At 32.4% G+C, this 57,671-nt stretch carries 44 protein-coding genes and 1 other RNA gene (2 of these 45 only partly in view); 35 read left to right on the top strand and 10 right to left on the bottom strand.

Going from position 1 to position 57,671, the window contains the following annotated elements; translation table 11 throughout:
• Positions 1–2,212 carry the 3' portion of a pyruvate, phosphate dikinase gene (gene ppdK, locus CLOCEL_RS07350; RefSeq protein ID WP_010075926.1) on the top strand. 419 nt of this gene lie to the left of the window's left edge, so the window shows 2,212 of its 2,631 coding nt (coding positions 420–2,631); the start codon falls outside the window, past its left edge; it ends in the stop codon at positions 2,210–2,212.
• Positions 2,213–2,845: 633 nt separating this feature from the next.
• The gene (locus tag CLOCEL_RS07355) at positions 2,846–6,991 is read left to right on the top strand and encodes a glycosyl hydrolase 53 family protein (protein WP_010075925.1); all 4,146 of its coding nucleotides are present in this window, start codon (positions 2,846–2,848) and stop codon (positions 6,989–6,991) included.
• A 27-nt stretch (positions 6,992–7,018) separates the two neighbouring features.
• Here the strand turns inward: CLOCEL_RS07355 and CLOCEL_RS07360 are convergent, their stop codons facing one another.
• Positions 7,019–8,089, bottom strand: a complete 1,071-nt coding sequence (locus CLOCEL_RS07360) for a CotS family spore coat protein (RefSeq protein ID WP_010075924.1) — start codon at positions 8,087–8,089, stop codon at positions 7,019–7,021.
• A gap of 361 nt (positions 8,090–8,450) precedes the next feature.
• On the opposite strand from CLOCEL_RS07360, the gene dnaG reads away from it, so the two are divergent.
• The 7 genes from dnaG (at position 8,451) to rnpB (ending at position 14,784) form a co-directional block, all read left to right on the top strand.
• Positions 8,451–10,226 (top strand): DNA primase, encoded by a 1,776-nt coding sequence (gene dnaG, locus CLOCEL_RS07365; protein WP_010075923.1) that lies wholly within the window; start codon positions 8,451–8,453, stop codon positions 10,224–10,226.
• 13 nt (positions 10,227–10,239) lie between these two features.
• Positions 10,240–11,331 carry an RNA polymerase sigma factor RpoD gene (gene rpoD / locus CLOCEL_RS07370; protein WP_010075922.1) on the top strand — a complete coding sequence of 364 codons (1,092 nt, stop codon included), beginning with the start codon at positions 10,240–10,242 and terminating at the stop codon, positions 11,329–11,331.
• 59 nt (positions 11,332–11,390) lie between these two features.
• Positions 11,391–12,281, top strand: coding sequence for a PH domain-containing protein (locus CLOCEL_RS07375; protein ID WP_010075921.1), 891 nt, complete (start codon positions 11,391–11,393; stop codon positions 12,279–12,281).
• 9 nt (positions 12,282–12,290) lie between these two features.
• Positions 12,291–12,986: a tRNA (adenine(22)-N(1))-methyltransferase gene (locus tag CLOCEL_RS07380; protein WP_010075920.1), complete on the top strand. Its 696-nt coding sequence runs from the start codon at positions 12,291–12,293 to the stop codon at positions 12,984–12,986.
• Positions 12,973–13,782 carry a Nif3-like dinuclear metal center hexameric protein gene (locus CLOCEL_RS07385; protein ID WP_010075919.1) on the top strand — a complete coding sequence of 270 codons (810 nt, stop codon included), beginning with the start codon at positions 12,973–12,975 and terminating at the stop codon, positions 13,780–13,782. Before CLOCEL_RS07380 ends, CLOCEL_RS07385 begins: the two co-directional genes overlap by 14 nt.
• An 83-nt stretch (positions 13,783–13,865) precedes the next feature.
• Complete coding sequence (locus CLOCEL_RS07390) at positions 13,866–14,408, top strand: C4-type zinc ribbon domain-containing protein (protein WP_010075918.1); 543 nt, start codon at positions 13,866–13,868, stop codon at positions 14,406–14,408.
• A 26-nt stretch (positions 14,409–14,434) separates the two neighbouring features.
• Positions 14,435–14,784, top strand: an RNA gene (rnpB, locus tag CLOCEL_RS22125) — RNase P RNA component class A.
• Between the two features lie 600 nt (positions 14,785–15,384).
• Here the strand turns inward: rnpB and CLOCEL_RS07395 are convergent.
• Complete coding sequence (locus tag CLOCEL_RS07395; RefSeq protein WP_010075917.1) at positions 15,385–17,382, bottom strand: fructose-bisphosphatase class III; 1,998 nt, start codon at positions 17,380–17,382, stop codon at positions 15,385–15,387.
• A gap of 648 nt (positions 17,383–18,030) precedes the next feature.
• Between CLOCEL_RS07395 and CLOCEL_RS07400 the strand changes: the two genes are divergently transcribed.
• Positions 18,031–20,034, top strand: a complete 2,004-nt coding sequence (locus CLOCEL_RS07400) for a KUP/HAK/KT family potassium transporter (RefSeq protein ID WP_010075916.1) — start codon at positions 18,031–18,033, stop codon at positions 20,032–20,034.
• Between the two features lie 251 nt (positions 20,035–20,285).
• Here CLOCEL_RS07400 and CLOCEL_RS22240 read toward each other — a convergent pair whose 3' ends face one another.
• The gene (locus CLOCEL_RS22240; protein WP_010075915.1) at positions 20,286–20,462 is read right to left on the bottom strand and encodes a YjfB family protein; all 177 of its coding nucleotides are present in this window, start codon (positions 20,460–20,462) and stop codon (positions 20,286–20,288) included.
• Positions 20,463–20,672: 210 nt separating this feature from the next.
• Between CLOCEL_RS22240 and CLOCEL_RS07405 the strand changes: the two genes are divergently transcribed.
• The 4 genes from CLOCEL_RS07405 to CLOCEL_RS07420 all read left to right on the top strand — a co-directional run bounded on the left by CLOCEL_RS07405 (position 20,673) and on the right by CLOCEL_RS07420 (position 24,274).
• A complete protein-coding gene (locus CLOCEL_RS07405; RefSeq protein ID WP_010075914.1) occupies positions 20,673–21,209 on the top strand; it encodes a flavodoxin in 537 nt (178 codons plus the stop codon).
• A gap of 45 nt (positions 21,210–21,254) precedes the next feature.
• On the top strand, positions 21,255–22,100 hold the full coding sequence (locus CLOCEL_RS07410; protein ID WP_010075913.1) for an aldo/keto reductase: 846 nt from the start codon (positions 21,255–21,257) through the stop codon (positions 22,098–22,100).
• A gap of 85 nt (positions 22,101–22,185) precedes the next feature.
• Positions 22,186–22,572: a MerR family transcriptional regulator gene (locus tag CLOCEL_RS07415; RefSeq protein WP_010075912.1), complete on the top strand. Its 387-nt coding sequence runs from the start codon at positions 22,186–22,188 to the stop codon at positions 22,570–22,572.
• 526 nt (positions 22,573–23,098) lie between these two features.
• Complete coding sequence (locus tag CLOCEL_RS07420; RefSeq protein ID WP_010075911.1) at positions 23,099–24,274, top strand: MBL fold metallo-hydrolase; 1,176 nt, start codon at positions 23,099–23,101, stop codon at positions 24,272–24,274.
• A gap of 342 nt (positions 24,275–24,616) precedes the next feature.
• On the opposite strand, the gene CLOCEL_RS07425 is transcribed toward CLOCEL_RS07420, so the two are convergent.
• The gene (locus tag CLOCEL_RS07425; RefSeq protein ID WP_010075910.1) at positions 24,617–25,150 is read right to left on the bottom strand and encodes a hotdog family protein; all 534 of its coding nucleotides are present in this window, start codon (positions 25,148–25,150) and stop codon (positions 24,617–24,619) included.
• Positions 25,151–25,337: 187 nt separating this feature from the next.
• Between CLOCEL_RS07425 and CLOCEL_RS07430 the strand changes: the two genes are divergently transcribed.
• Positions 25,338–25,790 carry a CorA family divalent cation transporter gene (locus tag CLOCEL_RS07430; protein ID WP_242655236.1) on the top strand — a complete coding sequence of 151 codons (453 nt, stop codon included), beginning with the start codon at positions 25,338–25,340 and terminating at the stop codon, positions 25,788–25,790.
• Positions 25,791–25,964: 174 nt separating this feature from the next.
• Here CLOCEL_RS07430 and CLOCEL_RS07435 read toward each other — a convergent pair whose 3' ends face one another.
• On the bottom strand, positions 25,965–27,473 hold the full coding sequence (locus tag CLOCEL_RS07435) for a bifunctional ADP-dependent NAD(P)H-hydrate dehydratase/NAD(P)H-hydrate epimerase (protein ID WP_010075908.1): 1,509 nt from the start codon (positions 27,471–27,473) through the stop codon (positions 25,965–25,967).
• A gap of 713 nt (positions 27,474–28,186) precedes the next feature.
• Between CLOCEL_RS07435 and CLOCEL_RS07440 the strand changes: the two genes are divergently transcribed.
• The 9 genes from CLOCEL_RS07440 (at position 28,187) to CLOCEL_RS07480 (ending at position 43,023) form a co-directional block, all read left to right on the top strand.
• Positions 28,187–29,104, top strand: a complete 918-nt coding sequence (locus CLOCEL_RS07440) for a DUF2935 domain-containing protein (RefSeq protein WP_010075906.1) — start codon at positions 28,187–28,189, stop codon at positions 29,102–29,104.
• A gap of 433 nt (positions 29,105–29,537) precedes the next feature.
• Positions 29,538–31,712, top strand: a complete 2,175-nt coding sequence (locus CLOCEL_RS07445; RefSeq protein ID WP_013291671.1) for a glycoside hydrolase family 9 protein — start codon at positions 29,538–29,540, stop codon at positions 31,710–31,712.
• A 228-nt stretch (positions 31,713–31,940) separates the two neighbouring features.
• Positions 31,941–34,115: a glycoside hydrolase family 9 protein gene (locus CLOCEL_RS07450; protein ID WP_013291672.1), complete on the top strand. Its 2,175-nt coding sequence runs from the start codon at positions 31,941–31,943 to the stop codon at positions 34,113–34,115.
• 510 nt (positions 34,116–34,625) lie between these two features.
• Entirely contained in the window at positions 34,626–36,800 is a 2,175-nt protein-coding gene (locus CLOCEL_RS07455; protein WP_010077571.1) for a glycoside hydrolase family 9 protein, read from the top strand.
• A gap of 343 nt (positions 36,801–37,143) precedes the next feature.
• Positions 37,144–37,830 carry a response regulator transcription factor gene (locus CLOCEL_RS07460; RefSeq protein WP_010077570.1) on the top strand — a complete coding sequence of 229 codons (687 nt, stop codon included), beginning with the start codon at positions 37,144–37,146 and terminating at the stop codon, positions 37,828–37,830.
• Positions 37,830–39,095 (top strand): sensor histidine kinase, encoded by a 1,266-nt coding sequence (locus CLOCEL_RS07465; RefSeq protein ID WP_010077569.1) that lies wholly within the window; start codon positions 37,830–37,832, stop codon positions 39,093–39,095. Before CLOCEL_RS07460 ends, CLOCEL_RS07465 begins: the two co-directional genes overlap by 1 nt.
• 207 nt (positions 39,096–39,302) lie before the next feature.
• Positions 39,303–39,989 carry a polyphosphate polymerase domain-containing protein gene (locus CLOCEL_RS07470; protein ID WP_013291673.1) on the top strand — a complete coding sequence of 229 codons (687 nt, stop codon included), beginning with the start codon at positions 39,303–39,305 and terminating at the stop codon, positions 39,987–39,989.
• Between the two features lie 18 nt (positions 39,990–40,007).
• Entirely contained in the window at positions 40,008–40,697 is a 690-nt protein-coding gene (locus CLOCEL_RS07475; RefSeq protein ID WP_010077567.1) for a DUF4956 domain-containing protein, read from the top strand.
• A 31-nt stretch (positions 40,698–40,728) separates the two neighbouring features.
• The gene (locus tag CLOCEL_RS07480; RefSeq protein ID WP_010077566.1) at positions 40,729–43,023 is read left to right on the top strand and encodes a CotH kinase family protein; all 2,295 of its coding nucleotides are present in this window, start codon (positions 40,729–40,731) and stop codon (positions 43,021–43,023) included.
• 140 nt (positions 43,024–43,163) lie between these two features.
• On the opposite strand, the gene CLOCEL_RS07485 is transcribed toward CLOCEL_RS07480, so the two are convergent.
• Entirely contained in the window at positions 43,164–43,688 is a 525-nt protein-coding gene (locus tag CLOCEL_RS07485) for a chromate transporter (RefSeq protein ID WP_010077565.1), read from the bottom strand.
• A gap of 2 nt (positions 43,689–43,690) precedes the next feature.
• Positions 43,691–44,233, bottom strand: a complete 543-nt coding sequence (locus CLOCEL_RS07490) for a chromate transporter (protein ID WP_010077564.1) — start codon at positions 44,231–44,233, stop codon at positions 43,691–43,693.
• Positions 44,234–44,365: 132 nt separating this feature from the next.
• On the opposite strand from CLOCEL_RS07490, the gene CLOCEL_RS07495 reads away from it, so the two are divergent.
• The 6 genes from CLOCEL_RS07495 to CLOCEL_RS07520 all read left to right on the top strand — a co-directional run bounded on the left by CLOCEL_RS07495 (position 44,366) and on the right by CLOCEL_RS07520 (position 50,176).
• A complete protein-coding gene (locus CLOCEL_RS07495; RefSeq protein ID WP_010077563.1) occupies positions 44,366–45,214 on the top strand; it encodes a LysR family transcriptional regulator in 849 nt (282 codons plus the stop codon).
• A gap of 173 nt (positions 45,215–45,387) precedes the next feature.
• Complete coding sequence (locus tag CLOCEL_RS07500; protein ID WP_010077562.1) at positions 45,388–46,386, top strand: NADH:flavin oxidoreductase; 999 nt, start codon at positions 45,388–45,390, stop codon at positions 46,384–46,386.
• A gap of 205 nt (positions 46,387–46,591) precedes the next feature.
• Positions 46,592–47,308: an azaleucine resistance protein AzlC gene (gene azlC, locus CLOCEL_RS07505; protein WP_010077561.1), complete on the top strand. Its 717-nt coding sequence runs from the start codon at positions 46,592–46,594 to the stop codon at positions 47,306–47,308.
• Positions 47,299–47,634, top strand: a complete 336-nt coding sequence (locus CLOCEL_RS07510) for a branched-chain amino acid transporter permease (protein ID WP_013291674.1) — start codon at positions 47,299–47,301, stop codon at positions 47,632–47,634. The genes azlC and CLOCEL_RS07510 overlap by 10 nt, the downstream gene beginning before the upstream one ends.
• A gap of 126 nt (positions 47,635–47,760) precedes the next feature.
• Positions 47,761–48,777, top strand: coding sequence for a ComEC/Rec2 family competence protein (locus CLOCEL_RS07515; RefSeq protein WP_010077559.1), 1,017 nt, complete (start codon positions 47,761–47,763; stop codon positions 48,775–48,777).
• A gap of 514 nt (positions 48,778–49,291) precedes the next feature.
• A complete protein-coding gene (locus tag CLOCEL_RS07520; RefSeq protein ID WP_010077558.1) occupies positions 49,292–50,176 on the top strand; it encodes a VIT1/CCC1 transporter family protein in 885 nt (294 codons plus the stop codon).
• Between the two features lie 158 nt (positions 50,177–50,334).
• On the opposite strand, the gene CLOCEL_RS07525 is transcribed toward CLOCEL_RS07520, so the two are convergent.
• On the bottom strand, positions 50,335–50,928 hold the full coding sequence (locus CLOCEL_RS07525; RefSeq protein WP_010077557.1) for a manganese efflux pump MntP: 594 nt from the start codon (positions 50,926–50,928) through the stop codon (positions 50,335–50,337).
• Between the two features lie 529 nt (positions 50,929–51,457).
• Here CLOCEL_RS07525 and CLOCEL_RS07530 point away from each other — a divergent pair.
• A complete protein-coding gene (locus CLOCEL_RS07530; RefSeq protein ID WP_010077556.1) occupies positions 51,458–52,282 on the top strand; it encodes a sugar phosphate isomerase/epimerase family protein in 825 nt (274 codons plus the stop codon).
• Positions 52,283–52,453: 171 nt separating this feature from the next.
• Here CLOCEL_RS07530 and CLOCEL_RS07535 read toward each other — a convergent pair whose 3' ends face one another.
• Positions 52,454–53,266 (bottom strand): MerR family transcriptional regulator, encoded by an 813-nt coding sequence (locus tag CLOCEL_RS07535; RefSeq protein WP_010077555.1) that lies wholly within the window; start codon positions 53,264–53,266, stop codon positions 52,454–52,456.
• A gap of 109 nt (positions 53,267–53,375) precedes the next feature.
• Here CLOCEL_RS07535 and CLOCEL_RS07540 point away from each other — a divergent pair, with 109 nt between their 5' ends.
• Genes CLOCEL_RS07540 through CLOCEL_RS22250 form a run of 3 tightly spaced genes read left to right on the top strand, consistent with a single transcriptional unit; the run spans position 53,376 to position 55,286 of the window.
• Entirely contained in the window at positions 53,376–54,008 is a 633-nt protein-coding gene (locus tag CLOCEL_RS07540; protein ID WP_010077554.1) for a GNAT family N-acetyltransferase, read from the top strand.
• Position 54,009: 1 nt separating this feature from the next.
• Positions 54,010–55,140: an acyltransferase family protein gene (locus CLOCEL_RS07545; protein WP_010077553.1), complete on the top strand. Its 1,131-nt coding sequence runs from the start codon at positions 54,010–54,012 to the stop codon at positions 55,138–55,140.
• Positions 55,141–55,148: 8 nt separating this feature from the next.
• A complete protein-coding gene (locus CLOCEL_RS22250) occupies positions 55,149–55,286 on the top strand; it encodes a hypothetical protein (RefSeq protein ID WP_010077552.1) in 138 nt (45 codons plus the stop codon).
• A 163-nt stretch (positions 55,287–55,449) separates the two neighbouring features.
• Here CLOCEL_RS22250 and CLOCEL_RS07550 read toward each other — a convergent pair whose 3' ends face one another.
• On the bottom strand, positions 55,450–56,310 hold the full coding sequence (locus CLOCEL_RS07550; protein ID WP_010077551.1) for an AraC family transcriptional regulator: 861 nt from the start codon (positions 56,308–56,310) through the stop codon (positions 55,450–55,452).
• Positions 56,311–56,522: 212 nt separating this feature from the next.
• Between CLOCEL_RS07550 and CLOCEL_RS07555 the strand changes: the two genes are divergently transcribed.
• Positions 56,523–57,671, top strand: the 5' portion of a protein-coding gene (locus tag CLOCEL_RS07555; RefSeq protein WP_010077550.1) for an L-fucose isomerase. It continues 645 nt past the right edge of the window; the window shows 1,149 of its 1,794 coding nt (coding positions 1–1,149); the start codon lies at positions 56,523–56,525; the stop codon falls past the right edge of the window.

Consider the following 57,671-nt stretch of genomic DNA (forward strand, 5'->3'; position numbering starts at 1 on the left):
AATGTTTTCTGACGTAGCAATGGGAATAGAAAAAAGATATTTTGAGAATGTTTTAGACAGTGTAAAAGAAGCAAAGGGAGTATCTTTGGATACTGACCTCACTGCAGATGATTTAAAAGAAGTAGTTGTAAAGTATAAAGAAATTTACAAAAAAGAAAAGGGTGAGGATTTCCCAAATAATCCAGTAGATCAAATGGTTGCGTCAGTTCAAGCAGTATTCCAATCTTGGGAAAATCCAAGAGCTATAGTTTATAGAAGATTGAATGATATTCCAGGAGATTGGGGAACAGCTGTAAATGTTCAAGCAATGGTATTTGGTAACATGGGTGCAGATTCAGGCACAGGAGTTGCATTCACAAGAGACCCAGCTACTGGTGAAAATGTTATTTTTGGAGAGTATTTAATAAATGCTCAAGGAGAAGACGTTGTTGCTGGTATAAGAACACCTCAACCTATTTCAAAATTACAAGAAGAAATGCCAAAGTGTTATAAAGAATTCTATGATATTGCGCATAAATTAGAAAATCATTATAAAGATATGCAAGATATGGAGTTCACTATTGAACAAGGAAAACTTTACTTCTTACAAACTAGAAATGGTAAGAGAACAGCTCAAGCGGCATTAAAGATAGCTGTCGACTTAGTTGAGGAAGGATTATTAACTAAGGAACAAGCAATATTAAAGGTTGATCCAAAACAATTGGATTCATTATTACATCCAACTTTTGACCCAGCTGAGCTTAAGAAAACTGAAGTTATAGCAAAAGGTCTTCCAGCTTCACCAGGGGCTGCTTGTGGTAAGGTTTACTTTACTGCAGAGGACGCAAAATTTGCACATGATAAAGGTGAAAAAGTTGTGCTGGTTAGATTAGAAACTTCTCCTGAAGATATCGAAGGTATGATTGCTGCTGAAGGTATTCTAACAGTTAGAGGTGGTATGACTTCTCACGCAGCAGTTGTTGCAAGAGGTATGGGAACTTGCTGTGTTGCTGGTTGTGGTGAAGTATCTGTAAATGAAGAAGAGAAGATTTTCTCCGTTGGAGGAAAGACATATAGAGAAGGCGATTACATATCATTAGATGGAAGTACAGGAAATGTATATGGCGGAGCTGTAAAAACACAGACTCCAGAAATATCAGGACACTTTGGAACATTCATGAAGTGGGCTGACGACATAAGAAAGTTAAAAGTTAGAACAAATGCAGATACTCCAAGGGATGCAAAGCAAGCAATTGAATTTGGTGCTGAAGGTATTGGATTATGCAGAACTGAGCATATGTTCTTCCATGAAGAGAGAATTGCAGCTGTTAGAGAAATGATAGTTGCTAAAACAGAAGAGCAAAGAAGAAAAGCTCTAGATAAAATTCTTCCAATGCAAAAAGGTGATTTTATCGAAATATATGAAGCTATGCAAGGAAATCCTGTTACAATCAGATTCTTGGATCCACCACTACATGAGTTCTTACCAACTAGTGAAGAGGATATAGCTGATTTGGCAGAAGAAATGGGCTTAGAACTTGAAGAATTAAAGAATACTATCGCATCATTGCATGAATTCAACCCAATGATGGGTCATAGAGGTTGTAGACTATCAGTTTCTTACCCTGAAATAGCAGAAATGCAAACTAGAGCAGTAATTGAAGCTGCAATAGAGGTTAAGAGAAGACATGGAAGTGATGTAGTTCCTGAAATAATGATTCCACTTGTTGGAGAAATTAAGGAATTGAAATATGTTAAAGATATAGTTGTTAAAACAGCTGATTCTGTAATAAAGAATAGTGGTGTTGAACTTCAATATAAAGTTGGTACAATGATAGAAATTCCAAGAGCAGCATTAACAGCTGATGAAATCGCAAAAGAAGCTGAATTCTTCTCATTTGGTACAAATGACTTAACTCAAATGACATTTGGTTTCTCAAGAGATGATGCTGCTAAGTTCTTAAAAGATTATTATGAGAAGAAGATCTACGAGTCAGATCCATTCCAAAAGCTAGACCAAAATGGTGTAGGCAAGTTGGTTAAAATGGCAGCTGAACTTGGAAAATCAACAAGGCCAAATATAAAACTTGGAATTTGTGGAGAGCATGGTGGTGATCCTGCATCAGTTGAATTTTGCCACGAAGTAGGATTAAATTACGTATCTTGCTCACCATTTAGAGTACCAGTTGCTAGATTAGCGGCAGCTCAAGCTCAAGTAAAAAACCGAAAATAATAGGTAAAGAAAAATAAATATTATAGACTTGACTCGAGAAGTCTTATAAAACAAGTATTTAAAAGTATATGAAATTTAAAAATGATAAGGTGTTGTTACTTAATTTCAATAATGATTTTAAGTGACAATACCTTGTTTTTTTATGTGATTTTTATTTTAAAACAAACTTTGAAAATAAAAGTTGGAAAATAAGGGATGTTTTTGCGGTAGAATGTCATTTAAAAAAATGTTATAATGTTGACACAGTAATAATGTCGATTAGTTTTCGGTGGGGGACTTGAAACTAAAATAATATATGTAAGGGGGAAAGGTGCAAACAATATTTATATAATGAACTTTTGAATAGCTAAACTGTTAAGAAAATATATTTAAGAGAAAAGTGCATGAAAAGAGTTTTTAATGAAAAATCGTCTTTGAAATAGCTAACTATATATGTTTCGATAATTTATTATCAAATAATTTATGCACGATTAGGAAAATAAATTTGTATACAGCATACAATATTGGGAAAAATTGAAGATATCAATACTGTCTATAATGCAGATTAAAGAAAAGAACATAGTATTAGATGTAGTAAAGAATTTTTATAAAGTCAGATTAAAATTTGTAATTTTAATGGGAGGCTATTTATTGATGGGAAATAAAAGAAACAAAAGTATTTTATCAATTTTTCTAAGTATGTTGCTTATTTTGAGCATGTCTATTAATGTACCTAGAGCAATGGCGGTACAAGCTTTAACTATACCTGGATATGCTAGTGGAGCTGACGTAAGTTGGATACCACAGATGGAAGCTTCGGGTTTCGTTTTTAGAGATGAAAATGGAAATGTAAGAGATTGTCTTGATATTTTAAAAGAAAAAGGTATTGATTCTATCAGACTAAGAACTTGGGTTAATCCTTCAAATGATCCGCAAGCAGGTCACTGCAGCACTCTTGAAACCGTTGCCATGGCTAAGCGTGTGGTTGATAAAGGTTTTAGACTTATGATAGATTTTCATTACAGTGATTCATGGGCCGATCCTGGTAAGCAAGTAACACCAGCAGCTTGGCAAAATGACAATATCGATCAATTAACAACCCATGTATATGACTATACTTTGGAGGTTATGAATGCATTAAAAGCTGAGGGAATAACTCCAGAATGGGTACAAGTTGGAAACGAAATCAACCCTGGAATGATGCTACCATTAGGAGCAGAAGGAGATTTTGTAAATTTAACAAGACTAATAAATGCAGGATACGATGCAGTTAAAGCTGTTGCTCCAAATGCAAAGGTTATTATCCACAGAGCTAACGGAGATAAAACTAATGAGTTCCAACGCTTCTTTGATGGATTAACAGCAAAGGGTGCAAAATATGATATAATTGGATGTTCTGTTTATCCAGGTAGCAACTATATGACTTACATGGATAATTTAAGAATAAACTTAAATAATTTAGTTAACAGATACAATAAAGAAGTAATGGTAGTTGAAATTGGTGGAGAAGCATCTAATCCAACAGCTTCTTATAATATGATTATAGCAGCTAGAGATATAGTGCAAAGTATTCCAAATAATAAAGGTCTAGGCGTGTTTTATTGGGAACCACAAGGCGCTCAAAGCTGGAGCGGATATGCATTATCAGCTTGGAATGGTTACAATACACCATCTCAACCTACTGATGGACAACCTACTATCGCTATGAATGCTTTCATACCTGGAGCAACTCAAATAAATCCTGTTCCAGTAACAGGACTAACTTTAGATAAGACAAGTGTTTCAATGGAAGTTGGAGCTACTACAAAATTAACTGCTATAGTAGAACCTTCTAACGCAACCTTCAATATGGCGAAGTTCTCTTCATCAAATGAAGCAACTGCAAAAATCGATCCTAATGGAAATGTTGTAGGTGTTTCAGTTGGTACTGCAACTATTACAGCAACTACTTACGATAATAGTAAAAGTGTACAATGCCAAGTAACTGTAAATCCAAGTACTGCATTAGTAACAAACTCAAGCTTTGAACTAGGAACAAGTGGTTGGACAGTTACAGGTAGTGGAATAAGTTTAGGAGAAAATAATGGTTATGACGGTAGTACAGGAATGCATTACTATAGTGGTCAACCATTCAACGGTACAGTATCACAAACGATTAGCAATATACCTAATGGATCTTATAAATTAACAGCTATGAGTCAAGGCGGCGGTGGTGAAACTAATTCAGAAGTTTTTGCTACGCTTTCAAATGGACAAAAATTAGCTAGCAATTTTACTAATATTGGTTGGCAAAACTGGGTTAAGACAACAGTGAATGATATTCAAGTAACAGATGGAACTTTAACAGTTGGTTTTTACATTAATGCTCCTGGTGGTGTATGGGGAGATATCGATGCTTTAGTATTAGCTAAGACTGATGGCTCAACATTAACTGATTTAAAAGTAAATGGAGTAACTGTCAAAGGGTTTGATTCAGAAACATTAACTTATAATGTGGTTTTACCAGCAGGAACAACTTTAGTACCTGAGGTTACAGCAACAAAGGCAATAACAAACGCAACTGCAGTAGTAACACCAGCAACAGTTGTACCAGGACAGACAAAAGTAGTTGTAACAGCAGAAGATGGTATTACAACAAAGACGTATACTATTAATTTTACAGTAGCAAATCCAAATCCAATACAAAATCCAGGATTTGAAGATGGTTATACTGGATGGACAATAACTGATGAAACTGCTGTAAGCTCAAGTAATGATAAAAGATCAGACTCAAAAGCTTTAGGATATTGGAAATCAGGAGCTTTCACAGTAACAGCATCACAAGTTATTACAGGATTACAAAACGGAACTTACAGTTTATCAGCTTGGTCACAAGGTGGTGGTGGAGAGAATACTGTACAAATTTTCGCTACAAATGCACAAAATGTAAAAGCTACAGCAGATTTTACTAATACAGGCTGGTGCGTATGGTCTAAGGCAACAATTCCAAATATCGAAGTAACAGATGGAACATTAACAATTGGTGCATATGTAGATGGAAAAGCTGGAAACTGGGGTGGATTTGATGATTTTGAATTAATCCAAACTAGCGTTTCAGAATCAAAGAGCACAGATGCAACTTTAAGTGATTTAAAAGTAAATGGAGCAACAGTGGCTGGATTTGATTCAAATAACACATCATACAGAGTTGAGTTACCAGCAGGAACAACCGCAATACCAGAAGTAATTGCAGCAGTAACAGCTATGGGTAAAGCAACTGCAGTGTTAACACCAGCGGCAAGCTTACCAGGGCAGACAACAGTTGCAGTAATAGCTGAAGATGGAACTACTACAAAGACTTATACAATTGACTTCACAGTAGCAGCAGCTACACTAGTACAAAATCCAGGTTTTGAAAATGGTTATACTGGATGGACTATAACTGATGCAACAGCTGTAAATGAAAGTAAGGATGCAAAAGCAGGTTCAAAAGCTTTAGGATATTGGAAGGATGGTGACTTCACAGTAGCAGCATCACAGGTTATCACAGGATTACAAAATGGAACTTATAGTTTATCTGCTTGGGCACAAGGTAGTGGTGGTGAAAATAAAGTTCAAATTTTCGCTACAAACTCACAAAATGTAAAAGCTACAGCAGACTTTACTAATACAGGTTGGGGAGCATGGACAAACGCAATAATTGAAAACATTGAAGTAACTAATGGAACGTTGACAATTGGTGCATATGTAGATGGAAACTCAGGAAATTGGGGATCTTTTGATGAGTTCCAATTAGTTCAAACTAGTGTTGCAACACCAAAGAGTTCAGATGCAACTTTAAGTGATTTAAAAGTAAATGGAACAACAGTAACTGGATTTGAGTCGAATACTACAGCATACAGAATGGAATTACCATCAGGAACAACTACAGTACCAACAGTATTGGGAACAGTAACTGCTACAGGTAAAGCAACTGCAGTAGTAACACCAGCAACAAACTTACCAGGACAAACAACAGTTGAGGTAACAGCTGAAGATGGAACTACTACTAAGAGTTATACAATCAATTTCACAGTAGCAGTGGTTGTACCAGACCCAACACCTGATAATACAATAATACCAAATACTGATTTAGCAGCAGTTTTAAATGCGGTAAAAAATGCTGGAGAAAAATCTACAGTAATGGTTGATGTTAGTTCAAATAAGGAAATATCTAAAGAGATATTTGCTGCAATACAAGGACAAGATAAAACTGTAACTTTTGTTCAAGATGGAGTACAATGGAGCTTCAATGGTAAGGATATTACAGAAGAAATTAAGGCAATCGATATGACGGTAGTTGTTGATAGCTTGACAGATACTAAATCAGCTAATAAGGATGGTATTTCTAAATTAGTAGGTGATAATGATACTTTAGTAATATCTTTTGCAGAAAATGGAGTACTTCCTGGAAAAGCAACAGTAAGAGTTAAACTTGATTCTGCATGGTTACAAGGAAAAGATACAAATAATCTGTCTATTTACTACTATAATGAAACAACTGGCAAGGCTGAGCTTATAGCTGAAGGTCTAAAAGTTGATGCAGACGGTTATGTACAGTTTGAAATAACACATAACAGTGATTATTTTGTAGTAGATAAGCAAATTGCTGATACAGTTACTGTGGTTACTGATAGTAATAGTACAAGTAATGTAAGCACAGTAGTGTTACCACAGACAGGATCACAAATAGATTATACAGTCCTTATGAGCATAGGAGCACTTGTATTATTATGTGGAGTTGCTATGATTGGACTAAGAAGAAAATCAAAACAAAAATAATTTCAAATGGAAAATCCAGCTGAAGATTTAGCTGGATTTTCTGCGTTTAAACTTCTTATTAATATATAATTGCAAATCTTCTATAAAATAAGTTTGAGCATTTAAATCCTCACAACATTTTATTAAATCAGCTTCAAAAATACCTGAAAGAGTTTTATCAGTAAGATTATAATAATCTCTAGCTAATCTCCAAAGTTTTTGAGGGAAGGCTAGGTAACTTAACAAGTAGTTGTATTCATCTTCATTTAAAGGAAGCTCTTTTTCGTAGGTTTCTACAAATAATAGGAATTTGTCCATGTTCCAATTGGTTGAGGTTCTTCTCATATATCTTCTCATGGCATAGGTTAAATCTTGAACTCTATAGCCTACTTTCGTTTTATCAAAATCTATCACCCATAAATTATCGTTATCATCAATTAGAAGGTTTTTTGCTACATAATCACCATGGCATAAAGAAACAATAAGGTTTTTGTAGTTAACCTTATACCCAGTTTCTGTAGAAGTTTTACTAAGACTTAGTATTTCATCTAGATGATCAATATAAGTTTTTGAAAATTTATCTTTAGATTTAAAAGCTTTGTTAGCAAAGGTAAGAAGTGATTTAAAATGTTTTACCATAGAACGTTGGAGGTCATTGCAGTTAGATTTCACGTTGCTACCATCAATTGCGAAAAAGTTTATAGAACATCTATGCATTTTCCCAAGATTCTCTGCTGATTTGACAACAATAGAATCATCATCATAGCTTGCTTTAATACCACTTATCCAAGGCGTCAAAATAAAAAACATATTTTTATAGAGTACATATCTTTTATTATCTTTACTTGGAAGCATCTTAGGAACTTTTATATTATTTCTGAAAAACCATTCTGTAGCAGAGTATATAAAAAGTAAATCTTTCAAATTGTAATAAACTTTTTTTAAACAATAATTTTTATTACCGTAAGTTACTTTATATACTGAACGCTGTTTATCTGTGTTTTTAACCTTGATTTGAACCACGACGGCACCATGTATGTTGAATAAGGGGAGTACATTTTTTTTTATGTTATCTACCGACAATAGTGATGTGGTTTGGGGTTCAGTAACAGCAGCCATGGTATACCTCCTGAAATTAGTCTTTATATAAGGATATTATCTTTAGTATTAATATATACACTAAAAAGTAATAGATTATAATATTAATATTTTGCGGTATATTATTCTGAAGATATGCAATAATATAACTGTTTATGTTTTAATGAAAACTTAATATAGATTGAGAAAATCATAAAAACTGTGAGAAAATTTATAATATTGAAGGATTTCTAGTGTTGACAAAGAATATATACTATAGGAAGTCAATTAAATGACCATTTAAGAAAATATAAAAAAATATAAAAAATTAAAGGGATTCTAAGATTTATGTCGAATTATATTTATCTTGTGGAGAATTCATTTAATGAGGTGGTAAAGATTTGTGATATCAGAAGAGATTATTCAAAGAATCATAGATGAAAATGATATAGTGGATGTAATAACTGAAAGTGGAGTAAGACTTAAACGCTCAGGAAGAAATTATTTTGGATTATGTCCATTTCATCACGAGAATAGTCCGTCCTTTAGTGTTTCTCCAGAAAAGCAAATTTTTAAATGTTTTGGTTGTGGTGAAGCTGGTAATGTAATAGGTTATGTTATGAAAAATAAAAATATGAGCTATTACGATACTTTGAAATACTTAGCTGAAAGAGTAAATATTCAGGTAGAAGAAAATAAGGCAGAGATTGAAAATAAGAAAAGAATTCAAAGATTCTACGATATAAATGTAGATGCAGCAAGATATTTCTTTTCAAATTTAATGAAAAATAAAGAAGCCTTAAGTTATTTTACTGGAAGAGGCATTGAATTAGGCACAATAAAAAGTTTTGGACTTGGATATGCTTTAGACTCTTGGGGAGAATTGCTTAAGTATTTAAAGAGTAAGAAATACACGGATAAGGAAATTCTTTCTCTAGGTTTAGCCATAGAAGGAAAAAACAATAGAATATATGATAGGTTTAGGAATAGAGTTATATTCCCAGTGTTTGATTATAAGGGGAATGTTATTGGTTTTGGAGGAAGAGTTCTTGACGATTCAAAACCCAAATATTTAAATTCACCAGAAAGCAGAATTTTTGAAAAAAGGAAAAATCTTTATGGATTGAATTTTGCAATTAAGAAGGGTCTAAAAGATTATGTAATAATAGTTGAAGGATATATGGATGCTATTTCGTTGCATCAGTTTGGAGTTACAAATGTTGTGGCTACCCTAGGAACAGCATTGACAACAGAACAAGCAAAGCTTCTAAAAAGATATGTTAATAAAGTAATAATAGCCTATGACGCTGATTTTGCAGGTCAAAGTGCCACTATGAGAGGACTAAAGATATTAAAGGAAGCAGGTTTCTTAGTTTATGTGTTGAGAATTCCAGAAGGAAAAGACCCTGATGAATATATTAGAAATAATGGAAAGCTTGCATTTGTAAAATTAGTTGAAGCTGCCGAAAGTCTCACAGAGTATAGAATTTCGTCCCTAGAAGGAAATTTTAACATCGATAAGCAAGAAGAGAAAATTGCGTTTATTAATGAAGCTGCTAATGTTCTCAAGGAATCAGATCCCATTGAAAGGGATATTTATGTTAAAAAGCTTGCTGAAAAGACATATATTTCAGAACAAGCTATTTACGACAAAATCGCTGAAAAAGGAATAAATGCTAATTTAGAGCAACAAGAGTATAATTTTGGCGACAATGGACAAAACTTATATTTAGAAAAGGGTTATATAAAAGCGGAAAGAGCTTTACTGAAAATCTTACTTCAAAAAGAGGAATATACTAAGTTCATAGTTGATAATATTAGTGTTGAAGAAATGATTTTAGATAGTCATAAATTTTTATATAATTTGATTTTAGGATGTATGGATGTTTCTTTTGAGGAAAAAGTAAAGAGCGTACAATTAAAATGTACAGATAATGATAGCTTTAAGGAACTTACTCATATTCTCCTAGAAGAAATTAATTATGAAGAAGTAGAGGTTGAAAAGCTTATAGAAGATTATATTCTAAGTATAAAAAAGAATAATCTTGAGATAAAGAAAAGAGAACTTGTAAAGAAAATAAAGCAGTGTGAGGCAGCTGGAGATATACAAGAAACAATTGTATATGTAAAAGAGTTAGAAGAGATACAAAGGAACTTAAAGAGTTTTACCAATGCATGATAGGAGGTACCCTATGAAATTAAGCGAGAATAATGCTAATGTGAAAGATAAAGGAACAGTAATGACTATGGTTAAAAGCCTTATAGAGACAGGCAAGAAAACCGGATCATTAACGTACACAGAGATAATTGATGAACTAGAAAATATTGAGTTAAGCCCAGAGCAAATTGAAAAAATATATGAAGTTCTTGAAAGCGTAGGTATTGAAGTTATCGGTGACATGAAAGATATAGAAGTAACCGAAGATGAATTTGATTTATCAGTACCAGAAGGAATCGCTATTGATGACCCAGTAAGAATGTATTTAAAGGAGATAGGAAAGGTTCCACTATTATCTCCAGAGACAGAAATTGAATTAGCTGAGAGAATAGAAGCAGGAGACCCTGCTGCAAAGAAAAAATTAGCAGAAGCAAACCTTAGACTTGTTGTATCTATCGCTAAGAGATACGTTGGAAGAGGTATGTTGTTTTTAGATTTAATACAAGAAGGAAACTTAGGGCTTATAAAAGCTGTTGAGAAGTTTGACTATAGAAAGGGATTCAAGTTTAGTACTTATGCTACTTGGTGGATTAGACAGGCAATTACAAGAGCCATAGCAGATCAAGCTAGAACTATAAGAATTCCAGTTCATATGGTGGAAACGATAAATAAATTACTCAGAATAACAAGACAACTAGTTCAAGAATTAGGTCGTGATCCACTGCCAGAAGAACTAGCTGAAAAGATGGAAATGCCTGTAGATAAAGTTATTGAAATAAGAAAGATTGCTCAGGAGCCAGTGTCTCTAGAAACACCAATAGGTGAAGAAGAAGACAGTCATTTAGGAGATTTTATACCAGATGATGACGCACCAGCTCCAGCAGAAGCAGCAGCATTTACAATGCTTAAAGAGCAACTAATAAATGTTTTAGATACTTTAACTCCAAGAGAAGAGAAAGTTTTAAGACTTAGATTTGGTTTAGATGATGGAAGAGCTAGAACGCTTGAAGAAGTTGGAAGAGAATTTAACGTAACAAGAGAAAGAATACGTCAAATAGAAGCTAAAGCATTAAGAAAGCTTAGACATCCAAGCAGAAGTAAAAAGCTTAAGGATTACTTAGACTAACAAAAAGAGCACTTAATGTGCTCTTTATTTTTCTATCTAAGGGAAAAGGAGGGGTATACATGTTTTGTTATAACAAAGAAAAGGGAATTGGCACTATTTATATTTTAGTATTAACTGTAGTTATGGTTGGGATATTGATTACCGTAGGGAAAATTAGTGATGATTTCATTATGACAAATTATTTGTATATAGCAGCAGTAATAGTATTCATATATCAAGGCTACTATTTTGGGGTATCAACAAAGATGGAATATATACTAAGGGAAGAATATTTAGAGATTAAGCTTTTTGGGGGATTAAAAAAGGTAAAGATAAATTATAATAAAATAATAGAGATTAGAGCAGATAACAGTTTTATAAAAGGTATTCATTTATTGGGGGTTGGAAAAAGAAATTTCGCTTTTGGACGATTTTATATAAATAAAATTGGCACATGCAGAATGTTTGTGACCAATAATGAAAAAGCATTATACATAAAAACGCCAGATGTGATTTTTGGAATATCTCCAGAAAAGTTAGAGGATTTAAAGGCTAAACTTCTTGTGAAGATAAATTCTGTGGAAACAATAGATTATACTCAAAGGAAGGCAATTCCTCTTCATAAGGACAAGTACTTTATAGTTCCCTTTTTAACAAATTCTCTTTTATTATTTATAAATTTTTCACTTCCTTTATACCTATACTATAGTGGTAAGTTAAAGGTAGAAAAAATGCCAGTAACGATTAATGAGCAGTTTTATCCTATTAAATGGGTAAGTACTCCGCAGTTTTTGCAATCTCAATTATTAAAGGGCGTATTTGCAATGCTCATATTCTTTTGTATATATTATGTATCACATATTTATGCTAAGTATGATAAAAAGACATCATATTGGTATATGTATATCCCTTTAGTAATCACTGGTTCCTTATTGTTTTTTCAGATTATAATACTAAAGAATTTTAACTAGGAGGTACCTATGGAGTTAAGTAAAAGGCTAAAGACTTTAGCTGAAATGGTTGACCCAGTTGATAGTGTTGCAGATATTGGAACAGATCATGGATATGTTCCAATATATTTAATTAAAGCTGGCAGATGTAAAAGAGCAATAGCTAGTGATATAAATAAAGGACCTTTAGACAAGTCTAAAGAAAATATATTAAGAACAGGACTACAGGATAAAGTTCAGTGTAGACTCGGCGGTGGTTTTCAGAAATTAAAGCCTAAGGAAGTTGATGTTGCTGTTATCGCTGGAATGGGTGGAAATCTTATTCGAGATATTATAGAAGCTGATATGGAAGTTTTTAAAAATCTAAAATTTTGCATTGTTCAGCCTGTTCAAAATCCAGAAGTTTTAAGAAAATACATATATGAGAAGGGATTTAGGGTTATTGAGGAGAAAATAGTATATGATGAAGGAAAATATTATCAAATATTAAAAATTTCCTACGACAATAATACTAGAGAACTTGAAGATATAGAGTATGAAATTGGTGAATTTATAATTAAGGATAAGAATAAAGATACTGTAGATTATATAAATTATAGACTTCAACAGTATATAAATATATCTAGCAAGATAAAAGATGATACAGAAGCTTCAAAAGAGCGAAAACGGGAAATAGAAGCGAAAATTATAAGGTTAAAGGAGGTGTTAGGTGATGAAAGTATATGAATTGGAGAAAGAATTTGAGGCAGTTGCCCCTACATATTTAAAAGAAGATTATGATAATGTAGGACTTATGATTGGTGATACAGAAGCAGAGATTGAAAATATTCTTGTAGCTTTAGACTGTACTAAAGAAGTTATAAGCGAGGCTAAGGAAATGAATTGTCAAATGATTTATAGCCATCATCCGTTATTATTTAGAAAGCCTAGTTCAATAACCACCAAAACACTTTTAGGGACTAAGATAATAGAACTAATAAAGAATGATATAGCTTTATATAGTGCTCATACAAATCTAGATTCCGTAGAGCAAGGAATAAACGATAGCTTAGTTAAGCTTCTTGGTTTTGAAAGCGGAATTGTTATGGATTTAAATAGAAAAGCAATGGCTAAAGGTTATGAATGTGGTATTGGGAGACTTATAGAGTTAGAGACTCCTATAACCTTAAAAGAACTTTTGGAAAGAATAAATACTAATTTTAGTGATGCTCCAATTAGATATTCTGGAACTCTAGAAAAAGAAATAAAAGTTATCGCAGTGATAAACGGAAGTGGCATGGACTTTTTCCAGAGGGCAAAGGAGCTTGGAGCAGATGCAATTATAACTGGAGACACCACTTATCATTTTGTAAGTGATTATACAGAAGAAGATATTGCTATTATAGATATGGAGCACTTTTACTCTGAATGGCAAGGGTTAAAGCTTGTTGCTAAAACCATTGAAGAAAAATTGAAGGATAAAAAAGTGAACATAATCATATCAGAGAAAAGTAAGAGCCCATATAAAATTTTTAAAACTTAAAAGATACTCGCCTTTAAATAAATTTTATTAAGTAAAATGCTGCATCGCAGTTACTTGTTGTAGGAAAGAGGAGGGGGATTCTTTTGGTAGTACTAGAACAGCTAAGTGAATTACAGAAAAACCTTGAAATCATAGAAGAGAATAATAAGATTATAAGGTCAGGTTCAAATATCTATATACTTAACAAAGCGAAGAGAGATTATGAAAATTTTAAAGCACTATACGAGAAAAAAATAATTCATAAGGAAACACTCAAAGAAGAGGACATAGATAAGCTGCAAGTAGAGTTGTACTATAAAAAGGAGACCTTCCATTCTGTAAAACGGGTAATGAAGGAGAAAATCCAAAGGGCTAATGAGGAAATAGAGAAAGCTCAAGCAGAGGTAGCTCGATTAAAAAAAGAAATTCCAGAAAAATATTTAATAATATTTTTTGGAATTCTAGAAACACAGACGAGCCCAATTTCAACTATAAAAAATTCTCGCTGTAGTGCATGTAAGCACAAAATAGAAGATAATGAAATATATAACATCAATAATAATGATGAAATAGTTTTTTGTCCAAGCTGTGGAAGAATATTGAGCCATAGCCACAAAAAAGACGATAAAAAGTGTATTGCAAAATAAAAGCTTCTATGATAGTATAGACATTGCGAGTAAGCCAGACAATCGCTGCTGATTTTTAGTCAGGAGAGGAAAGTCCGAGCTTCATAGGGCAGGGTGCTGGGTAACTCCCAGTGGAGGCGACTCTAAGGAAAGTGCAACAGAGAGATACCGCCTTATTGAATTTATTTAATAAGGTAAGGGTGGAAAGGTGAGGTAAGAGCTCACCAGCGCATTGGTGACTTTGCGGCTATGTAAACCCCACTTGAAGCAAGACCAAATGGAGGCATATGGGGCTGCCCGTCCCGTCTCAGGTAGCGTCGCTTGAGTCTATTGGTAACAATAGGCCTAGATAGATGATTGTCAAATACAGAACTCGGCTTATAGGTTTGCTCGTCCATTAAAAACACTAGGTTTGTAACTTAGTGTTTTCTATTTTGCCATTCTCTTGCCATTCTGTTCATTTAGTAAGTTAGAAATTTTCTGAGTTGCTTTCTCTTGCATCTTCCTATTTCAGTGACTACATATGTTTAAAGTTGTATTTATATCTTTAAGACCAAGTCTAGTTTGTATTGTTTTGAAATCAGTATCTTGGGATATTAGGAAATTTGCATTAGTATGCGCCTAAGATCATGGAATCATAAAAATATATTAAGAATATGTTTGGTGCCAATTCTTCTATATGTATCTTTTTACTTTATGGCAAATGTCATAAGAAACCCTTAGAAACTCTAGGCACTATATTAATTGGACTAATACTGATTACATAGTTGAAAAAATAAAGAGGCTTATAGATGAATAAAACTATCTACAAAATAAAAATTCACTTATAGGAAAATTTCTATCAGTGAATTTTTATTTCGAAACAATTTATAAAAAATACAGCATATAAGTTATCTTATTTGTAACAAGAGTGTTTTTTCAGTATTCTTACAATTTATATTTTGTGAGAATGTATATAGATATCAGATGAATTATATTGGAACTCATGATAAATAACCTAAATACTATTCTTTTCTTTTATTAATCCAGTTCTGTATGCTATTAGTAACATTTTAAGATTCTTTATCTGTTCTTGCAGTATAGCACCTACATCAGTGTCAGCAACCTTTTTTCTGACCATTGAATGTTCTAGTATTACTGTTGATGACAGGATATCCGTTTCTTCTTTAATAGCTTTTTCTGTTGATTGAAAAGGTTCGTGTGATACAAGCTGAAGTCCAAAGGAATTATATATTAATGTATAACCAGCAATACCGGTTTTACCTTGATATGCTTTAGAGAAGCCTCCATCTATTACTAAAAGTTTCCCTTTTGCTTTTATTGGGCTTTCACCTTTCTTTTTTTCAACAGGGACATGTCCATTTACAATATGTGATTCATTAGGATCTAAGCCAAATTCGGAAAAAATGTTATCATAAACTTCTTCTTTATCTCTAAAGTTGTAGTAAGGGTCTTTCTTTTCAATATGCGTTTTTTTATCATCTATGAAGTATCTTTCGAAGGTAGTCATCTTTTCTTTTCCGAATAGAGGAGAATAAGGACCTGTCCAGAGATACCACATTATATCTGTACCAAATAGTTTAGCAGCAGGATTGTCCTCGTGGAAATAACCTTCGCGAGCAAGTATTTCCAATCTATCTAAAAGAGATTTTCCGTTGTATTCTTTATCTCTTAATCTTACTTTCTTAAATGTTCCATTCTCGTTCATTGGTATGCAGCCATGATATAAAAGGTTTGAGTTGTATTTTAAATAAATACTTCCATTGGCGAATAAAAATCTTACATGTTTGTTTAGTTTATCACTATTCATAAAAGAAGATCTTAATTTTTCTACCAGTTCTTGCTCTTCTTTTAGGAGTTTGTAAGGATCTTTAGGATCAATGGTTGGAAAATAAGTATCATTTAACTTATAGGTTTTCCCATCAAGTTCAATAGTACCTGCTTCAAAGTTTATTTTATTTAATAGAAGTCTGTCGTCCATATTAAAGCCAGGTCTACGATTAATTATTTCTCCTTCAAGCTTAAATTGAATAATAGCTATTGCCTTATGCATTTTAGCAATTAATTCTATTTCTGTTACGCTGTAATTTTTTTCTGCATCAAACTTTGGAAAGAAACCTGTGCAAGGATCTTCTTTATAAAAATCTAATGCAAAGGTTGCAAGAGGAAGTAGATTTATACCGTAGCCGTCCTCAATTGTATCAAGATTTGAATAGCGAGCAGAAATTCTTATAACATTTGCAATACATGCTTTTGAACCTGCACAAGCACCCATCCATAAAACATCATGATTACCCCATTGAATATCTACTGAGTGATAATTTTTAAGGGTATCAAGGATTATTTCAGCTCCTGGACCTCTATCAAAAATGTCACCAATTATATGAAGTCTATCTATTACAAGTCTTTGTATAAGGTTTGATAGTGCCATAATAAATTCTCTTGCTCTATCTATAGCTACAATTGTTTTAACTATTTCTCCATAATACCCGTGCTTGTCTAAGCTTTCTGGATATTCGTGAAGAAGTTCTTCTATTATATAGGCAAAATCTTTTGGTAGGGCTTTTCTTACCTTTGACCTTGTATATTTTGATGATACATGTCTACAAATTTCTATGAGTCTATATAAGGTGATAGTATACCAATCATTGATATTTTCTTCCTCTTTTAATACTATATCTAGTTTTTGTTCGGGATAATATATTAGGGTGGCTAGGCTCTTCTTTTCATTTTGTCTTAAGGTGTTTCCAAAGATATCTTCTATTTTTCTTTTTATTACCCCTGATGCATTTTTTAGCACATGGTTGAATTGTTCGTATTCTCCATGGATGTCAGTTAGAAAATGTTCAGTACCTTTTGGTAGATTTAAAATGGACTGAAGATTAATAAATTCTGTACATACTGAATTAATGGTAGAATATTCCTTAGATAATAAATTTAAGTATCTTAAATCTTTTTCAACATCCAGTTCATTTAGTTCTTTATGTATTGACATGAACATCACCCCGCAAAATATATTAGCAACATCTGTTTAAAAAGAACAGTTAATTTAACCAGAACTTTTTACAGATATACAATCATGGACTTAATCTATTTTATATAAGTACTTTATCATAAACTTGTATACATGGCAATGCTTACTTTTGTCAGGTCCTAGTGCTACTAGTTTTTAGATTAAAGCCTAAATATATTTAAAAATATTAAAGAGCCGTCATTTTATTTGCTTTTTTCATTTATCATCTAGAAGAGATTTTAATTTATATATATGTAGCCAAATGAAAACTTGTATACAAGAGAGGGGTTCATTTAGGTCTCCAGTTTGGTTTTAAAGAAATATTATCATATATTCAAAAGATAGCTTTATGTATGGATATTTTTCCTAATTATTTTAAGAACATTCCTTTTTAATCTTATGCTTTGAATGTTAAGTCTAGAGAAATTAAGTATAAAATCACGAATAATCGCAATGGTGTTATTGTTAAACGATTTAGCACAATATTTACCTATCAGATAATATTTGACTTATATTTTGATAGTGTTATACTAAATAATATTTCAATAAGAAACAAATACAATATATTTCAAATATATAGGCTTAATACAAAAACATTGTAATTGTCTATAATGTAAAGGAAGATTGAATATGAAATCAATTACGAAACAAAATAATATTTCTAAAGCAACCTTAGGTGGGATTTTAATAACTTTAGGTGTAGTTTATGGAGATATTGGAACTTCACCACTTTATGTGATGAAATCAGTGCTTAATGGAAATGGTGGCTTAGAAAGCATATCTGAGAATTTTATCCTTGGAACCTTGTCTATGGTTTTTTGGACAATCTCTATTTTGACAACTATAAAATATGTTCTAATTACTTTAAAAGCAGATAATAAGGGTGAAGGTGGAATTTTTTCTCTTTTTACATTAGTTCGTAGGCGCGCAAAGTGGCTTATCATTCCAGCTATTATTGGTGGATCTACGTTGCTTGCTGATGGAATGTTAACCCCTGCAGTGACCATAACTTCAGCAGTTGAAGGGCTAAAGCTAATTCCAAGTTTTGACGCCATTTTTGGTAATAACCAAAACAATATTATTATAATTGTAATAGCGATTATAAGTATTTTATTTTTTATTCAACATTTTGGGACAGATTTAATTGGAAAGATGTTTGGCCCAATTATGCTTATTTGGTTTTGTACTTTAGCGTTCATGGGAATTATTAATATTTCTCATGATTGGACATTGTTGCGTGCATTGTCTCCACACTATGCAATTAAAACTCTTTTTAGTAGCGAAAATAAATTAGGATTTTTTATTCTTGGTAGTATATTCTTATCGTCGACAGGTGCTGAGGCTCTTTACTCAGATCTTGGACATGTTGGCAGAAATAATATCTATTGCTCTTGGCCTTTTGTTAAAATATGTTTATTGTTAAACTATTTTGGACAAGGAGCTTGGCTATTAGCAGCAAAGGAAAATCCTATGTATCTTAATATGAAGGACTTAAATCCGTTTTTTCAAATGGTTCCATCAGGTCTTTTGATTTTTTCTATAATAATTTCAACTTTGGCTGCAATTATTGCTTCACAGGCCCTAATTTCAGGATCTTTTACACTTGTTTCTGAAGCAATTAAATTGAATTTATTTCCTAGATTACATATTAAGTATCCATCTAATTCTAAAGGACAGCTATATATACCATCAATTAATAATCTTTTATGGGTTGTTTGTATTGGAATAGTTCTTTACTTTAAAAATTCTGAACATATGGAAGCAGCTTATGGACTAGCGATTACAGTTACTATGTTAATGACGACTATTCTCTTATTCAACTATTTATTAAAGAAGAAGACTCCATTTATTCTTGCTTTAGCTATGCTTATTGGCTTTGGTACAATTGAATTCTCCTTCTTCATTGCAAACATCATTAAATTTATGCATGGAGGATTTGTAGCTGTGCTGATTGCTTTAGCAATTTTATCTATTATGTATATTTGGATCAAAGGACATTATATTAAAATGGGTTTATTAGAAGATGTTCCAATTGAAGATTATAAGAACCAATTAGATAAATTACGCCAAGATGCGGATCGTCCTAAATATGCATCAAACCTTGTATATTTAACTAGTTGCCAAAAACCTAAGCATGTTGAAAGAAAAATAATGTACTCTATTTTAGATAAAAGACCTAAGAGAGCAGAGGTTTACTGGTTTGTTAATATCGATGTTACTGATGAGCCTTACTTAGCTGAATATACCATAGACACTTTAGGAACATCCAATATTGTAAAAGTTCAATTAAATCTTGGATTCAGAGTAGAACAAAAGTTAAATGTTTTTCTACGTCAAATTTCAACTGAATTAGTTGAGAGTGGTGAAATAGAACTTCAATCTAGAACCTATACCATCATGCCAGAACGAAAAGTCAGTGATTTCCGTTTTGTTTTAATTAATGAACATCTTTCATATGAGTCAGAATTAAATGCTTGGAAATCACTTATACTTAGGGCTAAATTATTTATAAAAGTATTCACTGTTTCTCCAGCAAAGTGGTTCGGACTTGAGACTAGTGATGTTTATATTGAGAAAGTTCCATTATTTGTAGGACACTCTGATTCTACAATTTTAAAAAGAGTTGAGAAATAACTTTCTTTTAATTTTAGAGGTTTTCTTATTTAAATATTAGAAATAGCTTAAAGATAAGAACTTATAAATAAGTTTTGAAAAAGGAAGAAAAAATAAACTTTACCCTATCAGATAGACACAGAAAAGAGGTTGTGTTTAATCAGATAGGGTATTTTTATTTAGCAGGCAATAAGCCATATTAAGAAAGCCTGTTCAAAGAAACAGCTTTCTTTTTTTGTCTATCCCTGAAAAAGAAGTCAGATTACCTCTTTTTAGGCTTTAGCGTCTAAAATACTACCAAGGTTTGGATTAGCGCTAAGTTCCATCATTTTTACAAGTTCTTGAGTATTAGTTTCTGAAACGTCCATAATTTTTTTAGTCAGTGCTACGCCAACTTGCGCGGAAAGATCATATTGCTTCATTACAGTTGATAGAGCAACTATATCCATTAAGACCAACTCCTTTAGTTATATTACCTTGGTAACTAATGTATCGGCTTAAAAAACAAAAACTTGATGCTATGAAGAATGAGAAGAAATTCGTCAATGAAATTAAAAAAGTTCTTGACTTGGAGTTAAGTCCAAGGAATAGAATTTAAACTATCAGGAAGGAATAAAGCAAAATCAAATAAAATCATATAAGGAAGTAGGAAGGAAAATATGGGGAATTTAAAAGAAGCAAACTATCTAATTGCCTATTATTCACGTAAAGGAAACAACTATGTTAGTGGCAAGATTGTGGATTTACCAGTGGGTAATACTGAAGTGGCAGCAAATATCATTGAAGAAATTATAGGAGGCGAACTTTTCCACATTGATACAGTGCAAACTTATCCTAAGGATTATACAGAAACCACAAATGTTGCAAAGAGAGAACTAAACAGCAATGCTAGACCAGAACTTGCTGATTACTTAGAAAGTATAGATGCTTATGATGTAATATTTTTAGGTTATCCTAATTGGTGGGGAACTGCACCAATGGCAGTGTTTACATTTTTAGAGGAACATGACTTTTCAGGAAAGACGATTATTCCATTTTGTACTCATGAAGGAAGCGGATTTGGGCATAGTGAAAAGGATATTGCTGAGGCTTGTCCTAATGCAACGATTTTGCAAGGGTTAGCTATTCATGGCACTAGCGTAAATTTTTCCAAAAAAGATATTGCTAATTGGTTGAATAAGAATGGTGTGATTTAGTTCAAAATGAAATAATACAAGAGTGTATAAGGAAGGTGAGATATTATGGAATATGTAATACTAAACAATGGTACTAAAATGCCAATTTTGGGATATGGAGTTTATCAGATTGCAGATCAAGAAGAATGTGAAAAATGTGTGTTAGATGCAATTAGTGTGGGTTACCGCTCTATTGATACTGCACAAGCATATGGTAATGAAGAAGCTGTAGGAAAAGCAATTAAGAAATCTGGTGTTCCTAGAGAAGAATTCTTCATTACTACTAAGGTGTGGATTTCAAATGCAGGTTATGAAAAGGCTAAGAAATCTATAGAAGAATCCCTTGAAAAAATGCAGCTTGATTATTTAGATTTAGTATTAATACATCAACCGTTTAATGATTATTATGGAACATATCGTGCAATGGAGGATTTATATAAGGCTGGAAAAATCAGAGCTATAGGTGTTAGTAATTTCTATCCTGATAGATTAATTGATTTAATACAGTTTAATGAAATTATACCTACAATCAATCAGGTTGAGACACATCCATTTAATCAACAGGTAGAAGCTCAGGAAATTATGAAGAAATATGCAGTACAGATTGAATCTTGGGGACCTTTTGCTGAAGGTAAAAATGGTATGTTTACTAATGAAATTTTGAAAAACGTTGGGGAAAAGTATAAAAAATCCAATGCTCAGGTTGCATTAAGATATTTAATTCAAAGAGGCGTAGTGGTTATTCCAAAATCAGTACGTAAGGAACGAATGATTGAAAATTTTGATGTGTTTGATTTTCAATTATCAAAAGAGGATATGGATATAATTGCTACATTAGATACAAAAGAAAGCGCATTTTTCTCTCACTATGATCCAAAAGTAGTAGAGTTTTTAACAGGTTTAGGTAAGTAGATGAAAAATAGACTATGATAGTATTTCTATTATTGCTTGAAAAAATAATAGAGATAATTAAACTAGCTAATGGGGGTGAAATAGCATGACTATTTCGGAGGTAAGTAAAAAATATGAGCTATCACAAGATACACTTCGCTACTATGAACGTATTGGACTCATTCCTCCAGTAAATCGAAATAAAAGTGGGATAAGAGATTATACGGAGGAAGATTGCAGATGGGTCGAATTTATAAAATGTATGAGAGCTTCAGGGCTTCCAATTGAAGTGTTGATTGAGTATGTTGCACTATTTCAAAAGGGAGATGAAACAATAGAGGCTAGAAAAGATATTTTAGTTGAGCAACATAAGGTATTAGTGGAAAAGATGGAGGAAATTAAAAAAACTATTGAGCGTTTAGACTATAAAATAACAATATATGAGGACTCTATTGTTGAAAAAGAAAAAGATCTAAAAAAGCTAGAGGATTAGTTGAGATCATAGTCTAAGGATTAAATATTTGTAGATTGTAGAATAACACAAATATAAGCTAAAAATGACTGGATGTTTTTTTACCATTCCAGTCATTTTTATGTAACGGCACAATTGAGACTAGACTTAAAATTTAGAATTGTAAATTCACGAACTGGATAAATTTCATTACATTATCATATGTATAGGGTATTTACTTCCACATGGGCAAGTTTGGGACTTGGGCAACTGTGTTTGTTGACTGGGTGATAATTTTTGTAGGTATATATATTAATGGAAAATGGACTAGGTTTAGAGTAATTAGATAAAACAAAAATATCTTTCCTTAGAGTTAGCTCTAAGTAGTATTATTTTTAGATAAAGAGATTGTTATATACAAAATCATTATTTAAAGATAGAATTATAAAAAACTCATATAAGTGATGCTCTAAATCTTTGATTTAGCTAGTGGAACTTACTCCTCACAGGAATCGAGAAGGAGTTTCCTTGTTTTAGCATTAGATTTTAAGGGGCTAGGAGGAGTAAGTTGAGAAGAGAAAAATGGAAAAGGAGAAAAAAAGTGATAATATACTTATTCAGTTTCTTAGTTATAGTATCTATAGGAATTACAGCGTTTTTAAATTTTAATCCGACCTTTGGTGGTAAGGCTACTAAGGAAGAAAAAGAGTATTATAAGCAGCTTGGTAATTATGAAAATGGTAAATTTGTTAACGACAGTCTAACGGATATGAAAATGAATTTAGCTGACACTTTATCAATGGCTAAAGATTTTTTTGTAGGTGGTAAAGACCGTAATCCAAAGGGGCAAATTTCTGTTGAACCAATTGATTGGGATTTAATCAATAGTAAAAAAGATAGCTTAACTTGGCTTGGGCATTCGGCTTTTCTAGTTAGTATTAATAATAAAAAATTATTATTAGATCCAATGCTAGGACCTATGGCGTCACCAGTTTCCTTTGCTGGTAGTAAAAGATATGAATATAATAAGGATATACTAGATCTTATTGATAAAATGCCAGCTATTGATGGAGTATTTATATCACATGACCATTATGACCACTTAGATTATCAATCTATTTTAAAGTTAGACAGTAAGGTATCTTATTTTTATGTTCCTCTTGGGGTAGGTTCTCACTTGGTTCGATGGGGTGTTCAAAAAGGAAAAATCATTGAACTGAATTGGTGGGAGGAAATGAACTTTCAAGGTTTAACTGTAGCATTAACACCTTCTAGGCATTTCTCAGGAAGAGGATTATTTAATTCTAACTCTACCTTATGGGGAGGTTGGGTAATTTTGGGGAAGGATACACGACTATATACCAGTGGTGATGGTGGTTATGGACCTCATTTTAAGGAGATTGGGGAAAAATATGGAGCTTTTGATATCACTTTAATTGAAGGCGCTCAATATGACAAGCGTTGGGCAGATATTCATATGACACCAGAACAATCTGTACAAGCAAACATAGATGTAAATGGCAAGAACATGATGTTAATGCATTGGGGAGCTTTTTCCTTAGCCTTTCATGGATGGAAAGAGCCAATAGAACGAGCATCAATAGAAGCAGAAAAAACAGGAATCAATTTGATTGCACCTAAGATTGGTGAAACTATACCATTAGGTTCAGAAGTATACAAATCTAGAACTTCATGGTGGGAAAAGGACTTAAGTAAAGCAGAAGAATCTAAAAAATCAACATAACTATATAGAAAAAATGCTAGTATATCTTAAAAATAGCCATGTTAAAGAATAGTGTTGATAGAATAATATCTCTTAAGGAAAATAATTTTGAAGTAAGACTCAAAAGTTGAACAGAATTTAATTAATCAAGGTGAAAGGACTGAAACCTGAATTAAACAGAGATTAGTCCTTTTAACTTTTCTGTATCCGTTTATTATTATGATAAGTATGTAAGTAATTACTTCTTCGATGAATTTGTGTATATAAGTTCCATTTAAGTTACTACATTAATTTGTACACGCAGTTAAAATTAATGTAGTTTCTTTATTGCAACATATATTATCAAAACCTTTGTAAAGACTTTTAAGATAGAGTTGCTTGGAAGCATAATATTCCATCACTAAAGCCTTTTATAATATTATCATCATGTTTTATATACACTGGGTTACAGCCATAAACAGGATGAATATATTTTACTTCGATATCCCTAGTTTCTGTTGTGTCACAAAGTTCTTTTAGAATAAACATTCCTTGTACAACTGGATTATCTGTAAGATGAATTGAATTTGTATCGCCTACTAAGTTACTGAAGTTTGCAATTTCCTCTTTTGAAAAATTACGCCATAAGGTACCAGTATCTTCAACAATTTCTGGTTTAGTAGATTCTTTAACTGTTACATTCATCATTAAATAAATTGTTAATGTTTCTGTAATTTTATCATCAGCATATCCACTACAGTTGATTATACAAAGTTTTCTATTGCTTTTTAGAATTTCATTTTTATAAGTTTCTTTACCTGATTTTTGTTGAAACCTTTGATATTTTATTTTAGCAATAAATGCTCCATCATAGAAAAAATCTTCCTTTGTAGTAAATGCTCTAAATAAATCTATCATTTCATTATTCTCCTATATCACTGTTATAATAGCTCATAAAATTTCTAAGTGTATTCTTATTTAATTATACAGAATGTTAACTTGAATTCCAATACTTAACATTTGTATATGTTGAATATTGGAAGAATTTATAGATTCTTATATCGTAAATTTAAGTTATCAATGAAATTTATCGCCTTGATTCTTTGTGATATCAGCAAAAGAAACTTTGCAAGATATTGATAAGCTAAAAAGACAAATGTTGTTCCTTCATAAGGCAGTTTGGCCACTGTGTGAAGTCATAGGTTCTTTGGAAAGAGATAGGGTTCAGATTATTAATGAGGAATCACTAATATATTTTAAAGAATTATATGATCATATAATTCAAGTTATGGACATAACAGAAACCTTAAGAGATATATTAGCCAGTATGTATATATATCTATCAAGCACTAGCAATAAAATGAACGAGATTATGAAGGTTTTGACGATTATTTCAACAATTTTCATTCCTCTTTCATTTATTGTAGTGTTATATCGAATGAATTTATCTAATATGCCAGAGCTTAGTTGGCCATATATGCCCCCTGTGCTTTGGTTAATAATGATTTCAATTGTAGTTTCTATGATTGCATATTTTAAAAACAAAAAATGGTTGTAGTCTTTGAAATCATAAGCAGTAGAAATTTAGTATAGTTATAGGAAAAGAATAGAGACCTTTCATTTGCATACGAAAACTATGGGAGATTAAGTCTAGCGCTCATGGATAGGCGGTTGCATAGTTTTTAATTTGCATATGAAAACTACGGTGTCCTTGCTAAGGCACCGTAGTTTTTTATTTCTCACAAATGAATTCCTTCATTATGTAAGGGATTTCTTCAATTACACGTGTGGCATTTACAGCATACATAGTCTGTGAAAGTTTATCACCAGCATAGCCATGAATATAAGCACCACAAGCTGCTGCTTCAAAGGCTGGAATTCCTTGAGAAGCAAGTGAAGTAATAATTCCTGTAAGACAATCTCCCATACCACCATTAGCCATAGCGCTATTTCCGGTTGGGTTTACATAAACTTTAAGACCATTAGTAATTATTGTTTGATATCCTTTTAGAAGAACAATTATATTATGTTCTAAGGCAAAACTTTTTGCTAAGTCTACTCTTGAGGAATTTATTTCTTTTACTGATATTTCAGTAAGTCTTGACATTTCGCCAGGATGTGGAGTAATTATAACTGGGGCCTTTGTCTTCTTTAAAAGCTGAAGATTAGTGGAAAGTACATTTAGTCCATCAGCATCAATAATTATTGGTCCCTTTGATTCTTCTAGGACAAGTTCTAGTAGTTCAAGGGTTTCTTGGTTATTTCCAAGTCCAGGACCTATAGCAACAGCAGTGCTGACACGTAATAGTTCTAAAAGCTTTTCTTTGTTTTCATAACTTATTGTCATCGCCTCCGAAAGCTTGCAGCTTAGGATATCTTGAATTTTACTGTTGCAACATAGGGTAACAAGTCCACTACCAGTTCTAACTGCGGATTGTGTTGCTAGGTATGCTGCTCCTGAAAAGCCTTCCGACCCAGCTAAAATAAGAGTTCTTCCGTAGGTACCCTTATGCCCTTGCTTCTGTCTAGGTTTTATATTGTTGATAACATCAGCTTTTTCCAATATAAATTCATTGTTATGAAATTGATCAAGAATATTTTGGGAAATTCCTATTGGTTCGACTATTATTTCACCGGTGAATTCTTCAGTTCCATAATTTAAGAAGCCTCTTTTATAAAATTCAAAGCAAATAGTTTTATGGGCTCTGACGCAGATGCCTAATATGTTTCCATTATCACCATTCATTCCAGAAGGTATATCAATAGAAACTATATAATTACTATAGTCAGTAACTATTGTAATAGCCTGTTTAAACAACCACTGCACTTCTCTATTTAATCCTGTGCCGAAGATTGCATCTATAGTTACTTCTGAATCTAATATTGATGCTTTAAGTTTTTGCAGTGATTCAATGCTTGTAACTTCATTAATTACCGTACCCATGTTTTTTAATATATTGTAATTAGCTTTGAAGCATTCACTCATATTTCTGTTGTCATTTAATACAACAAATATCTCTACTTTTTTTCCAAGAGCGGAAAGATGTCTTGCAGCAGCTAAACCATCTCCACCGTTGTTACCTGTAGCACATACAACTACATAACTTGAATATTTATCTATCTCTAAATGTTTAACTACCTTCAAGGCTGCGTTCTCCATAAGCACCATTAAGGGTATTTCTAATTTATCTACACAAGCTTTATCAACTTCACCAGTCATTTTTGAAGTACCGATTCGCATAATTACCTCCGCTTATTTTAATAGTAATTTTGATATTTGATTTAAGTGGAATTTATATTTAATTAGTAAAGCAAATTAAGTAGACTTGTTGTGAAAGCAAATTCGAAAAACTAAGGACTGTTAATTTTTAACAAAATCAAATGTGATATTAATAAGTGATAATTCTTGGGGTATAAGACTAAATATCACAGCAAGCTCTATTATCTATAGATTATATCATATGTAGTACTATGATAAATTATTGTAAAGAAGAGTTCCATTATGATTTTATGAAAATACTGGTCTTTTATATAATTATCTACAAGCATCTCGAATTTAGTTTGGATAATCTATAATTAAATTGATTTTAATTGGGATAATGTTATTGTCTTTTACAGGGTGTAGTGGAAAAGTTAAAGGTACAATTTTTTTTTAGATTTATTCCATATGAAATAGAAAGCATAGAGATGAAAAGGGAGTTGTCTAATAATCTGTACTTAGATATAGAAGGTGAAGCTCGAGACTATTCACATATGGCTAAGGGGAAGATGACTCTATATGTAAGTTACAAATTATCATTGTGTCTTCAATAAGGAAGAGGTTTGATTACATTGAAAAATCTCACACTGGTTATCAGTTATCATAATATATTAGTAAGCGATAAGTATTGCTTTAATAACTTTTAAAGGATAGTAGTTTTTAAGAAGCTAAATAAATTATGAGAGGTATGATATATGTTAGGTAAAGAAGATTTTATTAGGCAGTCCTTGGAATTGAATTTATTTTTTATGAGAATCATGAAGGAACACTCTTTTTTTCTTGAAGCTGGATTTACACCTAGAGATGCGGATTTAGCTAAAGAAGGAGATAATTTTAAAGATATATTTACTAAACTTCTTGCTGAGGCAATTAGTCTGTCTAATGGTATTATAAGTCCAATGGTAAAGAATTCTGGAGAGCTTTTTACAAAGTACACTGTATCAGCAGAAAGGGCTTCAGAATTTTATACAGGAATAAAACTAAACACAAATATCACTAAAGAAGAAGAAGAAATTGACGCAAGATGTGATTATAGGGTTTCAAGAGAGCTAGAAGCAGCTGTACGAAACTTAAATACTAGAGCAATGAAGGCTGTCAGGGCATTGATTAATTATAAAACAGAAATATTGGATGGAATGCTTAGTTGCAAGTTGTTTACCGTCAACTATCCTCTCTTAATAGATCATGTAAGAAGAGAAGCGATGTTATATTATAATATGCTTTATAGATTACAAAAAGGAATCGAAATCGATATGGCTCGTGAAGCTGTAGAACAGCAAAGATTTTGGAATAGGATAATGGCAGAGCATGCAAAATTTATAAGAGGGTTTTTAGATCCAACGGAAGAAACTTTGATAATGACTGCTAATAACTTTGCTAAGGAATTTGACCAGTTAACAGCAGAATCCATAAAGTTAAATGATTGTATTAGCGATGTTGTAGAAGAAGATTTACAAGCAACTAAGAAGATAAGAAACTTCAAATCACAAGCAACAGAAGGATTATTGGATTGTAAGATTAGGTCAATAATTCTTCCACTTTTAGGTGACCACACTTTGAGAGAAGCAAATCATTATCTAAGATTGCTAAAAATATTCAGTAAAAGAGTATAATATAGGAGCTATAGCTTTTGAAAGAGAGCTATGGCTTTCTTTTTATCTAATGAACATCAAAGTTAATTTTCTAAAAATATTGAGTAAAAATTTGTAGTATATAAACTATAATTTTTTACTAGTTTAATTATTAATCGTAATACATTATCTATATTGAATAGTATGAAATCACAATTATTTCAGGTAGTAGTTTAGTTAGTAATGCTGATACGTTATAGAACTTTGTTAATCATACTTTTAATTAAATTTACAATTATATAACAAAAATTAGTTATTATATTTTAGTAAAAATGTTGTAATATGAAGAAAGTTAATGTAATATGACATTATAGGGATTAATTTACACAAATATTACATTGGTAGATATTTAAAGATACTAAAAGAGTGTAGTATAAAAATCTCTAATTATTTAGATTATTTAGGGGGAAAAGGCATGAGAAAAAAATTTATTACAGCATTAATTGCAGGTGCTGTGCTTTTCGGAGGTTTTGGTAGTTATCAAGCAGCAGCTGCGGACATGACAGTTAACTTAATTGAGAATGGTAGTCTTGATACAAATGCAAAAGGTTGGGGTGGCTTTACCACTGAAGGCGGTGGTGGATATCTAACCTATGATGATGGCGGTATTAAAGCAGAGGTAACCAATTGCGGAAATGCACCATATAGTATACAAATCTATAAGGATGATTTCAAAATGTACAAAAATGGAAAATATCATTTAGAGTTTGACGTAAGTTCTACTGTTGATAGGACAATTCAATATACAATTCAGCTTAATCGAGGAGATTATCGCTACTATGTTGAAGATAAGATAAATACTACTCAAGAAGTCAAGACAGTGTCTCAGGATTTTGTAATGACAGAAGAAACTGATATGATACCAAGACTTGCTTTTAATGTTGGAAATGTAGTAGGAGAAAATCTTGGAAACCACTCTGTTAAGATAGACAATGTAAAACTATTTTTAGTAGATGTCAGTGGAATAAAAGAAGAAATAGAAAGTCCTAAAGTTGAGCAAAAAATTGTTTTAAATCAAATTGGTTATAAACCAGAGGACAAGAAAAAGGTTGTGTTTAGAACAGAAACTAATGATCGTAATTTTAGAGTAGTTTCTACTAAAACAAATGAAGTTGTTTATCAAGGTGATATTTATGGTCGTACATATAATGAGACAGCTGGAGAAATAAACAGTTTTGGAGATTTATCTTCTTTAAAAACACCGGGTACATATAGAATTGAGACAGATAGTTTTGGTAGTTCTTATCAGTTCACTATAGCAGAAGATGTATATAAGAATTTATTTAAAGATGCAATGAGATTTTTTTATTTCCAAAGATGTGGGCAAGAATTAACACAAGATTTTGCTGGCACTTGGGCTCATCCAGCTTGTCATCAGCAGTTAGCAACAATCTATGGAACAGATCAAAAGATTGATGTTTCTGGTGGTTGGCATGATGCTGGTGATTATGGTCGTTATGTAATTGCAAACTCAAAAGCAATGGCTGATTTATTTACAGCTTATAATGATAATAAAGCTGCTTTTGGAGATGATTTTAATATTCCTGAAAGTGGAAACGGTATTCCCGATGTTCTTGATGAATTGAAATATCAATTAGAATGGATGTTAAAGATGCAAGAAAAAACCAGTGGTGGTGTTTACCATAAAGTAACTAGTTGGGACTTCCCAGGATATGTTATGCCACAAGAAGAAACAGGAGAACTTCTTGTATGTCCTATATCTACACCTGCAACAGCAGATTTTGCAGCAATTATGGCTATGGGCTATGAGAATTTCAAAGATATAGATCCAGCACTTGCCTCAACATGCTTAGCAGCAGGAGAAAAAGCTTGGGCTTACCTTGAAAAAACACCGAATACTCCATTTTCAAATCCACCAGGGGTTTTAACTGGAGATTATGCTGATGGTTATGATGGTGATGAAAGATATTGGGCAGCTGCACAATTGTTTAAGGCAACAGGTGACAGTAAATATGACCAAGCCTTTAGAACAATGTTAAATACAAAATATGAAAGTGGATTTTTATGGTCTAATGTAGGACACTATGGAAATCTAGCATATATAGCAGCAGCAGGTGCTGATCAGAATGCAGCTGGGAATATTAAGAATCGTATAATAGATGAAGCTCAAGATATCGTAGCATTCTCTAGAAATGACGGTTATAACAGCTCTACTCCATCATATTTTTATTATTGGGGTAGTAATGCTAAGATGAACAATAATGCTATGCTTCTTGCAAATGCATATAAAATTTCAAATAATCCAGAATTTTTAGAATATGCAAAAGAGCATGTTAACTATTGCTTGGGTAAAAACTCATTAGGTAAATGTTTTATTACAGGTTACGGTACTGATGGGGTAGAGACTCCGCATCACAGACCATCAATGGCACAAGGGAAAGCTTTACCTGGTATGATTGTTGGTGGACCAAATAAATATTTAGAAGATCCAACAATGAAACTTGGTTTAACAGAGGAAGCACCAGCTAGATGTTATCTTGATGATTCAGAATGTTTTGCTTGTAATGAAGTAGATATTAACTGGAATTCACCACTTATTTGTGCTATGTCTGAATTAAATATGAAGTAGGAACGGTAAATATATAAGTTCTGATAATGTTACTACATTAACTTAATATGTGGCATATAAAGTTAATGTAGTTTTTTTCGGAGAATCTATATCTTATCTTGCTTTTTTTACAAATAGATTTCTAAAGTCATGAAATTATTTAGGATAGTTATAAATTAATTATCCTAAATTCCATTAGAAGATAAAAATCCTTAATTTTAATATTAAGTTATTTAGGGGGAAAAAGGCATGAGAAAAAAATTTATTACAGCATTAATTGCAGGTGTTGTGCTTTTCGGAGGCTTTGGTAGTTATCAAGCAACGGCTGCTGATATGACGGCTAACTTGATTGAGAATGGCAGTCTTGATACAAATGCAAAAGGTTGGGGTGGCTTTACCACTGAAGGCGGTGGTGGTGATATAGCTTATGATAATGGTGCTATTAAAGCAGAGGTAACCAATTGTGGAAATCAGCCATATAGTATACAAATCTATAAGGATGATTTTAGAATGTACAAAAATGGAAAGTATCATTTGGAATTTGACGTAAGTTCTACTGTTGATAGGACAATTCAATATACAATTCAGCTTAATCGAGGAGATTATCGCTACTATGTTGAAGATAAGATAAATACTACTCAAGAAGTCAAGACAGTGTCTCAGGATTTTGTGATGACAGAAGAAACTGATATGATACCGAGACTTGCTTTTAATGTTGGAAATGTAATAGGAGAAGAACTTGGAAACCACTCTGTTAAGATAGACAACGTAAAGTTATTTTTAGTAGATGCTAGTGGAATAAAAGAAGAAATACAAAGCCCAAAAGTTGAACAAAAAATTGTTCTAAATCAAATTGGTTATAAACCAGAGGATAAGAAAAAGGTTGTTTTTAGAACAGAAACTAATGATCGCAATTTCAGGGTAGTTTCTACTAAAACAAATGAAGTTGTGTATCAAGGTGATATTTATGGCCATACATATAATGAGACAGCTGAAGAAATAAATAGCTTTGGAGATTTCTCTTCTTTAAAAACACCAGGTACATATAGAATTGAGACAGATAGTTTTGGTAGTTCTTATCAGTTCACTATATCAGAAGATGTATATAAGAATTTATTTAAAGATGCAATGAGATTTTTTTATTTCCAAAGATGTGGACAAGAATTATCACAAGATTTTGCTGGCACTTGGGCCCATCCAGCTTGTCATGAGCAGTTAGCAACAATCTATGGAACAGATGAAAAAATTGATGTTTCTGGTGGCTGGCATGATGCTGGTGATTATGGTCGTTATGTACCTGCAAGCTCAAAAGCAATTGCTGATTTATTTACAGCTTACAATAATAATAAAGCTGCCTTTGGAGATGATTTTGATATTCCTGAAAGTGGAAACGGTATTCCAGATGTTCTTGATGAATTGAAATATCAATTAGAATGGATGTTAAAAATGCAAGAAACAACCAGTGGTGGTGTTTACCACAAAGTAACTAGTTGGGATTTTCCTGGATATGTTATGCCACAGGAGGAAACAGCAGAACTTCTTCTATGTCCTATATCTACACCTGCAACGGCAGATTTCGTAGCAATTATGGCTATGGGTTATGAGAACTTTAAAAATATAGATTCATCATTCGCTTCAACATGCTTAGCAGCAGGAGAAAAAGCTTGGAATTACCTTGAAAAGACACCAAATACACCATTTTCAAACCCACCAGGTATTTTAACTGGAGATTATGCTGATGGTTATGATGGTGATGAACGATATTGGGCAGCTGCACAATTGTTTAAGGCAACAGGTGACAGCAAATATGACCAAGCCTTTAGAACAATGTTAAATACAAAATATGAAAGTGGATTTTTATGGTCAGATGTAGGTCACTACGGAAATCTGGCATATATATCAGCAACAGGAGCTGATCAAAATACAGTCTCCAATATTAAGAATCGTATAATAGATGAAGCTCAAGATATCGTAGCATTCTCTAGAAATGATGGCTATAACAGTTCTACTCCATCATATCTTTATTATTGGGGTAGTAATGCTAAGATGAACAACAATGCTATACTTCTTGCAGAGGCGTATAAAATTTCTCCTAATCCAGAATTCCTAGAGTATGCAAAAGAACATGTTAACTATTGCTTAGGTAAAAATTCATTAGGGAAATGTTTTATTACAGGTTATGGTACTGATGGTGTAGAGACTCCAACTCATAGACCATCAATGGCACAGGGGAAAGCAATACCTGGTATGATTGTTGGTGGACCAAATAAATATTTACAAGATCCAACAGCAAAAATTAGCTTAGTAGGGGAAGCACCAGCTAGATGCTATATTGATGATTCAGAAAGCTATTCTTGTAATGAAGTAGATATTAACTGGAATTCACCACTTATTTGTGCTATGTCTGAATTAGATATGAGGTAGAAACGGTAAATATATAAGTTCTGATAATGTTACTACATTAACTTAATATGTGGCATATAAAGTTAATGTAGTTTTCTATCGGAGAATCTATATCGTATCTTGCTTTTTTTACAAATAGACTTTGAAATTACGGAATTATTTGGATTTATTATAGTATAGTTAACTTTAGTTCTATTAAATAAGTATAATTACAATTTTTATAATAAAGTTATTGCAATATCATAGAAAATGGTGTAATATTACAGTATGAACACGTGTTTACGCTGTGTAAAATTCGTATATTGTGAAAACATATACATAAAATCCATATATAAGTCGTATTAACTCATAAAAACATTGAGAGTGGCTATTTTTATTTAGTAGAAAATAGCCTAAATCACCCATATATATACATATAGCTTCAGTTTTGGAACTTATATGTTATCTATAGTATTAAGTATATTTACAATTTGTTAACACGCGTTTACAGAGATAAATAAAGCAATTATTAAAAAAAAGGGGAATAGTGATATGAAAAAGAGATTATTAACAGCGTTGATTGCTGCAGTAGTATTTACTGGAAGTTATGCTAGTTTTTCAACGGGAATAAAAGCTGGCGAATTAAGTGGCACTACAGTTATTAATTGTAACTTTGATACTAACATGAAAGGATGGAGCTATTTCACAGCTAGCGGCGGTGACGGAGAAGTAACTTTAGCTGATGGAGCTCTTAAAGCTCAAGTTAATGAGTGCGGAGAAGTATCATATGGTGTGCAGGCTTATTATGATGGTTTTAAGATGTACAAAAATGGTACATATCGTTTAGAGTTTGATATAAGCTCTACCACTGATAGAATAGTTGATTATAGAATTCAACTTAACGGTGGAGATTATCGTGCTTATGTTGATGGACAAATAAATACAACAAGCGCAGTTCAAAGTATATCAAAAGAGTTTGTTATGACAGAGGAAAATGACGTGGCTCCAAGACTTGCATTTAACCTTGGAAGTATAACTGGAGAAGCACTTCCAGCTCACTCTGTTAAAATTGATAATGTTAAATTAGTTCTTGTTGATGATACTGGAGTTGTTGGGATAGAAAAACCAAAGGTAGAACAAAAAATCGTTTTAAATCAACTTGGGTATAAGCCAAATGATAAGAAGAAGGTAGTATTTAGAGCAGAAACTACAGATAGAAACTTTAAGGTAGTTTCTACTGCTACAAATGAAGTTGTTTATACAGGTAACATCGAAGGGTGTAGATACAATGAAGCAGCTGGTGAAATAAATAGATTTGGAGATTTTTCTTCTTTTACAACACCAGGAACTTATAAGATTCAAACAGATAGCTTAGGAAGTTCATATGATTTTACTATATCAGAAGATATTTATAATAATGTATTTAAGGATGCTGTGAGATTTTTCTATATGCAAAGATGTGGACAAGAGCTTCCAGCAATATACGCTGGTAAATGGGCACATCCTGCTTGTCATACAGAGCTTGCTAGAATCTATGGAACAGATAAAAAAATTGACGTATCTGGAGGTTGGCATGATGCTGGTGACTATGGCCGTTATGTAGTTGCTACTTCAAAAGCTGTTGCTGACTTATTATCAGCATATAATGATAATAAAGCTGCCTTTGGAGATGATTTTAATATACCTGAAAGTGGAAATGGAGTTTCCGATGTTTTAGATGAAGTAAAATATCAATTACAGTGGTTATTAAAAATGCAAGAGCCAACAAGTGGTGGAGTTTATCATAAGGTAACTTGTGCTGGATTCCCTGGACACATTATGCCACAATTTGAAAAAGATGCACTTATAGTATCACCTATTTCTACAACTGCAACAGCAGATTTTGCAGCAGTTATGGCAATGGGCTATGAAAACTTTAAGGATATAGATGCAGAACTTGCTCAAAAATGTTTAGCAGCAGGAGAATTAGCTTGGAGCTACCTTGAAAAAACACCAACTATTCCGTTTACAAATCCAAAAGGTATTTCAACAGGAGAATATGGTGACGGTTATGATGGTGATGAAAGATATTGGGCAGCCGCTGAATTGCTTAAGGCTACAGGTAATAGTAAATACGATGATGCCTTTAAGAAAATGCTTAACTTAAAATTTGAAAATGGTTATGGTTGGGCTAGCGTAGGTCATTATGGAAACAAAGCATATTTAACAGCAAAAGCTGCTGACCAAAATGTAGCTGGTAACATTAGAAACCACGTTTTAAACGAAGCACAACAAATAGTGTCTTTAGCTAAAAATGATGGGTATAACATTTCCAATGGAACAAATTACTATTGGGGCAGCAATATGAATGTAACTAATAATGCTATATTACTAGCAGAAGCATATAAGCTTAGTCCTAATCCAGAATATTTAGAATATGCTAAAGAACATATCAATTATTGCTTTGGTAAAAACTCATTAGGATTCTCCTTTGTTTCAGGTTATGGAACAGATTACTTAAAAAATCCACACCACAGACCATCTATTGCTCAAAAAGCAGCAATACCAGGTATGCTTGCTGGTGGACCAAATGACAATTTGGAAGATCCATATGCACAAGGTATCCTAGAAGGTCAAGCGCCTGCTAGATGCTATGTTGACCATGCAGAAAGTTACTCAACAAATGAAGTAGATATTTATTGGAATTCACCATTTGTTTATGCAATGGCTGCATTAAATATGAAATAAATACCGTTAGTTAGTTTTGATGAAAGTATAGTGTTTTTGATTTCAAATAAGGCTTAATTAATAACATAGAAGATCCCTTAATAACATAGAATATCCCTTAATAATAAGAAATATCCTTTAATAACTTTATAGAGCTATAAATTAAAAACTTATAAAATGTAATAAAAATACTTTTGTCAAATACATAACAAAATATTTCTACCTAGAAACTAATTCTAGGTAGATTTTTTTTGTGTAATAATCGGTTAAAGCCTTGTAATTAGGCCTTTGGGAAAAATATTAAGGTGTTTTTAAGATAAGCTTGGTATAAATAATGGAGTTTTATTTATGGAGTGATGGGTTTATGATGAAAATTTTATTGGTTGAAGATAATAAGGAGATTAGTGATAATGTAGCTAACTATCTAGAGAAAGTCATGGAAGTGCAACCTGTTTATAGCGGTGGTGAAGCTATTGAATATTTGAAAACTTATAACTATGATGTTGTAATACTAGATCTCATGCTGCCAGAAATAGATGGGATGACTATTCTAAGTTACATTTCCAAAAGGGCTTTAAATACAGGGGTTATTGTTCTTACTGCAAAAGAAGGTCTTGGTGATAAGCTAAAAGCCTTTAATTTAGGTGCAAATGATTATCTAACTAAGCCATTTTTTCTTGAGGAGCTAAAGGCTAGAATTATTGCAATTTTAAAAAGCATGGGTAAGATAAAAAAAGAAAATCTAATTGAGTTTATGGATATACAGATTGATATTAAAACAAAAACTGCTTATATAGGTGATGAAAAACTAGATATCAATGAGAAGTCATATAAGCTACTAGAATATTTAGTCATTAACAAAGGGGTTTTACTATTTAAAGAACAAATTTTTGATAATGTATGTGGCTATGGAAGTGATGCATCCACTGAAATAATAGAGGTATATATAAGTCGTTTAAGAAAGCAGTTAGCTCCATTTAATTATGATAAATACATAGTAAATAAGAGAGGAATGGGGTATATGCTAGATGCTAGCGTAGATAAAAAATAATGAAAAAGAAAGATATTTTTTATTACACAAAAAGAAAAATAATAGCTATAAGCGTATCAATAGTTTTTGTTTGTCTTTTAATCTTTGCAGTAATAACGCAAATTCTATATCAATCAAAAGTTTTTAATGATATTGATAAACAGCTTATTCGTCAAGAACATATAATTTTAACGATGCCTCCTGTTGTGTTTAATGGAAACATGCCTAGGTTTGCAGATGAACTTTTTTTCAGAAACCCAATGCCAATAGTTCAAGAGTTTATTGTTGTTGTATATGGAGAAGAAACCGTGCAATTTATAAGCCCTAATCCATATTTTAATGGAGAAAATTTTCCGTACATTCTTAATGCATCAGAGGGTGAAATACAAAAAATAAGATATAAGGATCATGATTTTAGAGGTATTAGATTTAAGCTTAATGGATATGATATTGAAATCTTTAAAAACGTTGATTCGGAATTACAGTCAATAAATCAACTACGTAATTCTATAACCATTGGATTGATATCATTGATTGTAATTGCAGTATTGCTTTCTGCTATATTAGCTTCTAGGATTCTAAAGCCTGTAAGAGAAAATTATGATAAACAAGTTTTCTTTGTGCAAGATGCTTCTCATGAAATGCGAACACCTTTAGCTGTTATTAAAGGAAAATTAGAAATATTAGCAAACTCTTGGGACGTTAATATTGATAGCAATTTTGAACACATTTCCAAAATTATGAGTGAAGTAGTAGGTCTTGAGAAATTGAACAATAATCTATTGTTACTAACAAAAGAAAATATAGACTTGAATATTAGTGTAACAAAGGTCAGCTTGAGCACCTTTATTGAAGGTATAGGTGACTTTTACTGCGACTTAGCTGAGCTACAAAACAAAGAATTTCAAGTGATAAAGCCAGAAGAAGAAATTATTCTTCAATGGGATTATGATAAGGTGAAACAGATAATGGTGATTTTACTTGAAAATGCTTTTAAATATACAAGGGACGATGGGAAAATATTTGTTAGCTTTAAAGATGAAGGGAAGTATATTAGGATAATTGTTAAGGATAACGGTATTGGAATAAAGGAAGAAGAACAAGAACGAATTTTTGACCGCTTTTTTAGAAGTTCAGATGTAAGAGCTAAGAATATTTCTGGAAGTGGAATTGGATTAAGTTTATTAAAGTCTATCTCCAAATCTTTAAAGATAACTGTGAAGTTTACATCTAAATATGGGGAAGGAACCGAGTTTAAACTTCTTGTACCTAAGGTAATGAAGTAATCATTTTATAGAAAAGTATTTATATAGAAGTTTCAATAAAAAATCTTCAGAGGTTATATTGATTTCTCAATATGTACATAGAGCTTTGATGAAGTTTCAATAATGAAACTTATATTTATAGCTAGGTGAAAGTTAAGTTATCGTTAAGCTACTGTTAAGACTTCCTATGTAAAATAATAGTTGTAAGTAGTGAAAGGAGGTGAAAATATGAAGAAACTTCAATATAGACACGAACTAAAACACTATATAAATTTATCAGATTATATAGCCATTAGAAATAGGTTAGGATGCATTATGAGATTAGATAAAAATGCTGATGAAAATAGAGAATACTTGATTAGAAGTCTTTACTTTGATAATTTTCAAAATAAAGCTTTGAGAGAAAAAATTGATGGAATAAACCATAGAGAAAAGTTTCGAATAAGATTATATAACAACGATGCTTCATTTATTAGATTAGAGAAAAAAATGAAAAATAATGGACTTTGTGCAAAGGTTAGTGCTGCTATCAGTAAAGAAGAGTGCATCAGAATAATAAATGGTGACATAGATTTTTTAAGGAATTCAGATAAACCTCTTTTTAATGAGCTATATATCAAAATGAAAAATCAGTTTCTAAGGCCTAAGACCATAGTTGATTATACGAGAGAGGCTTATGTTTATAAGATGGGAAATGTTAGAATAACCTTTGATAAAAGTATAAGGACAGGAATTAACAGTAGGAATCTATTTGATGAGAATTTAACTACTGTGGAAGTTATAGACAATAGATTTATAGTGCTAGAAGTAAAATATGATAATTTCTTACCAGAAATAATACAGGACATTATACAAGTAAATGAGAGAAGAGCTACTTCAGTATCAAAGTATGTAGCGGCAAGATTATATGGTTAAATCGGGAGGATGTAAATAATGGGACAAAACACAGTTAATTTTGGAGACGTTTTCAAATCTGGATTTCTTGAAAAGATGAGTTCAGTATCAATTTTGGATATGGTAATAGCATTTGCTGTGGCTTTTGCTTTAGGGTTATTTATAAAACAAGTCTATAAAAAGACTTTTAAAGGAGTAATGTATTCAGCAAGTTTTTCAACATCATTATTGATGTTAACATTAATAACCACATTAACTATTTTAGCAGTAACATCAAATGTAGTACTTTCACTTGGAATGGTTGGTGCTCTTTCAATAGTTCGTTTTAGAAGTGCTATTAAAGAACCTTTAGATATAGGATTTTTGTTTTGGTCTATCAGCGTTGGTATTGTAGTTGGAGCAGGGCTTATTCCATTAGCTGTTTTTGGATCTGTAATTGTAGGAATCATTATGGTCTTATTTGTTAATAAAACGTCAAGAGACAATCCGTACATATTAGTTATAAATTGTGAAAATGATCAAAATGAAAAAGAAGCAATTGAGTTAGTATCAAAGAAAGTTAATAAATATGTGGTTAAATCTAAAACTGTTTCACCAAGCAATGGAATTGAAGTTGCCGTAGAAATAGCTATTAAGGACGAAACAACAACTCTTGTTAATGATATTTCAAAGATTAATGGTATTACAAACGTAGCATTGGTAAGTTATAACGGCGACTATATGAGTTAAGGAATATTCCTTGAAAGGTAGGTGAATATGAGTGATAGATGAGAAGTATAAGAATGGTATATCAATAATTTGTATAGTTTTATCAATAATACTTATTTTATCTGTTCTATTTGTAACACCGAAAAACGAAAAATCTAATGAAATATTGGGCGCCAAAGAAATTGTGTTAAATAAGGAGAATATAACAGAAATAAATATCGAAATTAAAGATGAGGATTGGAATTGGCTTATTGAAAATGCCAGTAAAGAAGAGTATCGCAGTGCCAATGTAACTATAAATGGCGAAACTTTTTATAATGTAGGACTTAGGCCGAAGGGAAATTCAAGTCTTAATACTATTGTTAATGATCCCAACTCAGATCGATTTAGTTTGAAGATTGATTTCAGTGAGTACATAGAAGGACAAACCTACCATGGTTATGAAAAGTTGGCCCTTAACAATATGACTACGGATGCAACATATATGAAGGAGTATTTATCCTATGAGGTATATGATTATCTAGGAGTTCCCACTCCAGAATTCTCCTATAGCAATATAAAAATCAACGATGAAGATTGGGGATTATATTTAGCAGTAGAGGTTATTGAAGAGAATTTTATTAAAAGGGAATTTGGAAGTTCTGAAGGAAACCTTTATAAGCCAGAATCTATGGAAATGGGTGGTAATAAAGGCATGGGCGGTAATATGGGTATGGAAGGCAGAAACCGTGGGAATGGTGGTGAAGGTGGTTTCCCACCAGCAGGTGAAAATTGGCCACCAAAGCAAGAAACTCAAGGGACAGATAATACAGATACTACTCAGAAACCTAGTGCTAAGAACGAAGGTAGTGAAAATGATCAACCTAATGTAGAAAATGAAGCTAACAGAAAATCCACACAACCAGGTGAAGTCCAAAATGGAGAAAATTCAAAAGTTGGACAACAGGGCATTGAACAAGCGAGGATCAATGGACAAGCTGGAGTCAATAGACAAGCTGAGAATAATGGGAAACCTAGAAACAGTGGAGAAACTGGGCAACAGGATGTTGGACAATATAGAAACAATGAGAAAGCTGGACAACAAGGTGTTGGCCAAGCGGAGAACAATAGAAAAGGTATGCCCTTTGGAAATAGCAAGGGTGGAGCCAACCTTAAATATGTTGATGATAATGCTTCAAGCTATTCCGTTGTGAAGGATTCAGCTATATTTGAGAAAACTACAGATCAGGATTTTCAAAAGGTCATTGAGATGGTAAAAAACTTGAATGAAGGTACAAATCTTGAAGAATATTTAGACGTGGAAGAGATTCTTAAATACTTTGCAGTAAACACTTTTTTAGTGAATTTGGACAGTTATTCTGGAGGTATGTATCATAACTATTATCTCTACGAAAAAGATGGTAAGTTTAGCATTATTCCTTGGGATTTAAATATGTCTTTTGCTGGTTTTTCAATGGGTATGGGTAAGGAAACTAGTGGCGCAGAAAAAGCTATAAACTTTCCAATAGATGTTCCGGTGTCAGGTAACCTTGAAGATGCACCATTAATAGGAAATCTATTAAAAGTTGATAAGTATAAAGAACTTTATCATAGTTATTTAGAAAAGATAGCTGAGGAATATTTCAATAATGGAGATTTCGAAAATTCTGTAACAAAATTAGATAAACTTATAAGCGAATATGTAAAATCAGATGTTACTGCATTTTATACTTATGACGAATATAAAAAGGCCCTTACTGAGTTAAGTCAATTTGGAAAGGACAGAACCTTCAGTGTTACAAGTCAACTTTCTGGTGAACAGCCATCTACCACCTATGGAAGTATAAAGACAACAGTTAATTTATCAAACTTAGGATCAATGGAGATGGGGGGATTCAAGACTGGAGAAAATGGAAAAGTGAGCAAAAATAATGATCAAGGATCAAAAGCTGAAGAACAATCTATAAGTAATAATGTAGAAACATCTAATAATGGTGATGAAGCATCAAATAAAGATGGACAGATACCGAAGATGGATGGGCAAATGCCCAAGGTGAATGGAGAGATGCCAAATATAGATGGACAGGTGCCAAACATCGATGGTCAAATGCCGAACATGAATGGAAAGATGCCAAGAATGGATGGCCAAATGCCGAATATAGATGGACATATGTCGAACATAGATGGGCAGATGCCGAACATGGATGGTCAAATGCCCAATATTGCTGGAATGCCTGGAGCTGACAGAACAGCTACTAAAGGAAATATTGTAGCTTATATAATTGAAGGCGCTGTAGTATTTGCTATTCTAAGCGTTGGTTTAATTTTTGTATTTGGTTACAGGAGGAAAAAAGTTGTTGGCAAGTAAAACTTATAGGCTAAGTTTTAAAAGGTTAAATAATTGAATATTAGAGTTAGATAGATATAAAAAACATAGTATAGGGCATATTAGTTGATGTTAATGCAATAGGTATTTACATTATGCTAATGTGCCCTTTTCCTATATTTTTAGCTGTATAAAATAAATCCGATAACTCCAGAAATGATTGTAAGTAATATAGGATCAACTTTGTATTTATAGAAAGCTATAAACACGCCTAAACAAATAATAATACTTTTATAATCTATAAAAGAACTAGGAGCAATTAGAAGTGCTGCTGAACTTATTAAACCAACGGTAACTGGGATGATACCTGACAATGCGTTTTGAACATGTTTACTATTTTTAAATTTCAAAAACATTCTCGTTACTATATACATAATAATGAATGTAGGTAGTACAAGAGCAACGGTAGCTAGGACACTTCCCCAAAAACCAGCGACCTTATAGCCTATGTAAGTAGAAGCATTAACTGCTATAGGACCTGGAGTTACTTGCGATATTGCTATTAAATCAGTAAATTCATTATTTGTTAGCCATGAATTGCTAATAACAACCTCTTGATTTATAAGGGGAAGAATTGCATTTCCGCCTCCATAAGAAAATAAGCCGATTTTCATAAATACTAAAGCTAACTTAAAATATATATTCATAATTAAGTCCTCCTTTTTATAAGTAGGCCATACAATAATCCACCTATTCCAGCTAAAACAATAAGATAAATTGCATTAACTTTGAAAAAACTTACAAGAATGACCGTGATTATTGGGATGATAATGGTTTTCTTATTTATTTTTGCAGTTTTCCCCATATTTAAAGCTGGTACAGCAAGTAGAGCCACTATAGCTGGTCTAATACCAGAAAAAATTGCTTCTACATTTTTGTTGTGGCTGATATTGGTGAAGTAGATGGCTATTATTAAAATTGGTGTAAAAGCTGAAATGGTAGCACCTAATACTGCAGCAATGCTTCCAGGAATTCCTGAAACCTTATATCCGATATATACAGCAGTATCTACAGCTATAGGACCAGGAATTGATTGAGCCAAGGCAACCATATCTACAAACTCTTCTTTGGAAAGCCATTTTTTATCATCAACTGAAGCTTTCTCAATTAGAGGAAGCATTGATGGGCCGCCACCTAAAGTAAAAGTTCCTATTTTAAAAAATATATAAAATAAATCAAATAGTTTTCTCATATTTTTTCTCCTTAATTTTATTTGACCATAGTTTTCTTATCTTTTATTATATAGAAAGAATGAGAATAATAAAAATATTTATATTATATTGGATTCATATGAAAAAAGTATGTGATAAGGAGCGACGTTAAAATGGATATAAGACAGTTAAGATATTTTTTGGCTGTTGCAGAGGAGGAACAAATCACTAGTGCAGCCAATAAACTTAATATATCTCAGCCTCCATTAAGCCAACAATTAAAGCAATTAGAAGATGAGCTAGGCGTAAAGCTACTAGAGAGAGGAAGCAGAAAAATTCAATTAACTGATGCAGGAAAATTACTTAGAATTAGGGCAGAAGAAATTCTTCATTTGACAGAAGCTACATATAAGGAGTTAAAAGATTTTAAGGAAGGGGTTAAAGGAACTTTATCAATTGGTACTGTTTCTTCTTCAGGGACTATATTTCTTCCAGAGAGAATCCTAAGATTTAATAATAGTTATCCAGAAGTCAATTTTGAAATATGGGAAGGTAATACCTATAAAATATTAGAGTATTTAAATAATGGACTAATAGAGATTGGCATTGTACGGACACCTTTTAATATTGAAGATTTTAAATCAATATTGCTTGAAAGAGAACCTATGATTGCGGTTTATAGTGGTAAGAAGCAAAAGGAAACTTGCACTATTGAGGAGCTAAGGGATAAGCCTCTTATCATCTATCGTAGGTTTGAAGCGATAGTATCACAAGTATTTATTAAAGCTAATATTGATCCAAGAATAATATGTAAAACTGATGATGCACGAACAGCATTACTATGGGCTGCTGCTGGAGTGGGGACTGCTTTAGTACCTAAATCTGCTTTTAGCCTTGTGCAGAATGATAATTTGAACTATTCAATTCTTGAAGAAGCTGCACTAGAAACAGAAATAGCAGCAATTTGGATGGAAAACCGATATTTATCTGTTGCGGCTAGACACTTTTTGGAGATGTTTTAAGCTGATTTATAGCTTAAGAATCTCTAGTCTTTTTTCTAGTAAATGATCATATCCCAATGGACAGATAGAACTAAGCACAGGCATTATTTTTCAAGAATATAATTCTTTTACGTTAACCAGTTCATTATATAATAAGCCTACAAAATAAAACAGTAAAAGGAGCAGTGATGTAAATGACATATTTAAATCAGCCTTTAAATGATTGTAAATTAACCTTAAATAATAGATTGGTTTTTCCACCAATGGCTACTTCTAAGTCAGAAGGTAATGGAGAGATAAGTAAAGGGATATTGGAGTATTATGATGAAAAATCTAGAGGCGGGTATGTTGGACTATTTATTATAGAACATAGCTTTATTACACCTCAGGGAAAAGCTAGTAAAGGGCAGATGTCCGTTGCTGATGATGGCAATATAGAAGGGTTAAAAAAACTAGCTGAGACAATTCACAAAAATGGATCTAAAGCAGTAATGCAAATTAACCATGCAGGAAGTGCAACAAATAGAGATATTACAGAGGGACAAGACAATGTAAGTGCTTCAGCTATAATACATCCATCTATGAGATTTGAAGTGCCAAGAGAACTTAGTAAAGAGGAAATAAAAGAAATAATTAAGAATTTTAAAGATGCAGCAAAGCGTGTAAAAGATGCTGGGTTTGATGGGGTAGAGATTCATTCTGCTCATGGATATCTTTTAAATCAATTTTATTCTCCACTTACAAATAAGAGAACAGATGATTACGGTGGTGATGTATTAGGTAGAATCAGAATTCATTTAGAAATTATTAAAGCTGTAAAAGAAGTTGTTGGTGAAGAATTTCCTGTTCTTCTTAGACTGGGATCTTCAGATTATAGGGAAGACGGAACTACAATAGAGGATAGCAAAATAGCAGTTTTAGAATTTGAAAAAGCAGGAATTGATATATTAGATGTTTCAGGTGGTTTCTGTGGATATATGGCTCCAGGTCGTGAAGGGCAAGGGTATTTTTCAGAACTTACAGAAGCTATAAAGGAAGTTATTTCAATTCCAGTTATATTAACTGGTGGTATAACTGAGGTTGAGGCTGCTGAAAACTTAATTGCAACAGGCAAAACTGATTTAGTAGGAGTAGGTAGAGCTATGTTACAAGATTCCTTGTGGGCAAAGAATGCTATGGAAAGTTTAAAATAAATAGTGGTGATAAAAGTTAGTAGAGGCTATTGCGCTTGGCAATAGTCTATTTTTTCAGCGAGGATTTCCTTTGTCGTACCATAAATAAGATCTGTAACAAATAATTTCATCATCTCCGTATAATTGTATGGATTACAATTATATCATTGATTGTATGGATTAGCGATGATAAAATTTTCTTAAATACAGGAGGTGTATATAATATATGGTAAAAAGAAATGAGATTAAAAAAGCTTTTTTTGTAGCATTTCCTCAAACAGTTCCTATTTTTGCTGGATTCTCATTTTTGGGGATTGCTTATGGAATATATATGAATGCAGCAGGTTTTAGTCCAATATACCCAATACTTATGAGTTTGACGATTTTTGCTGGTTCTGTGGAGTTTGTGGCAGTGAATCTTTTACTGGGTACATTTAATCCAATTAATGCACTTATTATGACTTTAATGATAAATGCACGTCATTTATTTTATGGGATTTCAATGTTGGATAAATATAAAGGAACTGGTTTTAAAAAGTTTTACCTTATTTTTGGTATGTGCGATGAATCTTTTTCAATAAATTATACAGCAAAGATTCCAAATGATGTGGACAAGGGCTGGTTTATGTTTTTTGTGACGGTGCTTAACCATACATATTGGGTTTTGGGAGCTACAATTGGTGGGATTTTTGGAGCAGCGGTAAAATTCAATACCAAGGGTATTGAGTTTGTGATGACAGCGCTTTTTGTGGTGATTTTTCTTGAACAATGGATGGGTGAAACCAATCATCATAGTGCATTGATTGGATTAGGATTTTCCTTTTTGTGTCTTATTTTATTTGGGGGAGAAAACTTTATTATTCCATCAATGATTATGATTCTAGGTATTCTTACTTTAATGAGAAAACCTCTAGAGAAATTAGAGGAGTGTGAATGTCAATGAATTTAATCCAAAGAATTATTACCATTTGTATGGTTATACTGGGGACTGTAACAACAAGGTTTCTTCCATTTCTTGTTTTCTCATCTGATAAACCAACTCCTAGATATGTACAGTATCTTGGAAAGATGCTTCATTCAGCAGCAATGGGAATGTTAGTGATTTATTCTCTAAAGGACGTGAGTTTAATTACAGGAAATTATGGGCTTCCAGAACTGATTTCGATCATGGTTGTTTTGGTACTTCATTTTTGGAGAAGGCAAATGTTAATTTCAATTGCTGGTGGAACTATTTGTTATATGTTTTTGGTTCAGTTGATTTTTAATTAGTGCAATTTTAGTTAATTTATGTTTTTTTTAAGCTTAGATTGTTAGTATAATAAGATAAGTCTAAATTAACTTACCTTAATTTTGAAATTTATGTATTTTATTTAAAATACGTCAGGAGGAATAAAGATGCTAAACAAGAAAATTAAAAGAAATCATTTAATAACATCATTAATAGTAATGACCTTATTAGTTGTTGGGGTAGGTTGTTCCCCTACAAATCAGAATAGTAATATAAATAACAAAGGTTCTGAAACAACCACAGAAGATTCTCAAAAGGACATAGCCAAGGAAAATGGACAAGTAAATGAAAATGCTACTTCACCATCAGAAGATAATAATGAAGAAACAAAGGAAAATAGTGCTGTAACAGCTAATGTAACTGGAGACTTAAAGGTTCATTATATTAATGTGGGAAAAGCAGACTCCATTTTTATTCAACAGGGGAATAACTCAATGCTAATAGATGCTGGAACCAACGATCAGAAGAAGACTGTAAAGAATTATTTAGACACTCAAGGGATAACAAAGCTTGATTATGTAGTATGTACACATCCACATAAGGATCATGTTGGAGGCATGGATTACATAATCAATAACTTTCAAGTTGATAAGGTATATATGCCTAATGTAACTACAACTACGGAGACTTTTCAGGATGTTTTAGTTGCTATGGAAAAGAAGGGTTTAAAAAGTATTGCCCCAACCGTTGGTGAAACCTTTAATCTTGGAGACGCCAAATGTACTATTCTAGCTCCAAATAGTGAGTCTTATGAGGATATAAATGATTATTCAATTGTAATGAAACTTCAATTTGGAAACACAAGCTTTATGTTTGATGGAGATGCACAAAAGCTTTCAGAGAAAGAGATCATTGCGAAAGGCTTTGATGTGAAAGCTGATGTTCTTAAGATAGGGCATCATGGCAGTGATTCAGCATCATCAAAAACTTATTTAGATGCAGTTAAGCCTAAGTATGCTGTAATTAGTGTTGGGCCTGAAGTAGGAAGATATCTTCCTGATGATGAAACTATTGCTAAGCTTAAGGAAAGAGAAATTCAAATATTTAGAACTGATAAATGTGGAACAATAGTGGCAACCTCTGACGGAAATAATATTAGCTTTAATACAAAGCCTTGGCAGTAGAAAATTATAAAGGTTTATCTTGGCAATAAAGAAACTGTAAAAATTACCTAATAAGCTAGAGATAAATCTTTATAGTATGGTGGACTTTATGCTATGAAGTATAAAATGATTTCCAACATGAAAGCTTTATTAAACTCTAATTTATAAGTTACGATCCTATGCAAATTGAATATAGGATAACTTATAGGTTGGAGTTTTTTATTGTTATGGCTATTTTTAGCTAGAAAAATAAGTTAAGTCGATATTTTTTATAAGAGTCATGTTGGAAGAATTAAACTGATATTTTACGATAGTTAGTTTTAAGTAGTTAAAGTAATATTCTTTAGGATAAAAATATTTAGATTGCCAAACAATATGAAGTAGTTAATATTATTAAAATAATAAATTTCAAAGATGTTATAGAACAGGCTATATTAATTGTATTTTACTTAAGAAATCAATTGAAGATAATAAAAAAGATTGATAAAAGTAAGTAAACAACAAAGTATAGATTTATTATAAGGGGCGTGAATATATGGTTGATGATAAATTAATAAATACCTTAAAGCAGCTACAAACCATTGAAATAACTGAGAAATTGACTTATTTAAAAATTGCTAAGTATATTAAGGACGATGCAAATAAAGATACTTTGCTGAAGATCGCTGAAGAAGAACAAAAGCATTATGACATATGGAAGAAATATTCTGGTGCTGATGTATCCGCTTCAAAACTGAGAGTATTCGTGTATTCTTGTATGGCTAAATTCTTCGGATTCACCTTTGCTATTAAATTAATGGAAAAGTGGTTAAATAACAAAAACTTATATGAAGGCAAAACTCAGGAGCTGTTACTTAAGGAAGTGCCAGAAGCTGTTGCTATATTTAAGGATGAGCAGGAGCATGAAAAGGACTTGATAAATTTGTTGGATGAAGAACGACTTCAATACGTTGGCTCTATGGTTCTTGGATTAAACGATGCCTTGGTCGAGTTCACAGGTAGCTTGGCTGGATATACTTTTGCTATGCAAAGCAACAAACTGATATCTATGGCAGGGCTTATCACAGGAATTTCAGCGTCCTTGTCTATGGCTTCTTCAGAATTTTTATCCTCTCGTTCAGAAGAAGATAAAAGTTCCATGAAAGCTGCTGCCTATACTGGTATAGCTTATTTAATCACCGTTATTTTATTAATAGCACCATACCTGATGCTACCAGAAAAAATGTATACTTTAGCTCTTGGGATTATGCTAGTAGTGGTGGTATTAATTATTGCTGCTTTTAACTACTATATCTCTGTTGCAAAGGATCTTTCCTTTAAGAAGCAGTTTCGAGAAATGGCAGGGATTAGTTTATCTGTGGCAGCGGTGTCCTTTGTTATAGGGTTATTGGTTAGAAAATTCTTAGGGGTGGATATTTAGTTTTGAAGGAAGTAAGATTATTGTAACTTTGCTTGAGGGGATAGAGATAGAAGTTGTAAGTATACTGTGAATTTTAAAAATAAGATAACCCTATAAAAGTTTATCTCCATAGAGTTATCTTATTTCATCTTCTTAACGTAGCCTTGTTATAGCTAAAATTAAAAATTAATAATACCAGCATGATTAAGTAAAATCTTAAGACCCATGATAATTAAAATAAACCCACCTGCAAATTCTGCTCTAGACTTGAATTTTTCGCCAAAAACACTCCCTATTCTTACACCTATCATCGATAATGTAAAGGTAACAATGCCAATAAAAGAAACTGCAGGAATAATATTTACATTAAGAAATGCAAAGGTTATGCCTACTGCCAATGCATCAATACTAGTTGCAACTGCTAATACAAACATATTTTTAAAGCTAAGAGAATTGTCTGTATTCACATCAGCAACAGTGTCAACTGCAACTTCACAGCTGCTGTTTCGAGATTCTTTAATCATGTTTATGCCTATGATTGCAAGCAGTATAAAAGCTATCCAGTGGTCAACAGAAGTGATTTTGTCTTGAAACTGTACTCCTAGGAAGTAGCCAATTAAAGGCATACCACCTTGAAATGCTCCAAAATAAAGACCTACAATTCCAGCCTTTTTAATATTAATCTTTTTCATAGACAATCCTTTGCAAATGGCTACTGCAAATGCATCCATTGATAAGCCAACTGCAATAATAAATAATTCAAGTAAACTCATTTTTGTTCCCCCTAAAATTTAGGTTATTAACACAAAAAAGACTTATCTGCAGAACTTTCCCGCAGATAAGTCTCATTATTTAAAATAAAGCCAGATAAATATTATCAGTATGTTGACTTTATTACACTATATTTCTGTGTTAACTACTCCCTTATCACAACAACAATTATATAAAATCATGCTTCTACTGTCAATCTTATGATTTATATGATTCGCTTACACCAATTTCTTTTGCTACATGGGTTGCCTTTTTCATCGTGCAGTAGGTAGGTATAAAACTTTACTGGCTGCTTTTTTTATTATGTTGCTGATATTTGGTAAGTAATATCGAAAGTTTTTGTAAATTGTTATTTAGTAGAGGTTATTAGATTAAATTGAAGAATAGTAACTATAGGGAAACGAGTTTGATATATATAATTGGAAGTTAAGATTATAAAAATTAGAATTAAAAAATAATATGAATTGATGCCTGTTATTTTATATCATATAAAATAACTAGTTAAACTAGTGGTGATAGGAGAATCAGATAATGAAGAGTAAGATATTATGCTCTACAGGAGCTTTTATTGGAAAAGTCAATGGAAGAAATCATAAACTAATTATCGAAAATGCACCTAAAATTCATTGTGATGGATTTGAATTTATGATGTATGGATCATGGTATGAAATGATAGATAAGATTACAAGTGACTTGAAAGCGTCAGACATTATGTTTCCTGTATTACATGTAGATAAGCAGGTTGGAGAACTAATTAGTCAGAATAAAAATAATGATAATGAAGTTGCTCGTGGAATATTTGAAAAGAATTGCCAAATAGCAAATACATTAGGTTCAGAGAAGATTGTTTTGCATTTATGGGGAGGTATTTCATCTGATAGGGATATAGATAATAATATTGAGCAGTTTGGGAAACTTGATATAATTGCAAAACGTTATGGGTTGCTTCTTACAGTTGAAAATGTTGTTTGTAATCAGCAAGACCCAATGACCCATTTACACGTATTACATCAAAATTATCCTGATATTACATTTACTTTTGATACAAAGATGGCTGCATTTCATAGCCAGATGCAATTAATTTATGAAGAACAGTGGAAATGGATGTGGGAGCAAAATCGAATTGCACATCTGCATATAAATGATTATCGCGGAGGACATATGGATTGGGGAAACTTAAAGACATTACATATAGGCGAAGGAAATATAGATTTTGATAGATTCTTCTCTTTTTTAAGAAACAAAAATTTCTGTAGTACACTTACAGTAGAATCTACGTCTATGAGAAGTGATGGAAGTATAGAGATAGAAAAGCTAAATCAAAGTTTGGATTATATTCACAATAAGTTGTCATAAATTCATTAATCATAAAAATCTGACATACTCAATAGATAGCAGATAAGAAATAGCGTTAAGTAAGTTGTAGAAATCAACATCTTCTTTTTTGTTAGAGGTTTTGTGAATTAAAAGAAAGAAGATGTTGACTCATCTCATTTGGATTCTCAGCAATGTTGAGGTGGTACAAAGTCATGCAATCCGAATCATGATTTTGGTGACATATTCATTATCATTTTGTACAGCGAAACTGTCAACTATAGTATCTTCATAGGCATCGCCTACTAATGTTATACAATTATTCTTGGCATACTTCATTAAAATTGAATAGGCATTTTTAAGAGTGTTCCAGTTCCCAAGCCAGTTGATGCAAAGATAATTGCCAGCTGGCTTATTTAATAAGGACGTTCCACCGGATGGAGCTACCGTCTTGAAATAATAGCGATTGTATGTTGTGTAATCTTGATTTTGCCAAGAGGATTCTGGAAGGATGGAACCACATATATGACAATATAAATGACGTTCATCGGTATTAATTAGGGTTCCGGAAATAGTTTTATAAATTGTTTCGATGGAATCTTCTGTTGTTTCAGGGGTAGCAAGTAGATGTTCTTCTTGCTGGTATTCCGTATATATCGAATTAAGTGGAATCTGAAAGGATTGCTCCACATTATTTATATGATTCGAAAGCATTTGGTCTATTAGTTGAAGATTCTTTAATTTTTCCCTAAGAAGTCTTTGCTTCTCTTTAAGAAGAGAGTATAGATTCTCAGGAGAACGTGAAGTAAGATAATCCTTGATTTCATTTAACTTCATCCCAAGTTCACTCAAGGAAAGGATGATTTCCAATTCTGGACTTTGTTCATATGAGTAATAGCGGTATTCATTCTCACCTTTGATAGCTGGAGAAAAGAGATTAATTTCATCATAGTATTGTAACAAGCGTTTTGTTGTTTTGTGTAGTTTAGCCATTTGACCTGTTGTTAGAAGTAAATTATCTTGCATAATTATTCTCCTTGTTTTCAAGTTGTATAATTTATAATTTTTAAATTGACAGTCACGTAACGTGATATATTAAGATTCGATTATACAATAAAACAATGGAGATGAGAAGATGCAGATTGAATTAAGAGAATTAGAAAGAAAAGATTATGATAAGGCAATCGAATTTGCTATAGAGGGAATGCACTTTAATCGGTACACAGAAAATAAAAAAGAACTTTATATGTACGGGAAATATTTTTTATATATGGAAATGCAAAGAGCAACACAAATGATAGCTGCATATATGGGAAAAAAACTTGTTGGCTTAGTATTAGCTGATGTGAAGGGAGAACCGAAAAGCTATAGATCCATTTGGAAAGGTCTCTATGTAAAAATCATGGAGTTAATTATGAAAATTATAGGGAAAGGCCGAGCTTCTTCTTATGAGGAGGCAAACAGGAAAATGCTTCAGAATTATAAGAAGAAAGCAGATGTTGATGGTGAAATATGTTTTGTAGCTGCAGATCCAAATATACAGGGAAAAGGTATAGGGTCTTACATGATGAAAGAACTGGAGCAACGAGAAGCCGGCAAGCTGTTATATCTATTCACGGACAGCAACTGCACGTATCATTTTTATGAACATCGTGGATTTCAGCAAGTGGGAAGTCAAGATATAATGCTACAGCTTGGAAGGAAAGAAGTTCCACTGACATGTTTTTTGTTTAGCAAACAAATGATGTGTAGAAATGAGGTTGAATAAGATGTCTATGCTAGTAAAGGAAGAAGTAAATACTGGGAGACAGTTTGAATTTGATGTAGCAAAGACTTTTGCAATCTTTTTTATGGTCATCGTTCATGTCAGTGACAATATCAGTGTATTGGACAGCAGTATTATGACACAAAGCTTTTTACATTTGGTTATTGAATTTTTCGGAGCACCTATGGCTGCACCAATGTTCATGTTTGCCATGGGAGTAGGGATGGTATATACAAAACATGATTCTTCAAAGGGATTTGTCAAGCGTGGTGTTAAGCTAATTTTTATGGGATATGCATTGAACTTTTTTAGAGAAACTTTGCTCATGCTGATTGCAAATGGAATGGGATTGGAAACGAACTATAAAAAGGCATTGATTGATACTATCGGAACCATAGATATATTGCAGTTTGCAGGAATGGTATTTCTCCTTGTGGCATTGATGAAAAAGTTATCCTTAAAGCCTTGGATGATGCTGTGTGTAGCTTTTGCTCTTCAGGCGTTTGGAACTCTTTTTATAGGCTCCTTTGATTCCGATCCTAAAGCAGTACAGTATGTTTGGGGGCTGATGTTCTATACAAATCACTATATCGCATTTCCTGCAACCCTTTGGTTGGTATATCCAGTTATGGGGGTTTGCTTTGCGTATCTGCTTCGACGAGTTAGTGATAAAGATAATTTTTATAGAAGAGTGCTGTGGATTAGTGTTGTAGCATTAATCAGTGTTACAGTGGGAAGCATTGCTCTGGGAACTGACGTCAGATGCTATTTTGTCAGTGTAGGAGATTCCTATTATCAGCAGAGTTTTATCAGCACTCTCTGGATTGCAAGCATCATAGGGGTTTCTATATCTATATACTATTATCTTTCATGTTTCATTGAAGGAAGATTGCAAAATACCGTGAAATATATATCAATAAATCTAAATACAATCTATATAATGCAATGGCTTCTAATTAGCTATAGTATAGCTGTAAAGGAAATCTTAGGACTTGGTAACCTTGCAGGGTGTTGGGTTATTCCAATTGGCGTATTGATTTCTATTGTCTGTATGATTTTAACTTGGGGTTGGAACCATATGAAACAACATAAGTTTATTATATATATAGGATGTAAGTATAAAAATATAAGTTAACGGATGTTTTGGAAATTCACTTTTTAGAATTACCAAAGCTTGGAAATGTAAAAAATATAAAAGATAAAGACGATCCAATTTTAGAGTGGCTTAAATTTATAGATGCAGATTCTAAGGAGGGGATGGAAATGTTAGTTTCAAAATAAAACTTCACTGATAGGAAAATTCCTGTTAGTGAAGTTTTATTTTGAAATACTTAAAAATCAATACCTATTCATGTTGAGGGGTTACTCAATTTAAAGGATGCTACTCCAGTAAAGTTACTGACTCTTTTATTAATAAGCATTATGGAAATCTTCTTATAGTAATTTAATAAGCATGATAATCCTTCAAATATTGCTTTGGAGTTACTCCTTTATACTTTTTAAAGGTCTTAATAAAATAGCTTATATCATTAAAGCCACAATTTAAAGCGATTTCTGTTATTGATTCATTAGTGGAAACAAGCTGTTCGCAAGAAGATTCAATTCTATAATAGTTTAAATAATCAATAGGTGATCTTTGAGTCATGCCACGGAAAAAGCGGCAAAAATATTTTGGAGTCATGCCAGCTGCTTTTGATAAATCCTCTAAAGTTAGGGGGTCGGGATATTGTTGTTCTATCAAAGAAAGCACATTTTTAAATTGATTAATCCTTTGTTGATTTTTGGAGGTAGCTTCTTTAGGAGTACTGTATAAGCGATGTTCTAAAATTATCCCTAATAGATGATATAAAGAGCCTTGAGTGACAAGTTCATAGCCAAGTTTCTTTTGAGCCATTGATTCAAATAGATAATTACAGACTGTCTGTAGTTCTAAATTATCTGTTGGCAAAAGGGAATTAATGACCTTTGAATTATGTATTATATCCTGAATTTGTTTACTGCAAGTACTATTAACTTTCAATAATGATTTCATATCGAAAACTATACATTCATAAACACAATCAATTGGAGTTCCACCATGGAGAATTCCAGCATGAATAAATGCAAGGTCACCTGTCTTTAATTTCAATTCATTTCCGTTAAGGGTCAATAAAAATTCTCCGCTGATAATTCGAATAATCTCATATTCTGTATGCCAATGATAAGGCATGTTATATCTAGGGTGCGAAGGTGATACGTGATAAAAGGCTATAGGAAAGTCAAAGGTTCCGTGTTGTCTATTCTCTTTATAATCCAAGTATTTCATAAAAAACACATCCTCCTAAAAGAAATCAAAAAAGTGAATATTGTTATATATTTCGCTATTATAACACAAGAAATTGGAATCTGGTAGAGGTATAATACAATTGTGAATAATGTAGAGTAAATTTCTAATTTAGAGAAATGGACAGGTATAAATTAATTCTAATTAGTAAAATAAAGAACAAATTTTAAAAGTGAATTTTGGAGGAATTTTTTATGGCAAAAAGTAGATTAATTGGAGACTATCCTGTAATCGGTATCAGACCAACTATTGATGGTAGAAGAGGTGTATTAAAGGTTAGAGAATCTCTAGAAGAACAAACAATGAATATGGCAAAGGCGGCAGCAGAGCTTTTTACTAAAAACTTAAAATATTCAAACGGAGAACCAGTTAAAGTTGTTATTGCAGATACTACTATTGGACGTGTAGCAGAAGCAGCAGCTTGTGCAGATAAATTTAGAAAAGAGGGTGTAGATGTTACTCTTACAGTAACTCCTTGTTGGTGCTATGGTGCAGAAACAATGGATATGGACCCTATGACTATCAAAGGAGTATGGGGCTTTAATGGTACAGAAAGACCAGGTGCAGTTTACTTAGCATCAGTTTTAGCTACTCATGCTCAAAAGGGACTTCCTGCCTTCGGTATATATGGACATGATGTTCAAAATGCTGATGACACAGAAATTCCAGAAGACGTAAAGGAAAAATTATTAAGATTCGGTAGAGCAGCAGTTGCAGCAGCTTCTATGAGAGGTAAATCTTACTTGCAAATCGGATCAATTTGTATGGGTATTGGCGGTTCAATTATCGATCCAGCATTCATCGAAGAATATCTTGGCATGAGAGTAGAATCTGTTGATGAAGTAGAAATCATCAGAAGAATGACAGAAGGAGTTTATGATGAAGCTGAATTCCAAAGAGCTTTAGCATGGACAAAAGAAAAATGTATAGAAGGCTTTGATAAAAACCCAGCAGATGTTCAAAAGACAAGAGAAGAAAAAGATGCAGATTGGGAATTCGTTGTTAAGATGATGTGCATTATCAAAGATTTAATGAACGGAAATCCAAATCTTCCAGCTGGTTGTGAAGAAGAAATGGTTGGACACAATGCTATAGCAGCAGGTTTCCAAGGGCAAAGACAATGGACAGACTTCTATCCAAATTGTGACTTCCCAGAAGCTTTATTAAATACTTCCTTTGATTGGGATGGTGCAAGAGAACCATATATTCTTGCAACTGAAAATGACGTATTAAACGGTATCGGAATGTTGTTTGGAAAATTATTGACTAATACGGCTCAAATCTTTGCTGACGTTCGTACTTATTGGAGTCCAGAAGCAGTAAAGAAAGCAACAGGCTATGAA

It is taken from the genome of Clostridium cellulovorans 743B (assembly GCF_000145275.1).
GTDB classification, from domain to species: domain Bacteria; phylum Bacillota; class Clostridia; order Clostridiales; family Clostridiaceae; genus Clostridium_K; species Clostridium_K cellulovorans.

What these genes read in the sequence shown, in the direction of transcription:
- CLOCEL_RS07535 (WP_010077555.1), bottom strand. Translation starts at nt 53,266, where the DNA reads ATGCAAGATAATTTACTTCTAACAACAGGTCAAATGGCTAAACTACAC.
- CLOCEL_RS07525 (WP_010077557.1), bottom strand. Translation starts at nt 50,928, where the DNA reads ATGAGTTTACTTGAATTATTTATTATTGCAGTTGGCTTATCAATGGAT.
- rpoD (WP_010075922.1), top strand. Translation starts at nt 10,240, where the DNA reads ATGAAATTAAGCGAGAATAATGCTAATGTGAAAGATAAAGGAACAGTA.
- azlC (WP_010077561.1), top strand. Translation starts at nt 46,592, where the DNA reads ATGGTAAAAAGAAATGAGATTAAAAAAGCTTTTTTTGTAGCATTTCCT.
- CLOCEL_RS07515 (WP_010077559.1), top strand. Translation starts at nt 47,761, where the DNA reads ATGCTAAACAAGAAAATTAAAAGAAATCATTTAATAACATCATTAATA.
- CLOCEL_RS07415 (WP_010075912.1), top strand. Translation starts at nt 22,186, where the DNA reads ATGACTATTTCGGAGGTAAGTAAAAAATATGAGCTATCACAAGATACA.
- CLOCEL_RS07410 (WP_010075913.1), top strand. Translation starts at nt 21,255, where the DNA reads ATGGAATATGTAATACTAAACAATGGTACTAAAATGCCAATTTTGGGA.
- CLOCEL_RS07510 (WP_013291674.1), top strand. Translation starts at nt 47,299, where the DNA reads ATGTCAATGAATTTAATCCAAAGAATTATTACCATTTGTATGGTTATA.
- CLOCEL_RS22240 (WP_010075915.1), bottom strand. Translation starts at nt 20,462, where the DNA reads ATGGATATAGTTGCTCTATCAACTGTAATGAAGCAATATGATCTTTCC.
- CLOCEL_RS07460 (WP_010077570.1), top strand. Translation starts at nt 37,144, where the DNA reads ATGATGAAAATTTTATTGGTTGAAGATAATAAGGAGATTAGTGATAAT.
- CLOCEL_RS07540 (WP_010077554.1), top strand. Translation starts at nt 53,376, where the DNA reads ATGCAGATTGAATTAAGAGAATTAGAAAGAAAAGATTATGATAAGGCA.
- CLOCEL_RS07500 (WP_010077562.1), top strand. Translation starts at nt 45,388, where the DNA reads ATGACATATTTAAATCAGCCTTTAAATGATTGTAAATTAACCTTAAAT.
- CLOCEL_RS07520 (WP_010077558.1), top strand. Translation starts at nt 49,292, where the DNA reads ATGGTTGATGATAAATTAATAAATACCTTAAAGCAGCTACAAACCATT.
- CLOCEL_RS07445 (WP_013291671.1), top strand. Translation starts at nt 29,538, where the DNA reads ATGAGAAAAAAATTTATTACAGCATTAATTGCAGGTGCTGTGCTTTTC.
- CLOCEL_RS07475 (WP_010077567.1), top strand. Translation starts at nt 40,008, where the DNA reads ATGGGACAAAACACAGTTAATTTTGGAGACGTTTTCAAATCTGGATTT.
- CLOCEL_RS07375 (WP_010075921.1), top strand. Translation starts at nt 11,391, where the DNA reads ATGTTTTGTTATAACAAAGAAAAGGGAATTGGCACTATTTATATTTTA.
- CLOCEL_RS07385 (WP_010075919.1), top strand. Translation starts at nt 12,973, where the DNA reads ATGAAAGTATATGAATTGGAGAAAGAATTTGAGGCAGTTGCCCCTACA.
- CLOCEL_RS07450 (WP_013291672.1), top strand. Translation starts at nt 31,941, where the DNA reads ATGAGAAAAAAATTTATTACAGCATTAATTGCAGGTGTTGTGCTTTTC.
- CLOCEL_RS07425 (WP_010075910.1), bottom strand. Translation starts at nt 25,150, where the DNA reads ATGATAGATTTATTTAGAGCATTTACTACAAAGGAAGATTTTTTCTAT.
- CLOCEL_RS07495 (WP_010077563.1), top strand. Translation starts at nt 44,366, where the DNA reads ATGGATATAAGACAGTTAAGATATTTTTTGGCTGTTGCAGAGGAGGAA.
- CLOCEL_RS07550 (WP_010077551.1), bottom strand. Translation starts at nt 56,310, where the DNA reads ATGAAATACTTGGATTATAAAGAGAATAGACAACACGGAACCTTTGAC.
- CLOCEL_RS07485 (WP_010077565.1), bottom strand. Translation starts at nt 43,688, where the DNA reads ATGAATATATATTTTAAGTTAGCTTTAGTATTTATGAAAATCGGCTTA.
- CLOCEL_RS07405 (WP_010075914.1), top strand. Translation starts at nt 20,673, where the DNA reads ATGGGGAATTTAAAAGAAGCAAACTATCTAATTGCCTATTATTCACGT.
- CLOCEL_RS07380 (WP_010075920.1), top strand. Translation starts at nt 12,291, where the DNA reads ATGGAGTTAAGTAAAAGGCTAAAGACTTTAGCTGAAATGGTTGACCCA.
- CLOCEL_RS07490 (WP_010077564.1), bottom strand. Translation starts at nt 44,233, where the DNA reads ATGAGAAAACTATTTGATTTATTTTATATATTTTTTAAAATAGGAACT.
- CLOCEL_RS07440 (WP_010075906.1), top strand. Translation starts at nt 28,187, where the DNA reads ATGTTAGGTAAAGAAGATTTTATTAGGCAGTCCTTGGAATTGAATTTA.
- CLOCEL_RS07355 (WP_010075925.1), top strand. Translation starts at nt 2,846, where the DNA reads ATGGGAAATAAAAGAAACAAAAGTATTTTATCAATTTTTCTAAGTATG.
- CLOCEL_RS07400 (WP_010075916.1), top strand. Translation starts at nt 18,031, where the DNA reads ATGAAATCAATTACGAAACAAAATAATATTTCTAAAGCAACCTTAGGT.
- CLOCEL_RS07360 (WP_010075924.1), bottom strand. Translation starts at nt 8,089, where the DNA reads ATGGCTGCTGTTACTGAACCCCAAACCACATCACTATTGTCGGTAGAT.
- CLOCEL_RS07545 (WP_010077553.1), top strand. Translation starts at nt 54,010, where the DNA reads ATGTCTATGCTAGTAAAGGAAGAAGTAAATACTGGGAGACAGTTTGAA.
- CLOCEL_RS07530 (WP_010077556.1), top strand. Translation starts at nt 51,458, where the DNA reads ATGAAGAGTAAGATATTATGCTCTACAGGAGCTTTTATTGGAAAAGTC.
- CLOCEL_RS07470 (WP_013291673.1), top strand. Translation starts at nt 39,303, where the DNA reads ATGAAGAAACTTCAATATAGACACGAACTAAAACACTATATAAATTTA.
- CLOCEL_RS07465 (WP_010077569.1), top strand. Translation starts at nt 37,830, where the DNA reads ATGAAAAAGAAAGATATTTTTTATTACACAAAAAGAAAAATAATAGCT.
- CLOCEL_RS07395 (WP_010075917.1), bottom strand. Translation starts at nt 17,382, where the DNA reads ATGTCAATACATAAAGAACTAAATGAACTGGATGTTGAAAAAGATTTA.
- CLOCEL_RS07455 (WP_010077571.1), top strand. Translation starts at nt 34,626, where the DNA reads ATGAAAAAGAGATTATTAACAGCGTTGATTGCTGCAGTAGTATTTACT.
- CLOCEL_RS07435 (WP_010075908.1), bottom strand. Translation starts at nt 27,473, where the DNA reads ATGCGAATCGGTACTTCAAAAATGACTGGTGAAGTTGATAAAGCTTGT.